Genomic DNA, 57,671 nt, shown 5'->3' on the forward strand with positions numbered 1-57,671 from the left:
GGTAGACGCTGCTATTGACCACGGTCGCAAAACAGATGCAGCGTGGCTGATGTTGCAGACATATGTGGCTAATACCGGTGCACAGAAATTATACGCATCCAAAGGTTTTAAAAAAGATGCTACTTCCTACTACTTTTATCATGCTTTGTAGGTTGCAGGCAATTTTCCTTTTCTTTGCAGGATGGATATTACAAAGAACCCCTGGACCATTCACTCCAGCGAGGTAACATATGAAAACAAATGGATCCGTGTGGTACACAATGAAGGGCTGAACCCGGCTGGTGGCCCTGGTATCTACGGTGTTGTCCATTTCAAAAATCTGGCTATCGGTGTGGTGGCGCTGGATGCGCAACACAACATCTATCTGGTAGGCCAGTACCGTTTCCCATTGAAGAAGTTCAGCTGGGAGATACCGGAAGGTGGTGGCCCGCTGGGCGAATATCCGCTGGACACCGCTAAGCGGGAACTGCTGGAAGAAACCGGACTGGTGGCCAACCACTGGGAAGTGATCTGTGAAATTGCATTGTCCAACTCCGTCACTGATGAAACCGGTGTGGTGTTTCTGGCCAGGGAGCTGGAACAACGGACTGCGGAGCCGGAAGATACGGAACAGCTGATGGTGAAAAAACTTCCTTTTGAAGAGGCCTATCAGATGGTTAAAAACTTTGATATTACTGATTCTCTTTCGGTAGCGGCTATTCAGAAAATAAAGCTGATGCTGCTGGAAGGAGAGCTGGTTTAATACGTGTTTAATAGAAAAAGCGTTTCTTTGCAGCAAATGGAAAGAAAATTCAACGCTTTCAAAGGAGAAAGAAAATCTGGCGGCGGTCCTAAACGGTTCGCCAGCCCCCGACCCAAACAGTCTTCGCTGATTATCGGCCGTCAGCCGGTAATGGAAGCTCTCAGCAGTGGCAAGCCAATCGAGCGTATCTATATGCTTCGCAGTGCCACTGGTGATATTATCCCACAAATCAAAGAGCAGGCTGCTGCCAACAATATTCCGATTAATGTAGTGCCGGTAGAAAAGCTGAACGGACTGACCCAGGCCAATCACCAGGGCGTTATTGCCCTCACCGGACAAGTGACTTATCTGGATCTGCAGGATGTAATTTCTCATGTAACCGAACAGGGAGAAACACCGCTTTTCCTGATCCTCGATGGTATCACCGACGTGCGGAACATCGGCGCCATCGCCCGCAGTGCCGTTTGTTGCGGCGCCCAGGCTATCATCATTCCTGACAAAGGTATTGCCTCCCTCAACGAAGAAGCGATGAAATCTTCTGCAGGCGCTCTGGAAAAAATCGCTATCTGCCGTGTCAACAGCCTGCTGAAGGCGATTGATACCCTGCATCTCAATGGTATCAAGGTGATGGCCAGCGAAATGGAAACAGAAATCAAACTGTATGACTGTGACCTGAAAGAGCCGGTAGCCGTGATCATGGGTTCTGAAGACAAAGGCGTGTACCCGGCACTGATCAAAGCTTCTGATGTGTTGTTCCGTATTCCTATGGCCGGCAATTTTGAATCTTTCAATGTGTCTGTAGCTGCAGGGATTATTTTGTACGAAGCGATGAAACAAAGAACGATATGATTTAAACCCGTTTTTTATGCTGAAACTAATCGAATGTCCGCGTGATGCCATGCAGGGCTGGCACCGGATGATCAGCACGACAGAGAAAGTAGAGTATCTGCAGGCTTTGCTGAAGGTAGGTTTTGATACCCTGGACTTTGGCAGTTTTGTATCTCCCAAAGCGATTCCACAACTGGCAGATACCAAAGAAGTGCTGGCACAGCTGGACCTGTCGGCCACCCGTAGCAAACTGCTGGCTATTGTAGCCAATGTACGGGGCGCTGAAGAAGCCGTTGTACATGAGGAAATCAACTACCTGGGCTTCCCCTTCTCTGTGTCCGAGACCTTTCAGCTGAGAAACACGAATAAAACGATTGCCGAATCTCTGGAGCAGGTGCAGACCATGCAGGAGCTGTGTATCAAAAACAGCAAAGAACTGGTAGTGTATATCTCCATGGGTTTTGGCAACCCCTATGATGATCCCTACAGTCCTGAGATCGTGCTGCGCTGGGTGGATGAACTGGTGAAGATGGACATTACCACTATCTCACTGGCCGATACCGTGGGCGTAGCCAATCCGGATATCATCTCCAGCCTGTTCAAACACCTGATACCGGCTTATCCCGGCGTAGAGATCGGTGCGCATTTTCATTCTGCCCCGTATAACTGGGAAGAGAAAGTGCAGGCTGCCTGGGACCAGGGCTGTCGCCGGTTCGACAGTGCCATCAAAGGCATCGGCGGATGTCCTATGGCCAAAGATGAACTGGTAGGCAATCTGGCCACCGAAAATATGATCTGGTTCTGCCAGCAGCGTCAGGAGCCGCTTACCCTCGATATGATCGCCCTGAGCACCGCACAGCAGCTGGCTGACGTGGTTTTTAAAGACTAAGACATGCAATTCCATCTGAGCTTCCCGGTAGATACAATCGAACCGGGCATACATTACAGCGACAAAATATTGCTCATGGGCTCCTGTTTTGCGGAAGAAATAGGCGCCAAACTACATGAGCACCGGTTTAATACCCTCATCAATCCTCATGGTATCCTCTTCAATCCGTTGAGCCTTACCAGGGCGATCACGTCTTATCTCGACGGAAAAATCTATACAAAAGATGATCTCTTCCAGCATCAGGATACCTGGCATAGCTGGGACCACCACAGCCGTTTCTCTGGCCTTACGCCCGAAGCTACGCTGGAACAGATCAATGCGGCCCAGCAGGAAGCTATCCGGAACATCGAACAGGTGGACTGGCTGGTGCTCACACTGGGATCGGCCCATGCCTATTTCCTGAAAGAAGGCAATCAGTTGGTGGGCAACTGTCATAAAGTGCCGGGTGCCAGTTTCCACAAGCGTCTGCTCACCGTGGAAGAAGTGGTGTCTGCTCTCGATAATGTGATGCATCGGCTGTTTTTCCGTAACAGAAAACTAAATATACTCTTCACCGTTAGTCCGGTACGTTACATACGCGATGGCGTGGTGGAAAATAACCTGAGCAAAGCTGTATTGCTACAGGCGGTACATCATATGGTCAACAAGTTTGCCCGGCTCTGGTATTTTCCGGCGTATGAACTGGTGATTGATGATCTGCGCGATTATCGTTTTTATAAAGATGATATGGTGCATCCTAATGAAACGGCTGTCAACTATGTGTGGGAGCATGTGGTGAAAGCGGCCGTACATGGCAGCAGCCAGCCACTGTTGCATACCATTGCGGAAGTCAACAGGGCCGCGCAGCACCGGCCGTTTAACCCGGAGAGCAGCCAGCATCAGCAGTTTCTGCGCACTTATGCAGACAAGGTAAAACAACTGATGCAGGCACATCCTCACCTATACTGGGAAGACCTCCTGCATCATTTTAAGGTTGAATAATATTTTCTTTTATAAAGCTCCTCCTTTGTTGTCCCGGACATACACCAGGCCAATCACGAAGCAGATAACGGCCACGGCTATAGGATAAATGAGTCCTGCCAGGTGGTTGCCGGTATTGGTGACCAGGATAGTGGAGATGGTAGGCAGCAGTCCGCCGAATACACCGTTGCCAATATGATACGGCAGCGACATGGACGTATACCGTATTCTGGTAGGGAACATCTCTACCAGGAAAGCGGCGATGGGCGCATATACCATGGTCACGAACACCACCTGTATAAATATCAGGAACACCAGTATGGCCATATTCGTTTTGCTGACCGTTAACTCTGATTTGCCTTCACTTTGCCGGAGAATACTACCGTCTGTATAACTATGCACGCGGGTAGTGTGCTGCACAAACTGCCCGGATTCACTTTTGGACTGAGTACTTTCTATTCTAAACAGCGCCGTTTGTTCCGTTTTTTGTTTTAAATCCCCGATCGTATCCATGGCTTTATAGATGGGGAAGTAGGCCAGTGCAGCTATCAGCATGCCGGCGAGCATGATCTTTTTGCGGCCGATACGGTCAGACAACGAGCCGAAATAAATAAACAGCGGTGTACCCAGTAACAGTGCGATGGCAATGATAATATTGGACTGTACAAACTCGATGTTCATCGTCTTCTGCAAAAAGGAAAGTGCATAAAACTGGCCTGTATACCATACCACGCCCTGGCCCATGGCTGCGCCAAAAAGGGCGATGAGCACCAGTTTCAGGTTTTCCTTGTTGCCAAAACTTTCCTTGATAGGATTGGCAGAAGTTTTCCCTTCTTTTTTCATTTGTACAAACAGCGGTGATTCCTGTAGCCGTTTCCGGATATAATAAGACATGATCACCAGAAAAACCGAGAGCAGGAAAGGAATACGCCAGCCGTAGTTGTTGAAGTCTTCTGTGGTCATCACAGTGCGGGTAATGAGGATGACTCCCAGCGATACGAACAGGCCCAGTGTAGCGGTGGTCTGGATAAAGCTGGTGTAATACCCGCGGCGGTCATTGGGTGAATGTTCAGCTACATAGGTGGCTGCGCCGCCGTATTCACCGCCAAGGGCGAGGCCTTGCAATAAGCGTAATATTAACACCAGCATGGGAGCCAGTACGCCGATGGTATGATAGCTGGGTATCAGGCCGATGGCGAAGGTGGAACCACCCATGATGAGCAGGGTAAGCAGGAAAGTGTATTTCCGGCCTACCAGGTCGCCCAGGCGGCCAAATACGATGGCGCCGAAAGGCCTTACGATAAACCCTACAGCGAAAGTGGCCAGGGTGGCAATATAGGCCAGCTCAGGGTTGCTGGGAGGGAAAAATTTTTCAGAGATAATAGCCGACAGGCTGCCGAAGATGTAGAAGTCGTACCATTCTATCAGTGTGCCTGCCGAGGAGGCCATAATGACCTGCCAGATGTTTTTGGTTCCGGATTGTTGCATTTCGAGATTTTTTAAGCGATTGGGCTTTTGGGTTATTAACATTGAAGGGAAAAAGATAGGAAATAATTATTATGGGTGCAAGTCCTGCTGCCGAATTCCTGAAAGGAATAAAGACTTATCTTTAAGTAAGTAGCCCAATTAATAAAGAAAAGATGAATCAAGGACCGTTATCGTATTTCAGCAGACTTATTTTTTTATTGATACTTAGCCAGTTAATTTTTCCACCTGGTTTGCAGGCCCAGCATGCCGGTGCCGTCAGGCCCAAAATAGGGCTTACCCTTAGTGGTGGCGGCGCCAAAGGCCTGGCCCATATCGGTATCCTGGAAGCGATTGATAGTGCGGGCCTCCGGATAGACTATCTAACGGGCACGAGTATGGGCAGTATCGTTGGCGCCTTATATGCGATGGGTTATTCAGCAGACAGTATAGAAGCAGTGGCCCGCAGAATAGACTGGAACAGTCTTTTCACCAATCAACCGGTACTCACGGATGTTTCCTACGAAGAAAAAAACGAATACAACAAATACATTATTGAGATCCCCTTTGAATATGGCAAGCCGAAACTGGCTTCAGGCGTGATTTCCGGCGAAGCGCTGTGGTTGGAGCTGGCGCGGTTAAGCTGGCCTGTAAAAGACAAGAAAGATTTTTCTCAGTTTAATATCCCCTTTAAATGTATTGCCACTGATGTGGCCACCGGCCAGATCGTTACGCTCGATAGCGGTGAAATTGTTACGAGTATGCGTGCCAGTATGGCTATCCCTTCTATCTTCACTGCTGTGAAAATAGGTGACCGCAAACTGGTGGACGGCGGCGTGGTGCGTAACTTCCCCGTCATCACTGCTAAGGAAATGGGCGCCGATATCGTCATCGGCTCTAATGTAAGCGGTGGCCTCCGTAAAGCGGATCAACTGGTAACGCCCTTCGATATCCTTTACCAGCTGGGATTTTATAAAGATGCCATCGACTTTGAAAAGGCCCGTAAAGAATGTGATATCTATATCCCGATCCATAAAGAGCTGGAAAACTATTCAGCAGCGGCTTTCGGTAGTGTGGACTCTATCATCGAAATCGGCAAGCGCAAAGGACGGGAGATGTATCCGGTGTTCAAACACCTGGCCGACTCACTCAATGCCCTGCAGCCTGAGGGTCCGTTTGTGGCCAATCGTTTGCCTTTTGCTGCTGATGTTGAATTAAGCAGTATCCATGTGTCGGGGCTGGTACATTCCGAAGAAAATTTTTTCCTGCAAAGGCTGCATCTCAAACCTGACGGCTGTTATTCTAATAGTCAGCTACGTGAAGCCATCCGGCGCGTGTATGGTACCCGCTTTTATAAACTGATCACCTACAACCTGCAGCCCGAAGGATATGGTAAGTTCAGGATGGATATCACGGCAGAAGAGAATCCGCTGACCTATGTTAAGTTTGCGCTCAACTATAATACGCTTACAGGAGCCAGCGCTATCCTCAACCTAACCCAGCGCAATTTTATCATACCCAACTCCCGTTCATTTGTGAGCGTGGCCATCAGCGAAAATCCGCGGCTGGCAGCAGAATATTTTAAATACCTGGGACGCAGCCGCAGCTTTGGTTTTGGCTTGGGTGCACACTATGAGAATACAGGGCTTACCTTTTATAATGAAGATCTCTCCAAATTGCAGCCCTTTCGCAACAAATACGCTAACGTAGATATTAACCTGCAGTACTCGCTGGGCAGCACGATGGCTTTCGGCGCCGGTTCCCGCTGGGAGTATATCAAGTACAAGCCACAGTTCTCACCGTTTGTAGAGGTTAGAGGCAGCACCAATCAGCTCAATACCTACGCTTTCTTTGGTATCAATTCCCTCAACCAGAAAGTCTATCCTACCAAGGGGTTTCTGTTGAATATAGAAGGAGGGTATATCTATAATCAGCATTCAGGCATCAACGTTAGTAACGATGGGGTGCCGCTGAACCTGGACAGTGCCGGTATTCGTTTTAATGATTATCAACGGCTGCTGGTGACCGCAAAGTACTATATCCCTCTGGGGCATAAGTCGGCCCTTGAATTTGACGGTAACCTGGGATGGAATTTCAACTATCATGAATCCGTAGTCAGTGGTTTTGTAGTAGGAGGGATGAATAATGTAATCCGTAACCAGATACCGTTGATCGGGTTGTTTGAGGGAGAAGTTATTTCCCCTAAAGTAGCAGCGGTGCAGACAGCCTGGCAATATGAGGTAATAAAAAATATTTATGCGATGCCCAGAATAGGGGTGGCTCTTTATGGAAGGGATGTGCTGGATAAGGGAGATAAATACAAGATGTTGAGTGGTTATGGGCTGGGAGCGGGGTATAGCAGCAGGTTGGGGCCTATAGAGGCAACGATGATGTATAGTGATCAGTCGGGTAAACTGAAGTTTTATGTGAACATGGGATTTAATTTCTGATTTTTCATTTGTTTATTTTTTTATTTGAGGATTTCGTTTTCCTGAATCACCAAATAAAAAAATAAACAAATAAGAAAATATTAGTGCATCCGGTCACCGCGGACTTCAATGTTTTTCAGTATTTCGGCTTCCATCTTCAGCCATTCTTCCCATCTTTTGCGGACTTTTTCTTCCGGGAAGTATTCGTTGGCCAGATCGATGAACAGGCGGTAGTGTCCTGCTTCGGAGATCATAAAACGGCGGTAGAATTCGCGCAGGTATTCATCTTCGAGACCTTCGCTGAGCAGGCGGAAACGTTCGCAGCTGCGGGCTTCTATAAGGGCGAAGATCAGCAGAGCATCGAGAAAGGCATCGTCGGCATGTCCGCCTTTGCTGCGGTTGTCCATGAGTGCGTTTACATACTCATCTTTTCGTTGTTTGCCCAGCTGCAGCCCTCTTTTTTTCAGTTCGGCGAGTACTTGTCTGAAGTGACCCCATTCTTCCGTCACGATAGGTGCGAGTTCCTGTACCAGCCTTTCTCTTTCAGGATTGCGCTGGATGAGGGAAATAGCGGAGGAGGCAGCTTTTTGTTCACAGTAGGCATGGTCCGTCAGGATGTCCTGCAGCGAGATAGCTGCCAGGTTAACCCAACGGGGATCAGTAGGTAATTTTAATCCGAGTATGGATACTTTACTCATGTTTTAACTTTCAGGTATTGATTATTTTTGTTGTGCGAAGATAGTATTGAATCAGTTAAATTGCTAAAAGCTCATTCGTTTATGCACAGAAGTCCAGAACCATTTTTGCTGCAACCATTGCGGCAGCGGCGGGAACAGCATGCTTTCCGGGAGTTGCGTTTGCAGGGCAACCTCATTGATTTTTGTTCCAATGATTATCTGGGACTGGCGCGTAGCGCGGCTTTACAGGAGAAGGTTCATATGCTTATGCAGGAGCGCCCTGCTGCTCATGGCAGTACCGGTTCCCGTTTGCTGGCCGGTAATTACCAATGGATTAACGATGTGGAGGCAGACCTGGCCGCTTTTCATCAGGCTGATGCTGCTTTGATATATAACTCGGGATATGATGCTAATCTCGGGCTTTTCTCCTGTGTGCCACAGAAAGGGGATACCGTGGTGTATGACCAGCTGGTACATGCTTCCATCCGTGATGGTATGCGGTTGTCGCATGCACAGACTTATTCGTTCCGGCATAATGATATGGAAGATCTGCGGAAGAAGATCAACAATGCCGGTGGCAACTGCTTTGTGGCGGTAGAGTCGGTGTATTCGATGGATGGGGATATGGCGCCGCTGGCGGCTATCGTGTCTTTGTGCCAGGAATATGGCGCGCATCTGATCGTTGACGAGGCGCATGCAACGGGAGTTGTAGGAGAACGGGGGGAAGGGCTGGTACAGGCACTGGGACTGGAAGATGCCTGTTTTGCCCGTTTGCATACGTTTGGCAAGGCGGTGGGCTGTCACGGTGCAGTAGTGCTGGGTTCATCTACCTTACGTGATTATCTGATCAATTTCTCCCGGTCGCTTATTTATTCCACAGCATTGCCGCCAACAGCCATCGCCGCCATTCAGGCCGGTTATAGTCTGTTTCCCTATATGGACGACGCGAGGGCAGAACTCTCGGCACGGATAAAGCAGTTTCGTGATGGCGTAGGTTCGTTGGCGTTACTCCCCAGTGAAACACCGATCCAGGTGGTGATCACCGGAGGCAATGAAAACACCCGCACCATAGCAGCTATGTTACAGTCCGCGGGGCTGGATGTGCGTGCTATCCTGCATCCTACGGTGGCCAAAGGGCAGGAGCGGCTGCGGATTGTAATCCACAGCTTTAATACTGCAGTGGAAATTGAGCAGTTGGTAAAAGTCTTATTGCGTTAAGCTCGTTGATACAAAAAATGATGTATTTTACATATACATCCGAGCTACTATTTATGAGAATCATCCCAGCTGTTATAACCGCCGCCGTTACGTTGTCACTCTCCTATGTGTTCAGCACCAAGTTAGGCCAGGTACCCCCGATGGGTAAATTATTGAGTCCGCAGACCGGTTTCTGGCAGAATGCCGAAGTGATCGGAGAGCGGCCGCATGAAACGATGGTATTACCCGGTTTGACCGGCAAAGTGGAAGTTTGGTACGATGACCGTGCTGTACCACATATATTTGCAGACAACGAAGCAGACGCATATTACGTGCAGGGATATGTGACAGCCCGCGATCGCCTCTGGCAGATGGAGTTGCAGGTCTTTGCCTCCGCCGGCCGCCTGTCGGAGATAATGGGCCCCGGCCTCATCGGGTATGACAGGGGCAAACGTCGTGACGGAATGATCTATGGTGCAGAAAAAGCTGTAGCCATGATGGAGTCTGATCCCGCTACACGTACGGCTATCCATTCCTATGCTGATGGTATCAATGCTTTCATCGCACAACTTACCCCCGCTACCTTACCGGTAGAATACAAGATACTGGATTACAAACCTGAAAAATGGGATGTGATCAAATCGGCGCTGCTGTTGAAATATATGTCTGCCGACCTGGCGGGCTTCTGCGACGACCTGGAGTTTACCAATGCCCGCCGTCTCTTTTCCATGGCTGATTTTAACCTGCTGTATCCCGACTTCCAGGATACACTGTACCCTATCATCCCCAAAGGGACTGCTTTCCCGGCTCCTGCTGCTAAAGCAGTAGCTCCTCCTGATAGTGTGCTGGCCATCGATGCTTCCTATATGAAGTTTAAAATGGACAAGCCCAACCCGGAAAACGGCAGTAACAACTGGGCCGTGGCCGGTAGTAAAACGCGTTCCGGTGCACCCATCCTCTGCAGCGATCCGCATCTGGGTCTGAGCCTGCCTTCTCTCTGGTACGAAATACAGATACATACACCTGATATGAACGTTTACGGCGCCTCGCTGCCCGGAGCTCCCGGTGTTATCATCGGCTTCAACGATCATATCGCCTGGGGCGTTACCAACGGAGAAGAAGATGTGAAAGACTATTACCGTATGGAGTTCCGTAATGGTAAAAAAGAATATCTGTTCAACGGCACTTATCGTCCTGCTGAGCTGAGAGTGGAAACCATCAAGGTAAGAGGAAGCGCTCCCATCTATGATACGGTGGCCTATACCGTTTTCGGACCTGTTGCATTTGACAACACCTGGCCGGAAAAAACCACCCATGAGCCTTTCCTCGCTATGCGCTGGAAAGCACTGGACTCTTCCAATGAACTGCTGACCTTCTACAAACTCAATAAAGCCCGTAATTACGATGATTATGTAGAAGCGCTGCAACACTATACCTGCCCTGCCCAGAACTTCGTATTCGCCGATAAACAAGGTGATATCGGCATCTGGCATAATGGCCAGTTCCCCTTACGCTGGAAAAACCAGGGTAAATGGATCATGCCAGGTAGCGACAGCACCTACGCCTGGCAAGGATATATCCCTCGTGCTGAAGTACCTCATATGAAAAATCCGGAACGTGGTTTTGTCAGCTCCGCTAATCAGCGTCCTACAGACAATACTTATCCTTATGCATTGTATGGTGAATTCGATCTTTTCCGCGGAGAACGTATCAACAACCGTCTCGGTGAAATGAGCCAGATCACGCCACAGGATATGATGACGTTGCAGAACGATAACAAAAACCTGTTTGCCGCCGCAGCCATGCCGCTTATCCGCAAACACTTAGATACAACAGCGCTCACCGCAGCTCAGCAACCTTACTGGCAACTGCTTTCACAATGGAACTGTGTAAGCACAGCCGATAGCAAAGCAGCTACCATCTTCAATACGCTCTGGGGACATCTCTCCGATACTATTTTCCGGGATGAGCTGACACCCAAAGATTCCTCTGTGCTCACATGGCCACAGGCTTCTACCGTTCTGCTGATGTTGCTCCGCGACAGCGCCGTACATTTCGTGGACAATATCAACACACCACAGAAAGAAACGTTGTCGGGGCTGATGCAAGGCGCATTTGCCACCAGTGTCAAAGAGCTGGCCGAGCTGAATAAAGCAGGCAAACTGGAGCTGGGCAGGTCCCGTGGTACAGATATCCGTCACCTCACCCGCGCTATTCCCGCTTTCAGTGCTATGAACCTGAACACCGGTGGCGGCCGTCATATCGTAAACGCTACACAAAAGACCCATGGCCCTTCCTGGCGTATGGTGGTGCAGCTCTCCGATAAAACCGAAGCCTATGGTATCTATCCCGGCGGACAGAGTGGAAATCCCGGAAGTCCCTACTACGATAATGCCGTCAGCGACTGGGTTGCCGGTAAGTATTATCTGCTCCACATCTTCGATCAACAGGAAAAAGATGACCCGCTGATCCGCTACAAGGTGGTGTTTACAGGGAAATAGTAAATTTTTTTACAAAAGAATTTGGAAGAAATATAAATATTCCTATCTTTGCACTCCGTTAAACAAACGGGGTGTAAAGATTCCGTAGCTCAGTTGGTAGAGCAATACACTTTTAATGTATGGGTCCTGGGTTCGAGTCCCAGCGGGATCACCAAAAAACTTCTAAAACCTCGCGCTTGTCGCGGGGTTTTTTTGTCTGTCTGGCAGTCTGTCAAAGTGCAAATTGACCTATCGTTACCAAGCTCCGGTATGTTTATCAGTGCAATACCAGGGAATTTCTCTGCTAGTCTTTCTTCCATACAACTTTCGCCACCGCAGCTCCCCCGCTTGTAGGCGTAGTCACGGTATACGTCAGAAGATTATTTTTTAACGAATAAGTACGCACTTGCGAAATACCCTCCCAATTTGGATAGAAAGCATGTTGTACATTGAATACAATAACCTGTTTATCCTCATCCATAGTATAGGTTCCAAAATGAGAATTATTTCCTTGCACTAACATCGCATTTTCTTCTGTGGTAGCTTTAGCTTTATCATTGGCAAGAACTTTACTTCGATTAGCTTTTAATATCTGAACAGCGTACTTCCCTTCCTTAGTAAATAGGAGCATTCCTACGGGATGTTCGCCATAAGGAAAAATTTTACTGCCATCCGCATTTATATTCTCAACTGAGATAAGCGACCATGTACCCCAAAATTGTTGCTGGTCCTTATAAATTGTTGTTTCTTTATTATTTTGTCCTTGTACAAAAGAGAAAGACATCATAAAGACGAGATATACTATATTCTTCATAATAAATTACTGTTTATTATAGCCTACTCTTATAATTTCCCCATTTATTGCTGTTTCAAGACATCTTACATAAGCCTCTATCAATTCATTCTCATCAATATCCGAAACCTTAGAAGGGCTGATAACATTTAGTCTTATCCCTCTCGGCATTTCCTGCGCCGCAGCCATTACAAAACTATTGATCGCTCCATTGACAAGTGCTTTTCCCGATGAACCATTAACAGGAAACTCACCCATTTTTCCGGATATAAGTGTGAACGAACCATTATCCTTCAGATATTTCATACCGGAAAGCACCAGGTTAATCTGTAGGCATAACTTCTGGTGAATACCAACCATAAATTGGTCTTTATTCATCTTTGACAGGTTATCTGTAACACTATCGCCAGCAGTACAAATGACAGCATCAATATTTGACACCCGATTAAATAAATTATCCACGGCGACCTCTAAAGAGATATCAGCCGTAATGTCCCCGGTATTTCTTCCCACCGTGATCACCTCATGCCCTTTCAGGGCCGGTGTGACCATCTTACCAATAGTGCCACCTGCACCAATCATTAAAATTTTCATTTTTATTAAAATTGATATAGGCAAAAATATACAAGACTGCTACTGTTCCAGTTGTACATTATTACGCTAATTTTGTATTTTTATTCCATGGGGCGAGACACTTTACATCAACAATATGAAATCGAATGGAAGGAACTACAGCGTTTCGAAAAGCCATTAAAACGCAATAATTTCTTTGAACTCATTTATGTTATAGAGGGGACCGGCGTACAGTTTGTCAATAAGCACCAGTTTAATTATCGGAAAGGAAATTTATTCTTATTAACCCCCAAGGACATTTACTCCTTTGATATTGACCAAAAGACCTGTTTCTTTTTTCTAAGATTTAATGAATCATATATTAGAGAAAAATCAGGCAAGGACCAGGATACGGTGACGCAAGTAGCGTACATTATACAAAATGCCAGCCACAGGCCGGGATGCATCTTAAAAAACAAAACGGACAAACCTTTAATTGCTTTACTGGTAAATGCCATATCTGATGAACAGACCAGACAACAGATCTATTATACCCGTGTTTCGGAACAGATTATCAGTACCATTATTACTGTTGTAGCAAGAAATATTGCGTTAAAATTACCCAAGAATATAAAGGAAAATACAGGCGAGCCTATTTTGGAAATATTGAATTTTATACAAGTAAATATTTTTGAGCCCAAGAAGCTTAAAACTGAAAATTTAAGCCGTCATTTTAATATTTCAACAAACTATCTGGGCAGGTATTTCAAAAAGCAAACCGGTGAAACACTTCAGAGCTATATTACTCATTATAAGATCAGATTGGTGGAAACCAGACTATTGCACAGTGATATGCGCATGAGTGAAATTGCCTATGAACTTAGCTTCACGGACGAAAGTCATCTAAACCGTACCTTCAAAAGGTATAATGGAATAAGCCCCACTGAGTTCAGGAAAACAGGAAAAAAAATGTAACAGGAAAGCAAAAAATACGCAAATCACTATATTCAGCTTATGGAAATCAGGACATTGAAATTTGGTGATGATCTGTGGAACCCGATCATCGAATATGCCCAAAACTGCTCATGGAAAGCAGGCCCTGTTCTGGCGAAGCAGATGCAGGAAAATGTATTTATAGACTGGCAAAGAGTTTTTGCAGCATATGAAGGGCAACATATTGCCGGTTATTGCACCATTACGGAAACAGATGTTATTCCAAGTGTAAGCTACACTCCCTATATAGGGTTCGTGTTTGTTGGTGAAGAATATCGCGGTCAGCGTTTAAGTGAACAAATGATAAAATTTGCGCTGGCCTATGCAAAGAACGTAGGATTTAAAGAAGTATATCTTGTAAGCAGAGAAAAAGGGCTTTATGAAAAGTACGGATTTGTAAAAATTGACCAAAAGGAAAACAGCACGGGCTACGATGACCAGATTTTTCGTATTACGGTATAGCATGATGACGGCATTGCTGATCATTTGTTGAAAATCAGCTTTTCTGATGAAGCCTTAATGGAAAGTATTCACACACCGGAAAAATGAGTGTTTGCTTCCCCGGATATAGCAAGTCGAAGCTCGTATAAATTAAGTAATAGTCGCCAATCTTCGAAGATCAAAAACGAAAGGTTGATGACGGTCATAAAGGTAACCTCACTTATAAAGAATATAACCCGACTGCAGGCTGACCTCACTACCCGGCGCTACCTACTATGAAAATGAACCGTTACGCTCCAGGTTCTAAACTGCCATTGAATTACTGGTCATAGGCATTAGCTTTAATTAATTATTCATTCTTTATTACTTAACCTAAAAAACTGTCTAGCATGAAGCACTCTAATGGATTTTACATTAGCGCAATCGTCTGTATTGCCTCTTTAACCCTCCTCTTCTCCTCCTGCTCCAAAAAAGACACGGCATTGAACGACCCATCACCAGCCCCTACAGTAGAAGAAATGACGAACTACCTGGCCAATCAGGGATTTGACCGAAAGCATATTGTCTTCGAAAAAGATCGTGTTATTATCGAAGATGACATTATTATCACCATTTCCGACCTTAAACGCCGTGTTGCTGACTCGAAATCGGGGCCTAACACAGAACAACGGCGCGGTCCTTACATTGTAGGTAATGCTTACAACACCAACATCAAGTTTTACCTTGAGCCCGGCATCCCTACTGTCTGGAGAACAGCGATCGAAGGTGCGGTGAACAACTGGAACGCCGTGAATGGCACCCGATTGGGAATGTCTATTGTATCCTCGGCAGCAAGCGCCAATACCCGGGTTTTTATGGGTTATGAAGACGCCAACTGGATCGCGAGAGCCTATCTGCCAGGATCAGACAGCAAGCCAGGGGTAACCGTTGAAATTAATTCCAAGTATAATAGTCTTTCTGCCACTCAGCAGCTGTTTGCCATCACCCATGAATTTGGCCATACAATAGGCTTCCATCATACCAACCAGACTAACGGTACATTAATACCTGGAACGCCGGCTTCAGATCCCAACTCTGTGATGAATTCAACCGTGCTGCCATGGAATGGATTCACGACATGGGATATCCGTGCTACACAGATATTATATCCGCAATAGGTAGAAGTGTAAGGAGATTTGGAGCAGACAATTTATCCTAATAATACGGGGGGCCAACCACTCCCCGTATTGATATTAAAATACATTTACCTGACCTCTCACTGTAATTCTTCCCGATCAATTGCCTGTTTGAAACATGTCCGAACATCTTACAACGACAGAACAATTTTACCAAATAAAGGTCTGTCTCGTTTTGTGTCTTCCATTCTTTGATGGGCTTTTCTGACATCTTCAATTGGATAGATACTATCTATAATTGGCTTTACATGTTTGGTTTCAATTAATCCGGTAATATGATGGAGTTCATCCCTGCTTTGCCGGGTAAAAACGAAATGATAGGTAGCATTTTTTTCCCAGGTGTGAATCAGGTTTTGCGGCTGTGCAATATCAACCAGTGTTACAATTGAACCATAGTTAGCCAAGGCAAGCGGACTGTCTGAGAGTGTACTGCCTCCGATGGTATCAATAATTACATCTACTCCTTTCCCTTTGGTATATGCCTGTATTTCCTCGACATAGTTTTTTTTATGATGGTCGATGACTACGTCCGCTCCAAGAAGCTGAAGTTTTTCATGTAAAATGCTTTGCCCTGTTGTATATACAAATGCTCCTAATGCTTTAGCAACTTGTATTGCCAATGTACCAACTCCACCTGCACCTCCAAGGATAAGTATAGTATCTCCTTTTTTCAATTTAGCCCTTACGGCAAGCATTTCCCATACTGTTCCGCCAATAAGCGGCATTGCGGCAGCTTCTTCGTAGCTAAGATTGTCGGGCATCCTGGATAGTGACGATTCTTCTGCAAGGTGATACGCTGCATAACTACCGGTGCCCCCAAAACGTGGAGAATAATAGACTTTATCACCAGGTCGCCATTGTTTCACTGCTTCACCTACTGCTATAACGTCGCCAGAAATATCATGGCCAGTTATAATTGGTAAATCAAACAGCGATGTATAGTCGCCTCGCCTTATCTGATAATCGAGCGGATTTACCGAGGTCGCTCTTACCTTCACCAGTACCTGGGAATGATCTGTAATGGAAGGAGTAGGCACTTCTTTTAACCGGAGAACTTCTGGTCCGCCATAATTTTCAATTACAATTGCTTTCATGATTCGAAATTTCGCTTATTCTCGAAATAATTGATTAAAAAAATCAGAATGCTTTTTGGATTAATTTGTTCATTGTTTTAATCGCCCCTTCATTACGTTTATAATAGGTCCACTGCCCAACCCGGGTAGCTTCGATAAGCCCGCATTTTTGTAGTAAACTCAGGTAATCTGACGTTGTAGAGGGCGATAAACCAGCCTTTTTGGTAATGTCGCTTACGCAAACACCCAGATTGGCATCATAGTCCTCCAGTTCCTCAGCAGGAAAGTGAAGAAGGGGCTCTTTGAGCCAAATAAGTATGTTTAATCTAGTTTCATTACTAAGCGCTTTAAAAACCGTAATTAATTCCATTGGGCAAATATATCGGGATTTCCCGAAATTCCGAAATTGTTTAAATAAGATTGTTCTTTTGAATTGTTTTGTAGTTTGAAAAGATGAGCGATAACATCATTTGAAATAATGGATAACGAAATAATAAAAGCCGGGGAAAGCCAACCGTGCTCGAGGCATTAGCTAATCCAGAAGGCAACAAAATCGGATACACTAGCTTAAATATAGCATTATTATACTCCTGAAGGAGATCCGAATCTTTACTATCTTGTAAGCCATAATCTTTACCTGAAATATTTTTATTTTGAATCCTTCAAGTCATCTGACAAGTAAGCGTTTAGACTACCCTAGCTTGCCCCATCACTGGATGGACATGGATCCGTTTATAGACTGGGCTATAGAGATGCTGCAATTTGGATATGATACTCCTCAGCTGCTTATTCTCGCTGGTTTGCCCAAACCCACAAGCTTCTTTGAAACTATTCCCTATGTAAAGGGAGCACTGAACGAATTGCGCCAGGAGCAAAGAGCAGATGATCCTGCTATTGTTCGCTTAACTGGTTATATTAAGGAAATCGCCCAGGACAAGGATATAGAAGAAAATTTAGGTGAGTTATATGTCTGCTATTATGGCGCATATGATAAATATTATCTTTTACTGGATTTCTTTCTGTTGTATTTGGCCTGGTATAGTTTAATGAATTCATATTCAGATGATCAAAATTATTGGCCAGGAGCTAAATCAGAGAATATCAGGAATATTGTAGTACAAAGGGCTAAGCTTTGGCTGGAAGAAAATAATGCGTTTTTAAAAACGGTAGTTGCTTAGAGATTGGGAGAAGTTTAGTAGAACATCAGAGGTATTTATCTAAGCTGGAAAGAAATAAGGGGCGAGGATAAGGCAGTAGTTTATCGTTTTCTGCAACAGGAAGGTTATTGTGGTATATAAATTTTATTATATGTAACTTTAGCGCGAATACCAGTTAAAACGAGGGACAATCATTATTCAATCACTATCCTATGCCTACAAAAACCTGCCTACAAAAACTGCTTTTCATTACATTAATAACGATCACCTGTATTTCCTGCAAGTCTACCGAGCTGGTTCACATTAGTGTATTGCAACCGGCGCCTGTGACGATACCGGCCTATGTTAAAAGTCCCGGTGTTGTGAACAGGACTACCGTTAACTCAAAGAACAAGGCGTTAGACATCGTTGACAAGATATTCAGCCTGGAAGGTGCACAGCTTGACAAGGAAGGGGCGCAAAGTAGCGTGAACGGGCTTACCGACGAACTGCGGAGGAACAGCCGTTTCAGCGATGTAAAAGAGCTGGGCGAGCTGGATTTAACTACCAATGCCCCGGGACTTTTCTCTGCGCCGCTCTCTTGGGAAACCGTTGACAAAATATGCCGGGAACATCATGTGGACGCCCTCTTCTCGCTGGAGCTTTTTGACACCGATTCGAAGATCAACTATGCCGCTACACCGGTTTCTTTAAAAACACCGCTGGGCAATGTACCAGGTATAGAGCATCGGGCCAGTATGCTAACCAGTGTAAAAACGGGCTGGCGGATCTATGATCCCGCCAGCAGGAATATCCTGGATGAATTTCCTCTTACCAGGGATCTTACTTTCTCTGGCAAGGGCATCAACCCTGTCGCCGCGGCCGGCGCACTGATCAACCGCAAAGAGGCGGTAAAGGAAGTGAGCGTACAAGCTGGGCAATATTATGGCATGCGAATTATTCCCTATCGGACAAGGGTAACAAGAGATTACTATGTGAAAGGCACTGACAATTTCAGGACAGCCCGGCGTAAAGCGCAAACCGGCAACTGGAACGGCGCAGCTGAACTATGGAAGAAAGAGACCACGAACCCTAACAACACCGTGGCTGGCAGGGCCTGCTATAATATGGCCATCATCTGTGAGATTAACGGGGAGCTGGACCTTGCGATCAAATGGTCGCAGAAGGCTTACGAGGAATATAATAACCGCCTTGCGCTGAATTATATTCGGTTGCTGAAGAACAGGCAGGTCCGCAACGAACTGCTGAAACAGCAGCAGGTGGAATAACGTGTTTGATTACCATTTTTTAACTAATACAGACAGTCATTATACTATTTCTGCTAATTTTCGTAACTCAAAGAAATAGAGGTTCAGGGTTTGTACCAGGGATCACAGAATTATAGTAAAACCCGCCGTAGTAGCGGGTTTTTGCGTTATGCTTTATTCTATAAAACCGGGAGGGGCTTTTCTATCAGTTGTTGCTGCAGACCGGTAACTTTTTACTCAACCTCCCACTATAATTCTTGTCGATAGGAGATCTTATCCACGATCAGCCATTTCCCGTCTAACTTTATCAGGTTAAACCGATCAATGAACCGAAAGGTGGCAAAAGTCAATTGCACGTGGGCAGACCCGGTGTCTCCATCCCAGGTATAGGAGAGGAGTTCGGGTTGGCATTCCTGTAATGCTGCCTGGGCAACCAGGTCCAGATATTGTGGCAGTGTCCACTGAACCAACTTTCCATCTATGATGGTCCTGATGTAGGCATCAACGTGAAATGCGCCCCGGAGCCTTTCGATATCTTTTACCGGACGCCCTTGAAGATAATCATTAAGAGTAAGTAGGATCAGGTGCTTTTCTTCTTCTACGCCGACTTTGCTTGCTAGAGTTTCCATGATTTGTTGTTAGATTTATTTGTTTTTGTTCAACCCTCCACCTGTATATTCGGCATTAAATGACATTGCCATGTGGGCAGGCGAAAAAATTATTCCTCGAAGGCGGTATTTTATTCAATTGCGGAGTTAAGAGATTTGCTGCCGGTAAGTACCCGGTGTGATGCCTGTATTTTTTTTGAAGAAATGATTGAAATTTCCTGCCTCTTCAAAACCCAGACAGTAACCAATTTCAGCGATATTCCAGTTGGTATGTGCCAGTAGTGCCCTGGCTTCACTTAGTAGGCGTTCGCTGATCAGCCTTGTTGTGGTTTTGCCGGTCGTTGTCCGAACGGCCCGGTTTAGATGGTTGACATGAATATTCAGCATTCCGGCATAATCGGCTGCAGAACGTAATTTGAATTGCTGAGCACCGGAACTGATTGGAAATTGTCGTTCCAATAACTCGCGGAACACCGCAGTTATCCGGGCATTGGCATCGGTCTGCTGATAAATCTGTTCCATCGGCTGCAGCTTCATAGCCTGATGGATTAATTCAGTAACATAACTTCTGATCAGATTATATTTAAAAGGATAATCAGTCGTGATTTCACTTCGCATCTTGCTGAAAATATCTTCGATTAGGCGTTCCTGTTGTTTATTAAGCAGGAATATGGGGCTGCTCCCTGGTGTAAAGACAGGTAAGTCTTTCAGGCTGCTTCGCAAATGATCGCTGAAAAAGCCTTCTTTGAAGATACAGAAGTAGCCTGAGGTTGAGCCACGTTGCTCACACTTATAAGGTACATCCGGGTTAAAAAAGGTTAACGCAGCCCCATTTGCGGGAATGCTCTTGTCTGCATAGTGAAAGATATTGTCTCCACGTATCAGCATTATTTTATAGAAGTCACGGCGTTGGTAGGGCCTGGGCTTGCCAGGGCCTATGGTTTCAGCCAAATCAAAAACATTGAAATGACCACTGTCCAGCTCTACACCGTTGGGTGCGTGGTTAAATTTATGCTGATAAAATTGTTCAATGGATTCAGTGTCAGACATACCGTAAAATTAACACATCAGGCATTATAATCCGTGCTCAATGCTATTGACTTATTTTTGTCAAGTGCCTGCGTCATTTGTGATATTTTCTCCGTCGCTCTTGTCAGGGCGTCGCTGCCGAGGAATACTCTTACCGGTGGTTCCGGATCATTGGCCAGCGCGATCAATGCATCTGCTGCTTTGTTTGGGTCGCCAGTCTGTTTGCCACTCAGCGTTTTATAGCGGTCATGCACTGCATGGACAGTTTGGTAATCCTCTATGCGGTTCTTTGCTATGAGCAGCGAACTGTCAGTCAGAAATTCTGTACGAAAGGCACCCGGCATAACGACTGTCGCTTTAATGCCCAGTTCGGCTATATCCAGTGCCAGAGAATCCGTAAAACCCGTTACTGCAAATTTGGCGGCGTTATAAAGGCTCCACCCTGCGCTTGGTGCAAAACCAGCTATCGAAGAAATGTTGATAATATGTCCCGAGCGCTGTTGGCGCAGGTATGGCAATGCGCTATGCACCACACTGATGGTGGCAAAAACATTGATTTCAAAATTTGTTCGTATCTCCTCCAGTGTCAGCTCCTCTGCGGAGCCGCCTATACCGAACCCGGCATTGTTGACGATCACATCCAACCCGTTGAAATGCTGATGTGCTTTCGCAATCGACTCATCTATTGATTGTGCATTCGTCAGGTCAACTTCCAATGGTAGAAATTGGTTATCACTTACATTGCCTACAGCAGCTTTTAGCGCTGATACCTGGCGTGATGTGGCGGCTACATTGTAGCCTGCATCCAATAATTTTTTAACCAAAGCAAGCCCCAATCCTTTAGATGCACCGGTTATATACCATGTTTTGTTTTTCATGATACAAAGGTATGACCTAACGCTGTTTTGCCGGTTGATCTTATCAAACCAATAATTGTGAAATTCAAACAATTGCTATGGCCGGAATGATATGGCTTCAGTTCAGATCAAATGATTTTCGGAATTCCAGCGGTGTAAGGGAGGTTTTGCTTTTAAACAGTTTGTTAAATGACTGTGTATGCTCAAACCCCAAATTATAAGCTATTTCGCTTACGCTCAGGTTAGTGATTGACAATTTCTCTTTGGCTAATGCTATCAGTTTCTCGTGAATAAACTGCTGAGCAGTTTGTCCTGTCAGGGTTTTGAGCATAGTGCTTAAATATTTCGGTGACAGATGTAACTTCTCTGCGAAATACTGCACCGAAGGCAGACCTTTGGCACTGGCGATGTCATCGCTAAAATACTCCTCAAATAATATTTCCAATTGGTCCAGCATTTGATGGCCGGCTCGTTTTCGGGTAATAAACTGCCGATTGTAAAATCGCTCGGAGTATTTAAGCAGCGTTTCAATCTGGGAAATAATAATTCCCTGACTAAATTTGTCAATATTGGTGTGATATTCCCGCCTGATGTTTCTGATGATATCCATTAAGATGTCCTCTTCCTTTTTGGACACAAACAGCGCCTCATGGATTGCATAACCGAAATACTCACACTTCTTTATTTCTTTAGCCAAAGACGTATTCCAGAAAAAGTCCGGGTGGATGAGCAACATCCAGCCAGATCTATTGCCGGGTGAGCCAGTTGTCTGTTCTATGCGGAATACCTGGCCCGGAGCGATAAAGAACATTACGCCTTCGTCAAAATCATAGGTCTGCTGACCGTACTTTACTTTGCTGCCAATATTTTTTTTAAGTGATATCAAATAAAAATCAAGTGTCCAATTAGAGTCAAAGTATTCAGGCAGCAAATGTACATCCGCATAATCCACGATACTGATTAAGGGATGCTCCGGGGGATTAAGACCTCTGGTTTGATGAAAGTCCTTAATTGTCCTTAATGTTTGAATTTTCCTCATACGCTAAAATTTTCGGCAGGACGATTTTGTAAAGGAACCATACTTACTTCTATTCATCTTGCGATACCCTTTATCCGAAGGTAAAAAATACTTTTAACAGAACCCGCTGCCGCCCTATTACAGGGGCAGCGGGGCCATCCTAAAGGCTGATTACAATAACTTTTTTAGCGTGTTGCGCTATTCCCTGTTATAAGCTTCGGCAAAGTCTTTGACGAAGTCTTTCAGCTTCACCTTTCCTAACGACGGTTTATGTTGATTGTAATCTTCGTAAAGAGTGCCGTTACCCTGGCTTTCCTGCAGTTCGACAAAGCCCTTGGCTACCTGTTCATTAAAACCAATGCTCAGCCAGCTATCCAGCAGCTGTTGGCTTGGAATAACAAGCCATTTCAGGTCGGGTTTGCCGATGGCTTCTCCCAGAGCCCTGGCGATCTCATTGGGAGAGATCTCATCGCTTGCCACGTAGCGTATTGTTTTACCCTCAAATGGTCTGTCCACTTCCCCGGCAATGACGGCAGCAATATCTTTCGGAGAGACCCATGGCTCTTTAACATCACCGCCATAATTGGAAATGATGGCTCCCTGGGTCCTGATATTATGAATAGAGGAAAACAGGTTGATGTAGAAGCTGCCCGGACGAATGAACTTGATGGATATGTCGGCCGGCAGCTGGCGAAGAAGTGTCTCTACAATATTGTGGAAACGGATGATACCTGTTCCCTTATTCGTATGCGCGCCGATGCTGCTGAGATGTATAACTTTCTTTACGCCGGAGCGCTCTACTGCTTCTTTGTAATTCTGGCCGATTGCAGTAATGGCACTGATAAAGTCAACTGATTTATCAAACATGTCGCCAACAGCTTCCATTGTTTCCATAAGGTATACGATGTCAGCACCTTTGAAGGTTTCTGCCAGGAAATCCACATCCTGCAATTTGCCAATGACTGCCTTAGCACCCAGTAGTTCAATGTCTTTCTGACGACTGGCATTACTGCTGATAACAGTGACTGCATGCCCGTTATTTACCAGCATTTCAGTGAGTGGTCTGCCAATGTTGCCAATCGAGCCTGTGAGTACGATGTTCATAGTAGTATTGTTTTGTTGACTCAAAAGTCCGAACAATGCAGAAGACGGATGTAGCCCAAAGTCGCTATTTTGTAGCCAAAAGGATGTAACAGGAATTATTCCGCTTTAAATAGGTTTATTAGCTTTTTAATTGAAATGATAATAAATTACGGCCGCTACTTCGGACGACTGTCAGTCGATAGCAGGAGTAAATTAAATATTGAGAAATAGTATTGATATGTTTTTTGTTAGTGAGATAAAAGAAACCGAGCCATCTGAATTCAAAACACCATTGCAGCGGATGGTGTATGAAATGTTCAGGGAGAAAGAAGTGAAATATGAAAGGGTAGATACTGATCCTGCGATAACAATGGAAGATTGTGTCAGGATAGATGAACGACTGAACGTGAAAACGGTAAAAACACTTTTTCTCTGCAATCGTCAGCAGACCAACTTCTATTTAGTAGTGACCACTGCGGAAAAGCCTTTTAAAACAAGTGATCTGAGTGCAGAACTGGAGATTTCCCGTTTGTCCTTTGCGCCTGTGGACTTGCTGAAGTCCATACTTGGAACAGATGTTGGTGCTGTTACCGTCTTCGGACTGATGCTGGATAAACAATTGAATGTACAGCTGGTGATTGACAGGGATGTTCTCACAGAGGAATGGTACGGCTGCAGCGATGGCACCACTACCAGTTATCTCAAACTTAGCACGGAATGGGTACTGAACGAATTTATTCCTGCTATCGGGCATGCCCCGAAATTCGTGCAGCTATAGCATGATTCCCAAACATTTACCGGCAAGCCATTTATCCCAAAAAATGCCCTCAGGGAAAACGGCTTGCCGTGTTTGTCGTATAGCCGGTACCATTAGTTGATAGTTGTTATTCAGAAAAATCCCGAAAGGAATCCTAATCCATTAACCCTGTGTATATTATCTCCAAAAAACATCCTGCATAAGCTCATGATAGCTTTTTTTCTCTGAAATTTTTTTAAGTATTAGATATTTTTATTTTATATTTGATAAGATCCCAGACAAAAAAACTATCCCTGTGCATGAAACAAATGTTACCCGCTTTATCCTTTCACAGTCCCCCTTTCATAGGTTAAGTGTTACAGCCCTGAATATCAGATTGCTATAAGTAATGTCAAAGGCTTTTTCCCTTTACCTCTATGAATAGACTGTTGCGATCCTATACCTATGCCACGGGCATCATAATTATTATGATGAGTACCGGATTAAAAGGCTATGCCCAGAATATTGATCTATCCAATGTAAAGGAGAGTATCAATGCTAAGTTAAAGCAGCCACCCGTAAGGGTAAATGGCGGGCTTTCACTGAATACTGTTTATACCTACAACGATGCACTGGGGGCTGTCAACCTGCAGCCTTTTACCTACATTGTCTCCGGTAATGTAAACTTCAATATCTACGGTTATAACCTCCCATTCACTTTTACCTATTCTAACAACAGGGTGTCCTATACGAATCCATCTTTCAGTTTCAATAGATTTGCTATTCATCCCCGTTATAAAAAGTGGCAGGCACATATTGGTGATATATCTGTAAACTATTCTCCCTATACATTAAGTGGGTATCAATTTACAGGTGCTGCCGTGGAATATAATGCGGATAAAATATCTGTTCAGGCATTATACGGTCGCTTCGCCAAAGCAGTGAAGGAAGATTCGAGCATTATCCCTTCCTACAAGCGTATGGGATGGGGTTTCAGGACATTATATAACGATGGCGGAAAGAAGCTGGCATTGACTGTTTTTCATGCAAAAGATAACATCAATTCTATTCCTATCCCTGTGAAGCCTGCCAACAACGCAATAACACCAATGGAAAATACCGCCATTGCAGTGGAAGGCGCCTATCCAATACTAAAACGATTGCAGGTATCTGCGGAGTATTCTACCAGCATTTTAACACGTAATCTCTCCTATAGCGGAGATTCACTAACACCTGTTGGTGCTTTTAAATACCTGGTAGGCCAGGCAAATGGTTCCTCATCTGTTTACCATGCATTACGAGCCGGACTTAACTATACAATTGCCCAGTCGTCTATCGGTATTAGCTATGAACGTGTGGATCCCGGTTATCAAACATTAGGGGGCTATTTTTTTACCAATGACTTTGAAAATACAACCATTAATCTATCGCAGAATTTATGGAAAGGAAAAGCGACCATCAGCATAAATGTTGGATTGCAGCGGGATGACCTTAACAATAATAAGGAAAGCAATATGAAACGCTGGGTATCTTCCGCTAATATCAACCTTCGTCCTTCTTCTAAACTCGGTATTGGTATTACCTATTCTAATTTCCAGTCTTTTACTTACCTGCGGAACGGTTTTGAAAAAATCAATCAGGTATCACCTTACGACAACCTGGATACCCTCAATTTTACACAGCTAACACAAAATGCAGCTGTCAATGCCAATTATAACCTGCAGCAGGATGAACATCTGGCGTCATCCGTTTTTCTTAACCTGAACTATATGGAGTCGGCTAACCGTAAAGGTGATATAATAAGACCGGGTGATCTTTCCCTGTTCATCAACGGAGCTTCCGGTTATACTATCACTTTTATCCCACAAGGGCTCAGCATTTCTGCAGGATATAACTATGCCTATAGTTATGCAGCGCAAAGCACTGACGTGATACAAGGCCCGCTACTCAATGTCTCAAAGTTATTCTTTAAAAAAATATTACGTACCAACTATGGTGTTGCCTGGAATACCAGTCATACTACGAATGGTACTAACAATATTCTCAATTTAAGAGCCGGCGCATCTGCAGTGCTTCATCGCAAACATAACCTGAATGCATCTTTAATATGGCAAAAGAAGGCGGTGCCTCTGCAAGCTGCCAGTTCTTACTTTATGGCAACTGCCGGCTATGGCTTCAGCTTTTAATGTATCAACGAGTACCTGATACCTATGAAAAGAAAATATACAATAATATCCCTGTTACTTGTTTTATGCACACTCACCTGGAGCATAGCTACAGGCACGCCAGTGGCAGATTCCCTGCAGGCTTCAAACAAAAGCAAAGCAGAGGAAGTAATGGATATGATAGAGAAAGCTAATCGCTATATCGACTTTATCACTTCCGGCGCTATGGTAGAACTGCCGGTAGGTATGAAGAAGAAAATGGGCAACAGCAAGGTTACCATCGGTATCAGCAAAGCTAAGTTCTATGCCCAATACACTGAACTCACCGTTTACTGTAAAGTGGACCTGCCGCAAGGTAAATCCATCTTCTTCGGCGGGGACCATATTAAACTTTCTAAAAGCGGAGGTATCATTGGTGATGCTACACTGGTATTGCTGGGTAATGTAACAATTCCTTTTGGTGGCGGAAATATGCAGGTGGTGCTGAAAGGTGGACAGGATATGCAAACCGGTGATCCACGTTCCCAAACATATGCCACATTGGAATGTAATGGTATTAAAGAAGTTAGCCTGGCAGCAGATGTATTGTTTCCGAAAAATATGCTGGTGCCACTGGATAATAGTTATAACCCGGTTAATGATGGTACCGCAAGCGTAAAAGGTTCTTTCCATACTGTTATTACCGACTGGAATGATATCCTTGCGGAAATTTCTCTAAGTCCTTTTGCTGTAAAAGGCCTTGAACAATTTGCCATTGTGGTGAATAAAGCTGTATTCGATTTTAGTGATACAAGGAATTCCCCTGACGTTTCTTTTCCGTCAGAGTATGAAAATATTATACCAGGTAATGAAACATTGTGGCGAGGGGTGTATGTGAATAAATTACAGGTGATCCTGCCCCGGGAGTTCTCTAAAAGAGGAGACAACAGCAGGGTGAGCTTTGAAGCAGACCGTATGCTGGTGGATAATCTGGGACTCACCGGTACTTTCATCGGTAATAATATCCTGCAAAATGGAAATGCTTCCGGATGGGCTTTCAGTGTGAACCGGCTTGCTATTGATATCAAAACCAATCACCTTAAAAGTGCTGCATTCAACGGAAATATAACCTTACCGTTAAGTGCCAGTGCAGACACATCAGGTAATGCCACCTTTGCCTACGATGCCATCATCAGTCCGGGTAATCAATACCTGATGCGGGTGAAAACAAAGAACGATCTGGATTTTGATCTATGGCAGGCCAATGCGCATATTGATTCCAGTTCGTATGTGGAGCTAGTGGTGAAGGACCACCACTTCAGGCCTAAAGCCGTTTTAAATGGGAGCCTGGATATATCCGTGTTAAAACAAAACAACAATGAAGCGGCTACTCCTGGTAAATCCATTGCAAACATTAAAGGAGTAGAGTTCCAGCAGCTGGTATTACAAACAGAAACACCTTACCTGCAGGCAGCCTATTTTGGTTATAAGGGAGAAGCCAGGATCGCGAATTTCCCGGTTGTATTATCTGATATTGCCTTGTCGGCTACCGGTGAGGAAACCGCCTTGCAGTTTGGAGTACAGGTCAACCTGATGCAGGGTAAACTCACCGCCTCTACGAAATTATCTGTGGTAGGAGAGATGCGGCAAAACAGTGATCTCCAGCGTTATCGTTACAAACGGCTTGATATCAATGCCCTGGCGATAGATGGAAAGTTTGGCGGCTTTGCTATTAATGGAAATGTAGCGTTTAATCGAAATCACCCTGTGATGGGTGATGGCTTTGCCGGTAACCTGAAAATGACATTGAAATTAGGCAAAGAAATTACGGTTGATGCAAAGGCAGCTTTCGGTAGCAAACATAACGACAGTACCAGCGCTTTCCGCTATTGGTATGTGGATGCAATGGCTACTGGATTTGTGATCCCGGCGGGTCCTTTTAATATCACCGGAATCGGAGGGGGTGCATATTATCATATGACTAAGGAGGCTGGTAAAACAGTAGATACTGCTGTTAGTCCGACGAAGATTGGTTATGTGCCAGACCCCTCTATGGGATTGGGTTTAAAAGGAATGGTCGCTTTCAATGTAGGCACCAGTGAACTGGCTAAAGGAGAGGCTGCCCTCGAAATGTTGTTCACTTCCAGTGGTGGTATGGCCAATATCGGGTTGGCGGGTAAAGTATATTTTATACCTGGCAGCGCGGTGAAGGAACAATTTAATAACGCACAGCATCTGCAGGAAAAACTGGAACATAATCTCAGTACCTATGTTACCAATACAACCGGTGTCAATTACCAGCAGTTTAGTACACTGGCGCGCAGCGGAAATTTTGTTGATCTCGCAAAACAATCTTATCCCGATACGGATAATAAAATAGGCGAAAACGGCCAGATATCTGCATTTGTAGGTATTAACTATGATTTCCTGAATCATGTGCTGCATGCTAACCTTGACCTGTATATGAATATCGCAGGTGGTATTATACGGGGCCGTGGTGCCAATAACCGTGCAGGCTGGGCGGTGATGCACTTTGCACCGCAGGACTGGTACGTATATCTGGGTACTCCTTCTGACAGGCTTGGATTGAAAATGGGCATCGGTAGTATCAGCGCGGAAACAGGCAGTTACTTTATGGCCGGTACTAAAATTCCTGGTTCACCGGCACCACCGCAGGCCGTAGCTGATATCCTCGGTACTAGTCTTCAGGAACTGGATTACATGCGAGACCTCAATGCACTTGGAGATGGCCGTGGCTTTGCGTTTGGTACTGATGTAAGTGTGAATACCGGCGATCTGCGTTTCCTGATGTTTTATGCCAGCTTCCAGGCCGGACTGGGTTTCGATATCATGCTGAAAGACTATGGTCCTGATGCACAATGTAAAAACCATAGCGGGCCAATCGGTGTAAACGGTTGGTATGCCAATGGCCAGGCCTATGCTTATCTGCAAGGTGAACTGGGTATTGAAGTCAGTCTGATGTTCATTCATAAAAGAATTTCCATTATCAAAGCAGGTGCAGCAGTGCTGTTGCAGGCACAACTTCCTAATCCTGCATGGTTCAGAGGTTATGTGGGTGGGAATTTCAGCGTACTGGGCGGACTTGTAAAAGGACGTTTCCGTTTCAAGGTAACCATAGGCGAACAATGTGAACTGGTGAATGGTGGCGCCTTAGATGGTATTAAAGTGATCTCGGATATTACACCCGCCGATAAATCTACCCAGATAGATGTATTTGCTGCTCCGCAGGCCATCTTTAATATGCCTGTAGATAAACCATTTACAATAGATGATGATCAGGGCACTAAAACCTACCGTATAAAACTGGATAAATATCAACTGTTGAAAGATGGACAACCCATTGCGGGTAAAATGAACTGGAATGATCGTCATGATGCAGTTACCTACGAAAGCGCTGAAATACTTCCTCCTAATACCCCCATTACAGCGGTAGTATCCGTGAACTTCGAACAGCAGAATGACAACGGATGGGCTGCCGTATATGAGAAAGGTCAGAAAGCAGTTGAAAGCCGGCAGGTCAGCTTTACTACTGGCACCGCACCGGATAATATCCCGCTCAATAATATCGTATATACTTACCCGGTAGTAGATCAGCAATTCTTCTTACCTAAGGAATATAAGCGTGGTTATACACAGCTGAGACGAGGACAGGCTTATCTATTTAGTAATACCAACTTCCTTTTACAAGCGCAATTTGCGGCCAGTGATGCTATGCTTTCCAATACATTCAGTTATGATAGCGCTAACCGCAGGGTCAATTTTGAATTACCTGCCTTGCGTAATAAACAAACCTATTCCTATACACTGGCAGGTGTGCCCCCGGCAAAAGGTACAGATAATATAGTACGTCAAACAGCAAATACTGATACGGATAATAATGACATACAGGTAACCAATAACAAGGCCCAGGGAATAGTATTACAAAACAAACCACATACTTATCTGACTTATCAGTTCTCGACCAGCCGTTACAACAACTTTGAGGAAAAAATGTCGGCCAAGTCAATAACCCATCCTGTATACGAGATCATATTCAGTGATGTAGGCGCCTTACAAGCGGATATCCGCGGTGATGAAGCATTTGATAAAACAGAATTATCTGGCAGTGATGGTACTGATAATGTGCCACTTATTCAGCCAGAGGCTATTCTCAGCGATGTATGGTTCACAAAACATATCCAGCCACTGATATACGCGGATTATCCGCCGGCTCCCGGATTAACACTCAGCAGAGATACCGCCGTGCTGGGATTCCCTCCTGTAAGAGGATTAGATGTAATGACCTGGTACAGCGAGATGGCAGCTGCCGAGCCTGGTAATAGCCTGTTGGTAAGCCGGTTGCCTTATCGTTACTATTTGGGCTATTACTATAGACAGGATTTCTCTGACCTGCAATATAAAGTGGTGAATCAGTATATAGACCATCCTTCGTTGATAACACCGGTGCTGCAGCGTTTTATGGAAAGCGCTTTCCCCATCATGAAAGGTGGCAAATATAAAGTACAGTACAGATATGTATTGCCGGGTAATATACCCAACAGCGCATATGAGTTTGAGTTTATAAATCCGGTAAAATAAACATTGAAATAAAAAGTTAATAATGCAGTTATATCAAAAATATCTACAAAAAGGATTGAAAAGAAGCATTTCTTTTCTCTTTTTGTTATTCACTTTTTATTTTACAAATGCTCAGCAATACCCTGTACAGGGAAGCCTGGCAATAAGTTCGCCATACCCCGCTAATCTGAGTGACTATGCTAATCCTAATATCCAGAAGCTGAAATTAACACTTACACTAACGGATATTACGCTCAGTAATAAAAAGGTAAAGCTCAAATTATTCATTCAGAAAGATAATACCATCATTGCGCAGAGTAGTGATGCAGTGATGAACGAGCCTGCTGTTATATTGGATGGTGGCGTGCCACAATACTTCAATAGCATAGATCTGGCTACTTATTTCAATGTGAATAATCTGCAGGGTATTACCCCTAACGCCTATACGCAGGCGCTGCCCGAAGGTGTCTATAATATAGGTTTTGAAGTATATGACTATTTTACCGGTCGCCGTTTGAGTAGTCGTATCAACCAGTTATTCTGGCTGATGCTCAATGATCCTCCCTTATTGAATATGCCCGCCAACAGGGAGAATATTCAGAATGCAAATCTGATTAATCCTCAGATAACATTTCAGTGGACTCCGAGAAGTACACAGGTGAGTAATACAGAATATGAGTTTACCCTGGCTGAATTGTGGGATGACAACGGCAACCCGTATACGCAGTTTCTGGCCGCGCCGCCTAAATTCAAAACAACTACCAACAGTACAGGATTACTGTACGGTGTAGATGCGCCGCCGCTGGTGCCTGGCCGCACCTACGCCTGGAGAGTAAGAGCCAGGGCCAAACAGGGTTTTGAAGATATCGGCCTGTATAGAAACGATGGCTACAGCGAAATATTCACCTTTAAATACGCCGGCAACTGTACTGCTGTAAATAATGTGAATATTGAGGTAAAAGGAAGTGACCGTTTGTATATCACCTGGGCAAATGACCCTTCCAAGATATCTTATAAGGTAGCTTACCGTAAATATAGCACCACACAAACCTGGGAATGGTTTGAAACTCCGACTACCAACACCTTCCTTAACCTGTTTGATGTAGAGCCGGATACGCAGTATGAAATTAAAGTGGGAGGCATATGCGATAATAACCTGGTAAGTTATACGTCACCACAGGTAGTGCGTACACTGGCAAAAGAAAATGACGCAACTGAACTCAACTGCGGACAAATACCTCAGATCAATATTTCCAACCAGACGCTTGTTGATCGCCTTTCTCCCAATGATGTTATTACCGCAGGTGATTTCCCTGTCACACTTACCCGGGTAGACGGCAGCAACGGCAACTTTAGCGGAGAAGGATGGGTAAAAGTGCCTTATCTCGTAGGCATCAAAATAAAAGTGGTTTTCAGGGATATAAAGGTAAATGCCAATAAACAGTTGCTGAGCGGATATCTTGAAACTGTTTATGATCCTAAGGGGAAGAATGTATTGGATGTGGATGGAGCCATTGGAGAGGTAGGAGGGTTGATTAACGATATTAAACAATTAGTGGCCAGTGTTAAACAATACCTGGATAGCTATAAAGGAACTAAAAACGATAAGCAACAAGCAGTCACTATAGGAAATAGTGTTGATTCAGCTTATACGGCATTGGCCGAAAATCCTTATCTGACACCTGAAGAGATACAATCCCTGAAAGGCGAGCAAACAGTTGCAAAAGAAGGTTTTCAGGGACTTGCAGGATCAGGAGATTGTAACTGTGGTAATGAAGTTCCAGGCCATGGACCTTCTTTCAGATTGAGACCAGTGGATGAATCCTGTTGTAAGAAAAAAGCTTCGCAGGGATTGGATAAATTAGATGCCCTCACTGCAACCGCTGTTAAAAGGGAAAACGATCTGCTGGCACAGTACAATTCTGTTAAGCCGGATGATGTGCCAGGTGATTCTGCCACAACTCCCACGATCTATTATCCGATTGACCCTGCTGGCAGGCCGGTAGTTATACCTAAGAATTATACTGGCTTTATCCGTAGTAAAGGAGAGAATACTCCCCCGCCTTACGTTATTGCTGGTGTACATGATGACGCCAGCAAGAAGAATTATTTCGCTGTAATAGAGGATGGAAGCTTTAAGGGTTATCATCTGGCAGGAAATCCCAATGCTGCAGTACTGCCGGTTGATATCGTTCAGCGTGGGCTTCCATCATCAGTTGGGATCAAGGTTTTTGAGGCTATTGATCAATGTTATTTTTATCAGTATGAAATTAAAGGGTGGACGTTCGACTACAACCAGACTGCCATTGCTGATAAAGATAGAATAGCCAAGCTTGCTGAACTTAACATAAAAAGCAGGACCTCAAAATCATTCGATACAACTATCAATCCAAAGTCGGGTGGTTGTGCATATAGTGATAATAAAGATGGTGGTATATACTTTAAAGATTATTCCCCCGGTAGACCTGGAGATAATAGTGGTCCTGGCAAAAAACAGATCGATTCTCTAAAAGATCATCTGAGAGCAATTAATGTACACTTTGATATTAGTATACATGCTTATGTGCTCAATACGGACAATCCTGATTACCAGGAGCATAAGGCAGAAGCAGACAATGATAACGCAGATAATAAGATCATTATCACTTATAATGCTGATACCCATGAAATAAATCTGCAGCATAAGATAACAGCCCCTAAATGGTTCCTGGAGGTTTTCTCTGGTCTTAATGTGGTGAATGATTGTTCTGCTGACTACATCAACAGGGGATTAGATGAGCTGCACAAATCAGACTTGTATAAATATGAACCACAGTTCCAGCAGGTACGGGATGAAATACAAGTGGTAGTATACAGAGGTCTGTTTGGATTCATGTATTGTGCTACCAATGAAGAGTCGGTAAGGAATTCTTCTGCTGTTGCAAAATATGTGGCAGGCGCATTACATGAAGTGGTAGCTACTATTGATGTGGTTGAAATGGTAAAAGGTATTGCGCAGTTGGGAAAAATGGCGCTTACCTCAACAACAGACAGTTATATCACTTTTTATAATGACCTGAAACAAACCGTCAGTGATATGAAGAACCACACGTCTGTTGCTCCTGACGTGCTGGTGAAACGCCTGCTACCTCCGCAAATACGGTCGCAGGTGGATGCTATCACCAAAGTAGCAAAAGTAGGAGATCAGTTAGTACGGTTTTACTTCACGGAGTGTGACAAATTCACGTTAAATGATGGCGATACAGTTAATATGTGTCCTTACCGTTATGGTCAGGTAACCGTGATGGCACTGCCTATAGTGGTTACAGCCGGAGAATGGATAGCAGCCAAAGGCGCCACATTGATGGCCAGCCTTGCTTTAAGATACGGTGGGGATGCAGAAAAAGTGGCCAGCCTGCTGAAAGCAGCAGAGGAGGCTAATGCAGTAGTAGCCAGAGATGCAGGTAAGATCATCATCAAAGATGCAAAGGATGAGGAGAAGATTGTTACCGTAATAGAAAAAGATCTTACTGATCCTCATGCCAAAATAGAGATAAGAACCTTTGATGAAGCAGTACAAAAAGTAGAAAGTGAGCTGGGCAAGGATGTCGCGGAAGAAATAAAAAATGATCCTGATTTTAAACAGAATGCTACTGATAAAGACTGGCTGATTAATATCATCAAAGGAAAGAAATTTGAGAAGGAAGTAAACAAAGATTTTGCGAGTATAAATAGTACATTGATAGCAGACTTTAAGGCGAAAGGGATAGACTTAACGGGATGGGAGAAATATGAACAGGTACAATTAAAGATTCCCGGAACAGATGATTACTTTATTGCTGATAATGTCTTTATCAAAAGGAACGCGGAAAAAGACATCGTGGATGTCGTACTTAATGAAACAAAGCTGAATCCTACCACAGAATTGACAACAAGGCAAAAACAGGCATTCCGGAAGTTAAAGAACAGTGAGGATGGTGCCGTTGAATTTGAGGTGCGTAGTATTAATTTTAAAAGAGACATAAGTTCCAAAATAACAATTAAGAAGAATAATGTAATTTCAGTGCATAGTAACAACGGTGTAAAACAAACTGTTATCAATGCAGTTGATCATTTTAAACTATGAAAAAAGCAGAAGTAAAAACATTATTTATTAATGAGTTAAAGGGAGTTTTTATCCCCAATGGATTTAAGGTTTCTACGGCGAAAAATTATTTCAGTCGCGTAACGAGCGAGAATTCTAATGACTACTATTTTGTCATTAAAGATTATTATGATGAACACACCATCGTGGATGGTTTTGGTGTAAGGATAAACAGAGTGGAAAAAATATTGAAAACTGCTGTGGCTGAAATATTTCCTGATTGGGATAAAATGAATGATGAAGTTACTGTGAGGTTAGGATATGGCAGGATCAGGCATAATCGTTTGGATTATAGCTATCCTTATATGACAAATAATGAAGAGGCAATGGAAGTGATTCAGACAATAAAAACATTTATGAACGAAGAGGGTTTCCCCTTAATGGAACGCTATAATGAGATCAGGAATATAGATACGGATTTTAACAATATGGAAGTAATGAATGATGCTCCGGCACTATACTTCCTGCGATTGGGACAATATCCTTTTTACAGGTTCCGGCAAATGATAATTGCCAGATTGTGTGGAAATCCTATCTATGATTATATCGTAAAAAGAACACTGGAAATGCTTGATAAAGATGAAGAAAGCGCCAATAAATCGAAACGTATTGCCGCATATAAATGTTTGGTAGCATATCTGGATGCAGGTACATACTGAATGATAATATCATAATCTATGCCTTTGAAATATACCCTGACTTTTGCAATATTTCTGAGTTTGTGCATCCCCGCGCAAGCCCAGCAGAAAGCCACTTCTAAACCGGAACGACCTGCCATTTTGCTGAAAGCGCGTGCACAGGAACATCGTATCCTCCTCCGATGGGCTGTAAATCAACCTGCAGCCTGGAAGCTGGCCAATCAATACGGTTTCATGATTGAGCGCTATACTGTTCTGAAGAACGGCCACGCCTATACGGTAAAAGATGGTGTTGAAAAAGTGTTGCTTACCAAAGCACCCTTGAAACCCTATCCGCTGGAGAAATGGGCCGATATCATGAAACGCAGCGACGATGCGGCTGTTATTGCACAGGGATTGTACGGGGAGTCCTTTACCGTTACCGGTGGTAAACAGGATATGGCCACTATCGTGAATATGAGCAATGAGCAGGAGCAACGTTTTTCTTTTAGCCTGCTTGCTGCCGACAGGAACTTTGAAGCAGCTCAGATGGCGGGATGGGGCTATGTTGACAATACCGCCAATCCTGATGAAAAGTATGTGTATAGAATATATACAGTAGTGCCTGCCACTAAAATGAAAATTGATACCGCAGGGGTTTTCATCGGCATAAAAGATTTTCAACCACTCCCACAGCCTAAAGACCTGTACGGTAATTTCGGTGATAAGACGGTAATGCTCAGCTGGAACTACCGGTTGCTGAAAGATGTGTACAGCAGCTATTATATAGAACGCTCTACAGATGGAACACATTTTACGAAGCTGTCAGATTTGCCGGTGATCAACCTGAATGAAAATGATGCCCGTACTCCTTCACGCATGTTTTATACAGATACGCTGCAGGAAAATAATCAGCAATATTATTACCGGGTGACTGGTCTCACTTCTTTTGGTGAATCAGGCCCGCCATCTGCTGTTACTAGTGGTTCAGGCAAACAAATGTTGGCATATGTACCTAATATCAAAGCCGCCGGTATCATCAATGAAAGCAGTGCCACCCTGGAATGGGAGTTTGCAAAAGAAGGGGAAACACTGATCGACCATTTTGAACTGGACCAATCCGCAGATGCAACTCAAGGTTCCTATAAAACGATCAACAACAAGATCAAGTCAGTACAACGGAAAATAACGGTTAATAGCCTGATGCCTGTCAATTATTTTATTATTACTGCCGTTGATAAAAATGGTAATAAACGTAGCTCTTTCCCTTACCTGGTGCAGCCTGTAGACTCTGTTCCTCCGGCTACGCCTGCTGATCTTACCGCTGTTATAGATAGTGCCGGCCATGTTACCTTAAAATGGAAAGATAATACAGAACCAGATCTGAAAGGATATGTGATACTGAAGAGTAATCTGAAAAATGAGGAGGCAGCGGTATTGAATGAGGAACCCGTTACTATTGCGCAATTCAGGGATAGTGTAGGCCTGCGCTCTCTCAATTCGAAAGTATATTATGCGGTAATGGCATTGGATCAGCGTCTGAACAGGTCTAAGCCTACACCGTTTGTCGAAGTCACGAAACCGGATAAGATACCGCCTGTTTCTCCGGTGTTTAAAGGCTACGATGCAAACGATGGCCATATTACACTCTCATGGATCAATAGTAGTTCAGCGGATGTGGCTACGCATAAACTGTACAGGAAAAATGCCGATAGTGTACAGGCTCCATGGATATTGGTAAAGGAATTCCCAGGAAAAGAAACTGCTGGTTATACTGATGGACAGGTAGTGAATGGGCAAACCTATCTCTATAACATTGTTGCAGTTGATAACAGTAATAATGTATCATTACCCGCTCCAACGCTTACCGTAACTGTTTTTACGGCTGCTGTAACACCTGCGGTAAAGAACCTGCAGGCTGCTGCCAACAGAACTGAGAAGAGAATTGAAGTGAGCTGGGGATATAATAATAATGAAGTGGTGGAATACCAGGTATATAAGGCTGTGAATAAAGGAGCTGTAACGTTATGGAAAGTAGTGAATGCCAATATTCAATTGCTGAACGATACTGAAATATTTGCGAATAATAACTACCGGTACGCTGTACGTGCGGTATTAAAGAACGGACGTATGAGCAAGTGGACTGAGGTAAAAGTAGCATACTAAAAGCCCGACCCTATGAAAATTTATATTGGTATTATACTGACAATGCTGCTCTGGTATCAGCAAACTTCCGGGCAGGCAAATTACCGGCTGAAAACTAAGACAAGTATATACAGACCCGACTTCTCGTATAGGTATATATGTGATGACAATTTTTTTGATCTGGTAGCCAATTTTTCCAATGCCCGTGGTATGAGTATCCCTACTCCCGGTTATCAGGCATCTATCGGCAATTCAGGCTATGATATGCAAAACCTGGTGTCGGACCCAAACTGGTCTGCCCAGTATGTACCTCCAACTCCCCAAAGAGTACTTTTTGATAGTATAACCTTTCCCACTACTAACGATCTGACGGGGATATATATACGAACACTTTCATCAAAGTCTGGTGGGGGGGGATGTTCCGTTAGTTGTGACGAAAGTTATACTTTCCCCGTTAGTGGTTTATCGTCTGCTGGCTGTGCCTATACTTCCAGGTATAAACATTCTAATTATATTAACGATAATACCTGTTTTACACATTTGGTGGAAGTATGGGTATATCCTATATTGGATAATGCGTTGCAACAACCGGCGGATAAAGCAATTGGTACCGAAGACCCAATCACTATCTCTGCTATTGCCGGTTTCCCTTCGCCCGTTTATAAATGGCAGTTCAATGTGGATGGAACATGGAGATCATTTCCTGCTGCATACATTGGTTCCAGCACTATAGCGTTTACGGCTACCGATTTGTTGGCCGGGTCCGGGTTGAATGTCAATAATTACATCTCAAAAAATGTCTATATCCGTCTCGATAATTGTTCTGGTGGCTCTTCATCCAATATCATTACACTAAATATCAAAAAATCGCCACCTGCCATTATTAATACTATTGTTACACAACCGACCTGTTTCGATTCCAATGATGGTAAGTTCAACGTTACTTTTGGCCGATCGTTACTCAATGGTGAATCCCTTTTGCTTAACCTCCTGGATCCCACTCGTCCGGGACGGCCACTTTTCCATCAGATCACTGCTGCAGATCTGGGCGCCGACAACAGCTATACTTTCCCTGACAACCTGCCGGCCGCCAATTATTACCTGACATACCAGAGTAAGTTTGATACCGCACAATCCAATGTGAAAAAAACGGTGCAGTATAGTGTTACAGCACCTGCGCCCGTTGCTTTTACTACCACTTCTTCAAACGTTTGGTGTTATGCCGGAAAAGACGGTACCATTACATTGCAGGCTACCGGTGGGGTCGGTAATTATCAATACATGATCAAAAGAGCCGGACAGCCGGATTCCTCCTGGTATTCGTTTTCTTCCGGTAATACCAGTCTTATTACGGCATTATCTGCAGGCAATTATATCATCCAGGTAAGAGACGGGAGTCAGTGTTACGCAAAAAGCAGCGCCAACGGCCCCGTTATCAATAAAAATATCGCGATCACACAACCTGCGGTTCCCTTACAGATCAACCTGGTACAATCCGCCAATCCGCTGGGGTATGGGTTGTCTGATGGATGGGTAGAAGCTGAGATCACCGGTGGCACCGGATTGCCGGATGGCTCTTATCATTACCAATGGACATCGAATGGTACAGTGTTAACAGGAGGTGTTACAACCACTGTCACGGCAACCGGCTATCGTATCAGATTATCAGGAATACCACAAGGGACCTATAAGTTAAATGTCACCGATAATAACTACCTGTCAGCGACTACCAATGCTGGTTGTACAGCCACAGACAGCTTTAGTTTGGTGCAGCCGCCTCCGCTGGTGGTGGCAATAGCCATTACAGACAGTGTACAATGTAAAGGCAATACAGATGGCATATTGGTCGCTCACGCAAAAGGGGGAATGCCTTTTACGACAGGCCTCCCTTACGCCTATACGTGGAAAAAGAAAAATACATCCGGCACATGGGATGTATTAACTACACAAACAGATAGCATTGCCGGTAGCCTCAATGCCGGGTGGTATGCGGTGAATATAAAAGATGCCAATGGCATCGTATTAAATAAAGACAGTATCTTCTTTTTACCCGAGCCACTTCTGTTACAGGTAAGCATCAGTAAAACAGATGTTACCTGCAGTGGTTTCCCTGATGGGAATGCCTTTGCAAACGTCACTGGTGGCAACCAACCCTACCAGCTCATCTGGAATACCGGCGATACCGGTGATACCATCACTCACCTGGCTGCAGGTACTTACCTGGTGTATGTGAAAGACCGGCATGGTTGTAAAACACAGCTTAATACGGTAATTGCACAGCCCAATGCTATCAATGTTACTGCTACGGTTACACAGCCCACTTGTTTTAATAGCTGCGATGGGGCAATAGCTGTGGGCATTACTGGCGGTACCTCACCTTTCATTTATCAATGGACAGGTACTAACGGTAACGCTAGTACGGTTAATAATCTTTGTAGTGGTGCTTATCAGGTGAAAATCACAGATGCCAATGGCTGTAGCTTCACACAGGGCGTTACGCTGGATAATCCCGCCCCATTGCCACTCCGTCTGAAACCTGACCGCTATATCTGCACCGGACAAGCTATCTCTTATGATATTACAGTAGATAAACCAGGAATGCAATACCAATGGACATCTCCCAACGGATTCAGCAGCAGGCAGGCTGCGGTAACGCTTACGCAGGCTGGCACTTATTATGCACAGGTAGTCGATGCACACAACTGTATCTCTAAAGATACATTGGTGTTAACGGCGTTTACTTCCACGGTAGCCAGTGAGTTTGCACTCCCTTCACAGGCCTTTACCAATGAAGATATTGTGATCGTAAATATCAGTAATCCTGCACCGGATAGTATAAGATGGACGCTGCCCGCAGCTGCCGGCATCTTACAGCAGGATTATAATCTGGCCAGACTGACTTTTAGAGATACCGGTACTTATGCTATCAGGCTTACTACCTATAAGGGGTCCTGTTACGCCGATCAGGTACAGCAGGTAATTGTGACCGACAGGGCCGGTTTTCCAGGCGTCAGTAATACCCGGAACCCATTTATAAAAGAGTTTTCCATATCACCTAATCCTAATTACGGCAGCTTTACGGTACAGGTAGTGCTGCAACGGGATGCGCCCATCAGATTAAAACTGATCAGACTGAACACAAGCCAGGTGACCAGCCTTGTCTTACAATCCGGACTGGCAGCTTATTCGATACCGATGAAAGTCACGGCTGCTTCCGGGCTTTATGTGCTGGTGCTGGAGACACCCAATGGTAACGCTTCTTTAAAGGTGGCTATTCTCTAATGTTTTCAATGAATACCAATGAACAGGAAGAATAAACGGATAAGGCTATACGCAATCCTTCTACTGGCAGAACTATTGGGGGGATGTTATAAAGAAGAACAATACCCGGTAAAAGCAGTATTTTCTATACAGGTAGAGAATAATAATTATTCCGTGCCGGTACAGGTAAATATCAGCAATAACACCACCGGTGCTGAAACCTTTTCCTGGAGCTTTGAAGGCGGAAATCCGGCGACATCAGCAAAAAAAGATCCCGGCACTATTGTGTATAATAATCCCGGTAATTATATTCTCAAATTAATTGCAGGTAACCGGTATGGCGGCATAGATAGTATGACCATACCAATAAAGGTGGATGCTGATGTGGAACCAGGATTTACCTGTACCAATGCTCAGTCCTGGTTTCCGCCGGTTACGTGTCAGTTGAACAATATTACAAAAGGTGCTGACAGATATGAATGGACTTTTGAGGGTGGCGAACCCGCATCTTCAACACAGATGCAACCAGGAAACGTGGTATTCCGGCAGCCAGGGAAACATAAGATCACATTAAAGGCAGGCAACGGGCGCGTAAGCTTTACCAGGGATACTACTATCACAGTTTTACCCGACCTGGTAGCTGATTTCAGCATTGCCTGGCCTGCATCAAATGATGATAAACAGGTTCCTTTCAATGTGATCACAGTTAATAAATGCATCAGTGCTACCAGCTATAACTGGTCGTTTACAGGAGGCGCCCCTGCTATATCAACAGACCAGGCTCCATCGGTACTATATAATACTCCAGGTATCTATACGCTTTCCCTGACCGCAGCCAATGATAAAAAATCTGTAGTGGCCACAAAAACAATCACAGTATTACCCAATACCCATCTCTATACGTTTACGGATATACGATTGGGTATTAATACAGCACAAAATACTATTGGCAGCTATTTTTCTTCTGTATTGGGAAAAGTGCTGAAAAGCGGTGAGGTAACAGCTGCAAATGGCAGCCAGATTGACTTCTGTTATTTTGGTCTGAATAATGGATTTAACTATAATAAAATTATTTCACCGGATAGTGTGCAGCTGTATACATTTTCCGCTATCCCGAATGCAATTAATATTCAGGTGATCAACAAACAAGAGTCTTGCGGATGTGGCGTTAATTTTTCGGTAGCTGATTTTGACAGCATGACAGACGATACACCGCTAAGAATGTTGAATATCAGCCAAAGTATAGCCGGCCTTGCGGAATTTGATAATACGGTGCCGAGAGTTGTCCTCTTCAAAACATCTGACGGCAGAAAGGGGGCTGTTAAAATAAAACAATTCGTTAATGCTGGTCAGCAAAGCTATATTCTCTGTGATATCAAGATTACGAAACCATAACTTTCGCCATACTTCATAGCCAGAGGCATCACCAGATAAATAACAAGGCTCTCAAATCATTGGATTTGAGAGCCTTGTTATTTATAGGCTTTCTGAAAATTTTTTATACTAAAACACCTTCCGTGCTTCATTTCCAAATAGTGCCATTGGATTAGAGAATAGTGCAGCTTAAGAAATATTTCATTACAGACCTTTGTAATGTCAGATTTTGAAATACTCATAGAGGATTTAAATAAATGGATATGAAGAAGTTATCCGGGATGGGAAGATTGGCTCTGCTACTTTCAAGTAGCCTTACTATTATGGTTGGAACAGCGATAGCTCCTTCACTTACGGAAATATCGAAGCACCTGGGGTTTGCAAAAAGTCCCGGATGGCTTATTACTTTACCTTCACTTGGTGTTGTGTTATTTGCACCTTTTGTAGGTAAGTTAATAGATCAAAAAGGACCATATGTTATAATGCTATGGGGATTGATACCCTATGCGGTGTTGGGAACTATAGGAGCGGTACTGCGTAATCCTTACCTTATTATCATCGATCGTTTATTACTTGGCGGTGCTACCGCAGCCGTACAGGCATCAGGCACAGGCCTTATTGCAGCCCTTTTTCACGGCAAGGCCCGCATGAAAATGATTGCGTGGCAGGGAATGAGTATCGAGCTGGGTGGGGTGGTTTTTCTCAGCATCGGAGGACTTTTGGGTGAGCTGGGTTGGCAATATCCGTTTTTCATTTACCTCATCGGTTTAGTTTGTGCGTTCCTGATTGTTAGAACTATAAACCTGCAACCTGCGCCTGTAGCCCAGCATGACGAAAGCACCGATACCCGGATCTCGTTAAAATTGGTTGTCATAATAATCAATTCTGCATTTGCCATGATTTTGTTTTTTGTAGCCTTTGTGGGTCTACCGGTTTACCTCACTGAAGTCTTTCATTATTCAGAATCAGCAATCGGATATTTTATGGCCTTTATTTCTCTGATCGCGGTGGTTGCAGCTGGTCAAATGCCGAAGGTAGTCAGGAAATTTTCTGAGTTTAGGGTAGTTGCAACGGGATTCCTCTTTTTTATGGCTGGATTAGGAACATTTTATCTTGCCAATTCCTTATTAATGCTCTTTATAGCGGCATTATGTATGGGAATAGGTTTTGGCTTTACCATTCCGCTGCTTAATCATATGACACTTGAGGAAAGCAGGCCTTCAAACAGAGGCCGTAATCTTGGCCTCTATTCAATGGGTGTCTTTGGTGGTCAGTTTCTTTCTTCATTTATTACTGAAATATCATCAGATGTAGCCCTTACATTTTTGAATGGTGCAGTGCTGGCATTTGTAGTTGCAATTATGCTGTTACTGGTTACCGGTAAATCATCCCGATTTAAAATAGCCTGATACGTTTTAATATATACTGAAAATAAAAAATAAATTTTATGAGAATAGAAGAAGCAAATGACCTCCTGAAACCTGGATACTTACCATTTGAAGCTGGCTGGAAGCGTTATGACGATGGTTTGTTAGTTGTTGCTGCACGTTCCAGTCTTGCTAATATCACAGGGGAAATGGTAGAATGGTGGTTTACTTATGTTCAAAACACTGAGCAGTACACCATTTGGCATAAAGATGACCATGTATTCAGCGATTGGATCGGAGAACGGGGAACAGGTAAATATATTGGTGGAACACATATCGCTCACGAGAGACTAGGTGGAGATGAAATACACAAGTTGAAGATCAATTTTCTTGATCCGGCTAACATACTGGATGTATCGAAATTTGAGGAGCTTGGCGTTACTGCTGTTCATGCCAGATTGGGAATAGATGGGATGCCTGGTTACGCAGCCAAAATGGTCCATTTTATTCGCGATACCGACTATGGTTGTGAAATGCGCAGCCGATTCTGGTTGGGATATTTTGAAGGAAACGACCTGGAGAATAACCTTGAAACACGTCTTACGATTTATCCGGATGAATTAGGTGAGGGTTTGTGTAAACATTGCCATGAAGAGATGAGTAATTTTAATATTTTCTTACCTGAACTGTATGAAAAGGAGACCGGTAAAAAAGCTAAAAAGAACACGCTTAATGATCTGCTGAAAAATGTATAAAACAATATACGCCACTGTCATAAAGCGGCAGTGGCGTATATTTGTATGCTAGCATGAAAATTTATCCGGCATATGAAATTCATTCACCAGATTGATCCATTGAAATTTGTCTTTTTCGAGCTGTACCGTTGCCCTGATAGTTACTTGCAAAATCCTCAACGGGCTGATTTTTTTGAAATTATTTGGTTTAAGCATCCTGAAGGAAACGGTTCAGACAGCAAAAAAGGAGAGCATTACATGTACCTGGTCCCTCCATATCGTCTTACAAAATTAAGTCTGGATGATAAGGATGGATGTATGATTGCTTTTAAAAGAGAGTATTTGGAAGAAGATGACAAAGAATATGCGTTGGATGTTTTTAATCTCTTCAATATGCATGGGCAGTACACCAGTTTGCGTATAGATGACGATGTGGTAGAAACCTTCCAATACTTAAAAGTATTGATAGAGAAAGAATACTATAATTCAATGGGGACCTATCTGGTTTTAAAGGCGCTATTGAAAGTTTTTCTGTTGAATCTAATCCGTATTAACCAGCATTATTTTTTAAATCAGGATGTAAATCAGAAGCGGGTCTACCAGTTTATTATGCTGATGGATGAAAATTATAAGACAGAACGAAAGGCAGATTTTTATTCCTCAAAAATGGGGATTAGTGAAAAGCGGATAAACCAGATTCTGAAAGAGAAAATGAATAAAACACTTACGCAGTTATTACATGAAAGAGTGATTCTGGAAGCAAACAGAATGCTGATTGCCGGCGAGTTTACCATCAAGGAGATTGCATTCAACTTAAACTTTGAGGATCCGGCATATTTTTCCCGATTTTATAAAAAGCAAACAGGACAAACACCTGAGGACTTTAAAAAACATAAATATATTGATGATGAAACTGACGAAGGAAATTGAAAAATTAATGTTTAAAGATATAGATGCGCTGCTATCTCCTAAACCAATATACCTCGAGGCGGGTATCAAAAGATTGGAAAACGGCATGCTCCACGTTGCTATGAGAAACGTTCTGCATAACTGTAAAGGGAAGATGTTGGATTGGTGGTTTAAATACTTTGAAACCACTGCGGATTTAAAGTTATGGCATCCACATGACCATGTAGCGCACGGTGGCTGGGATAGTAAATGGATTAAAAACGAAAATTATATCGGGGCCACCATTCATGCAACAGAATCCCTGGGCGATATCCCTCCAGTACCTGCTACCATTAAATTTCATGACCCCGCGGAAATTTTTAATCCTGAGATTTTAAAACAGGCATATGCTAACGGAGATGTCAGTACGGTCGTTTATGCCAGAATCGGATTTGGTGAAAATACGCCGACGGACATAAATGGTGATCCTATGGATGGTTACATGGTGCATGTTGTAAGAGACATGGCACAGGGTTGTACCTTGAGAAGCCATTTTTTCCTTGGGGCGTTAACAGCAGACAGCGATCGTCAGCTGCCTGATGAAATTGGATTCGGGTTGATGGAGCATTGTTATAGTGAGTTTACCTATCTTTCACAAGTTCTCCCTTCACTCTACTACGCAGAAAATAAAAATGGAGACAAGGCACCTCTTCTCTGGTGATTTCCCGAAAATTTCTGAAGCCCGCCATCACGGCGGGTTTTGTGCGTTGGCTTTATAATTAAATCTATAAAGGAGTTTTTATGGTTGACATAACCATTTATATCCTGTTTCAAAAGTTAATAATCCCTTAATACACACACCAGAAAATTGCGCTTATGTTTGTTGTTGTGAAAATAGTGGCAAACTATGCGATTACCCTTACCTGAACAATCGGATGTATTGTTGCTGGAAGAATGCAGGAAAGACAATACCAAGGCCTATGATATACTGTTTGACAGGTATTCCGGAAAACTGTATAACTATGCGCTGAAGTACATCCGTGACGAAGTCAAGGCGGAAGAGGCCATGATGGACCTGATGTTCTGGCTGTGGGATAAACGTCACGAGCTGGCACCGGATGTACAACTGGCCCCTTATCTGTTCCGGGCTATGAAGCATGCTGTTATTAAAGTGATGACCCGTCATCAGACTCAAACCGTACCACTTGATTTTGCGGACGATACCGCTACTGAAGATGCTGGCAACCGCCTGCGCGAAACTGAACTGACCGCACTGTATCATGAGAAGTTGAGTGCCCTCAGTCAGCAACGGCAAAAGGTGTTCCGCCTTAGCAGGCATAATAATATGAGTCACGCAGAAATTGCGAAGGAGATGAATCTCTCCTTGTTCACTGTTAAAAATCATATCAAAGCATCCCTGACCTATTTTCGCTCTGAACTGAAGGACTACATTGATATTTCCGGTGTTTTGATTTTCCTGTTCTTTCTCTGAAAAAAAAATATTTTAGCTACGATTAGCCCTCCCGCATTTTTTTTGGCCTTTATATAGTAGGTGATCAGTTTTTCACCTGCATAACATGGCAAATCTTACAAAAGCACTTTTACTAAAATATCTCGATAACAACTGCAACGATGCAGAAAAGGCTATCGTGGAAGCATACCTGCAACAGCCGGAAAGTAATACTATGCTGAGTCTTCTCCTGGAAGAAAGAATGGAGAAAGATATGGCTGACAGTATGGATGCGCCGGTGGATGAAAAAATGCAGCAACAATGGGCTGCAAATATGCGTGCCCGTATGGGGAGAGAAGATACGGTAAAGCCGTTGCGAAAACGTTATTATGTAGCAGCGGCTGCTGCTGCATCAGTACTGCTGATTGCAGGATTGTTTGCCTTGTTTAATAATAGCCGGTCAAAAAACGCAGTATCGTCATTAGCCCTGCAACAAAACAAAGCGGGGGAACGTAAGGTTATCCAGTTAAGTGACGGTTCTACCATTCACCTGGGAGCTGCCAGTCAGTTACAATATCCTGAACAGTTCACTGGTGCAACAAGAGAAATCACGCTGACAGGGGAGGCCTTTTTTGATATCGCCACAGATCCCGGACATCCGTTTATTATACATACCGGCACTATTGCTACTACTGTACTGGGCACCTCGTTTAAAATCGCCGCATTTGAAGGACAGCCACTGGTGGTATCAGTGGCAACAGGGAAGGTACGCGTTGATGACAGTAGCAATGGACAAATCCGGCAACTGGCCATCCTCACTGCCGGGAAACAGGTTAGCTGGAATAATGAGAATGCTTTACTGGAAAATATTCGTGCTGAAGATATAGCTAACTGGCAAAATGGACGCCTTGTATTTAACAACCAGACATTGCAGGAAGTAGCCACTACACTGGAGAGATGGTATGATGTGAAGATTAATTTCAGTCACCCGCAAAAAGCAAAAGAGAAAGTAACCATCACTTTGTTTGCAGGCTCCGCTCTTATGACTACGCTGCAAACGCTCGCTGTGGGAAATAATTTTAACTATTCAGCGAAAGGCCGTGAAGTAACTATTTACTAAACCTATAATAAAACAATATGCACTAACAGTACACATCAAAAACAAAAACGTCCCTACTTGCATTGGACCGCAGCAGGAACGCTTTAAGAATTGAACGGTCTGCCAAAAGTTTTCTCAGGACCAGCAGCAGCCGAATTATTAACAGATTTCCCGGTATAAAACCGGGCTTAACTATCAATATTCAAAAGTATGGAAAAAGGATTAAAAAAAGATCCTTTAGGATTTTTCGTGGAACCTGTGCCCGAAAGCTTTGAATTTGTGTTAAAGCCCAATGGTGCAGCAGGTTCTCCTCCTGCCTCCCGTAAGCACAGACACAAAATTTACTTCCTGATGAAATGCTCATTTATCGTTTTGGCAGCTCAGCTTACCTTTGTAAGCCTGTTGTTCGCTGATAACCTCAAGAGCCAGGACCTTTCCCGCCGCCTGAATCTTGATCTGAAAGATGCAGATGTTAGAGCAAGTTTGCTGAAAATAGAAAACGAAACCGGCGTACATTTTCTGCTGCCGGAATCACTGCTTGCTACCGTTCACAAAAAGGTAAATCTCCACAAAGAGGATATTACGGTGAAAGACGCCATCGTCGGTGTGTTGAGCGGTACTTCACTGGAGTATCACCTGCTTAATGGTTATGTGGTGATAGCCAGGCAGAAAATCCCTGTGAAAATATCCGGCCGGGTACTGGAAAGCAAAACAAAAGATCCATTGCCGGGTGTATCTATCCGTATAAAAAATAGTTCCGGCGGCGCCGCCTCCGACCTCAATGGAAACTTTACCGTGGAAGTCCCTGCTGAAGGGGCTGTCCTCGTGTTTTCACTGATGGGTTATGAGTCAAAGGAAGTGAAAGTCGCAGGTGGTTCGGCACCTGTTATCGTATTGCTGGAGGTCAGCACACGTACGCTGGGTGAGGTGCAGGTACAGGCACGTCGTAAAACCAACACGGAAATCACTGTACTGCAGGAGAGAAGAAACGCTGCCATCGTGCAGGATGCCATCTCCGCACAACAGATCGAAAGAACTGCTTCTATCACCACTACCCAGGCCTTGCAGCGTGTAAGCGGCGTGACCATCACCGATGATAAATATGTAGCGATCCGTGGTTTGGGAGACAGGAGTGTTATCGGTCAACTGAACGGTGTACGTCTGGCATCTTCTGATCCGGACAGGTCTTCCATTCCTCTGGACCTTGTGCCGGCATCTCTCCTGGATAACATCACCATTTATAAAACCGTTACACCAGATAAGCCTGCAGATGCGGCGGCTGGTATCGTGGAATTGAAAACCAAATCAGTACCGGATAAAAGAACGTTGGAAGTCATTGCACAAACCGGCTTCAACTCCAATATCGGACCTGGTGGACGCATGAACAGTTTCTATAACAGTGATCTCGGTTTCTTCGGTAATAAAGTAAATAATAAAAATCTGAGCAGCGACTTCCTTGACTTGTCTAAACAATATCCAGGCAGCCTGAACCAGATTCAGAAAATAATCTCCGAAAGCAATGGCAGTCCTGCTATACAACAGGAGGCAGCACGCATCAATAAAATTATGCATGCCTTTGATCCGGTGCTGACTACACGCTACAAAACGGCACCACTCAACCAGCTGTATTCCGCTACCTATGGTAACAGCTTTAAAGTATTCAAAAATAAAACATTGGGGCTCGTTGCCGGCGCTAACTACTATCGCCGCACTGCCGATGTATATGGTGGAGATCTTACACAATACAGTATCTATCAAGGTGTGATCACGGGAAATCAGGATGTATATAGTCCCCGGAATATCCCTAACTATATCACTCCTAACAACCTGTACATGGGTAAATATCAAACCTATAAAGAAAATACAGGTACGGAAACCCTGAACTATGGTGTACTCACCGGTTTGACCTTTCGCTTTGACAAACGGAACGAGATCAGCATGCAATACATGGGCAGCTGGGGTAGTGAAGCGCAGGCCATTAACATGTACGGAAAGTACGAGTACACCGGCTTACCAGGCGAGGTGAACAGCACCGTCTACTCACTGAAACAAACCCGTCGTAACCTGAATACCTTTAACCTGCAGGGCGAACATAAATTCCTCGAAGGAAAATATGCGCCGAGGTTGAGTTATAACTTAGCTTCTTCTACCTCTGCTCAAAATGATCCGGACTTCCGTTTTGTAACACTGACAGATTATATGCCCCGTGGTGGTGGGTTCTATACTATTCCAAATGGTGGTGGACAGAAAGCTTACTCAGAACATCTGTATGCACTGAACTCAGGTTATGTAAATGGCTATGGTACTTATGGTATCATTCAGGCAGAGCCTAACGGTCGTCGCTGGCGCCAGCTGAACGAAACCAACTGGAACTACAAAGCGGACCTGGTGTTTCCATTCCCGCTGTTCGGACAGAAACAGGAATTTAAAACCGGTTTCAACTACCTGAACCGCGATCGTAAGTTCCGTGAGAATATGATGTTTCTGCCAGGTTCCAATTTTGTACAGAACCGTTACAAGGCATTGTATGATGTGAACGGTAACCTGGATGCGCTGGTAGGACCTAAAGTGATTGGTATCCAGCAACGTACCGGTAGCACTGGTGAAGGCGCCGATGCGATTGGTGGTTTCCTGTACAATACACAGAAATCTCCTAACAACTACAACGGCTTCTTCGAAACCAATGCTTACTATGGTATGCTTGATCTGCACCTGACTAATAATCTGCGTGTAGCCGGTGGCGTGCGTTTCGAGAAAACCAATATTCAATCTGCGGTAGATACCACCAATGTATTCCTGGATCCATCTTTGACTACGCAGGATGATAAAGGGAACAGTGTACCGGTGATGATGATTAATCCGAATACGGTATATAAAACTGCTTACAAGCCTTACTATGCAGTGAATATGACCTATACCTACAGAGAGGATATGAACTTCCGTTTGGCTTACAATACCACCCTGGCAAGACCGGAGCTGAGAGAGCTGACCAATGTGTTTGAATTCGATGCGTTCCAGATGGGCCTGGTGGTGGGTAATCCTCACCTGATCAATCAGCATACGGAAAACCTCGACTTCCGCTGGGAATGGTTCCCTAATCCGGGAGAGGTGATCTCTGTATCTGCTTTTGGTAAACGTATCAACAACCAGTTGGTGAAAGTATTCAGCCTGAAAACCGATGGGTTAGCAGCTAAATATCCGGAGTATCCTACTATTCAGTTCCAGAATGATCCTAACACGGGTACTGTATGGGGACTTGAACTGGAGTTGGTAAAGGATTTAGGGAAATTAACGCCTGTGTTGAAAAACTTCTTCATTGGTTCCAACCTCTTACTCGCACAAAGCAGCATTAAGAAAACAGAGGCAAGATATCAGGCGAGCAAGTCGCTCGATAGAAATACGCCGGAGAACAGCCCACTGTTTGAACAGGCGCCTTATTCTATTAATGGTTGGCTGAACTATAAGAACACGAAGTGGGGCACAGACCTGACTGCCGCTTTCAACATGGTAGGAGAGCGTTTGGTACAGATTAACCTCACTGGTGAACCTGATCTGTATACCCGTCCTGCACCGGTGCTCGACCTCATTTTCTCACAACAGCTGGGTAAAAGATTGTTGTTCAAAGGCTATGCTAAGAACATCCTGAACCCTGCCATTCAGACCGTGTATGCCAATCCTGGTACTGGTGGCTTCTGGTATGGTGAACGCTATATCAACCGCAGCTACAAACGTGGTGCTGAGATCATGATGGGATTCACTTACAAGTTGTTCTAAAAAATCATTAAAAAGGAAGATATGTATTATAAACGTTTTGCCGCCGGTCTGATGTTGTTAACCATCGGGATGCTGTCGTGCAAAAAAGAGAAGGTAGATTATTCCTACGACAATCGCCCTGATAAAGCCGCTGGTGGTAATTCTACTGTCCGCCTGGTGAATTTCACGGAAAATAACCAGTTGTCGATCAATGGGGAGCGTCTTACCAGTTACCTGATTATCAATCCACCGGCTGGTCAGGAAGCACTGTATCCGGGTACTTATTGGTTTCCCACCAATGGTAAACTGGGCTCCAGCTTTACGGTTCCCCGTCAGTTTCTCACGACTGGAAGCGCGGAGGTGTCTACTGATTATATGGCATATTCCGCTGGGCGTGATTCTTTAGGGTTTAAGGTAACAGAAGAATATAACAAGCCGAAGGACTATTTCATCATGAGAGGGGCTCCATATGCGGCTGCAAAAGTGGAAAGAGTACGGGAAGTGCCCCGTGAGGCAACGGCGCCGGCAAAAGCTGGTTATTTCAAAATCCGTATTGTCAACCTGGCAGATCAGCTTAATTCCGCCTGGAATGCGCATGATGTGGCAAAGCCGCTTACGCTGGCTTATGCCGATGGTACGCCGGTGAGTACTGCTACCAGCAATATCAATCCACAAACCTGGTCACAATATGTAGAGTTACCATATGGTACTTACCAGTTCAGGGTACTCACGCCAGATGGTATGGAAGTGAGAGGCACCGGCGGTAATACATTAGAGAACACCTTCATGTCGGAACCGGCGACTTCCAATCTGATGAAGCCGGTGCAGGGCGGTATTCCGAATGCGGTAAGTACTGGTCTTACCTATGCCCCGCTGAAAACCTATCAGCCAGGTGGTGTTTACACTATTGTGGTGGGCATTGATCGTTTAACGATGCTGAATGTATACGGTATTCCAGGTGAAACATCCATTTATTTTCAGAATGTTTTTCGTGTGCTCGCTGACGTTAGTGAGCCGCTGAATACCGATTATTATCGTTTGCAAGGGGTACAGGCCAATGCGGATGAAGGGCAGGTGAGTTTCCGTGTAAATGGTGCAAAGCTTGGTGATGCAGATTATACAACAGCTACCGATTACAGTATATATGTAGCTGGTCAGGCTACGGTAGAAGCAGTGAACGCATCCGGCGCGGTGTTGGCAACAGCCACACAACCGTTTCTTGCAGGACAGAATTATACGGCATGGTTATATAAAACGCCGGAAGGGAAATCAGCCATCAGCATGGTGGCTAATAACCTCACCGGTAGCTGGTATGATCCGCTGTCTTCCGGTACTACCAATACCGGGCAGGATGGATCGCTGAGCAGAATGACACATACGTATCCTTTCAACTATCGTTTTCTGAATCTGTGTCCGGATTTACCCTATGCCAGCTTTACCTATGATAACGGCCAATCGGCAGGAGCTGCCACTACTACCCGTAACCTGCGGCCAGGTGTACCGGTTACAGATCAGCCTTACGCACGCCAGGGACAGGATGCAGAAGCTTATCAGTTTATGGTGTATAAATCTTCTCCTTCTGTATATCCTGGTAGCTGGATTTCGGCGATCCCTGTGCTGAAGAGTACCGCGTTTGTTGCCCGCCCGGACAGATATACCCATGTGAAGCCTATACATGAACCCGGCGTATACACCGTAGCATTGGTGGGGCGTCTCAATGGTAGTCAGCCGCAAGGGAAAAGTGCCAAAATGATCATTATTAAACACACGAAGTAATTGTTATGACGAAGATAAAACACTTCCTGGCCGTGGCTGCGCTGGTATGGAGTTTGGGCTCCTGCAGCAAGGTGGAATATACGAAGGTCGATAAGCCTGCCTATCTGCGTGTATTCAATGATTTTAATACAAAAATCGGGGTAGAAAATAAAGATGAGCAGAAGCCTTTTATGTGTATGCTGATCGACCCGAAATTTGATGAGAATGGTGTGCCTGTTGGTGCCGCCATTAAAGGCGACTTCCTGGACAAGCGGGATCGTTATGCCCCTCCGTATCCTTCACATATCGGAAGCAGTACCAGCAAAAGAAATCCGGAGTATCCGGGTAAGGAGAATGTGCCTGCAGGCCCCGTGCTGAATGGTTTCGATCTGTCCAGCTGGGCGCAGATCCCTTCCGGTAAACACCGCATCATCTTCTATTACAGACCCATGAACGAGATTCCGTTCTTTGAGCTGGAACCGGCTATTCGTAAGAATGTAGTAGTGGATACTACGCTGGAACTGGGGGTAGAAGAGATTTATACGATGCATGTAATGCAAACAGATTTCAAAACAAAATCCAGGGGTATCATCGTTCGTAAAGAAAATTTCCATCTTCTTCCGCTGTCTGATTCTATGGTGTATGTGAACTTTTACAACTATAGCGCTGACGGTTTCTGGAATGCTAATAGAAGTGAGAAGTCCGATAATTTCGAAGATGGGGTAATGCGCTACGGTATCCGGGATGATGTAAATATCTGGATGTCGCTTTGTAAGCCAGGCGGATGGACTACGCTTCCCGGTTACAGGTATGCTTACCTGGGGCAGATGAAAAGAAGCATAGGTAACGGTGTAGCTCCTTACTACAGTTTTCCGCTGTTTGCAGATACAGCTTCCAACCGCATTACCACTGATATCTGGCAGCGTTTCACCTTGCTGGTACCGGGGCTTGATCCGGAAAAAAATCCTTACGGCGACAGGGATTATGATCCTGATGGGCAATATGGTTTGTTGGCGCTATATGGAAATGGTACCCGGCAAAATTTTGAGCGTGGTGGTCTGTTTCTGCCCAGTATGATTGTTAACATTCATTCCGGCACTTATAATCCGCGTTCATTCGCTACCGTGAATACCATCGAAGTGGTGAATGGAACTGCCTACCTGACTACGATTCAGCGCAGGTATCCCAAACCGGTTTATTGATCACCGTCCTCTTTCAATATAAAAAGTAACATAATGCTTAAATATATTAAATCCTGCCTGCTGATAGCTTTACTGCCTGTAATGTTTACCGGCTGTAAGCATGATGAACTGACGGTGCCTGATACCGGGGAATCTTACCGGCACGCAGGAGATTTTGTTAAAAATAATTACGACCTGCAACTGTTCAATGCTGCCCTGGAGTACACTGGTCTGGCAGCAGACATGAACGGAGAAGGGCCTTTTACATTGCTGGCGCCAAACAACGCCGCTTTCAATGAGCTGGGTATTACCCGTGCGTCAGATTTTCAACGTCTTAATAAGGATAGTCTGAAACAGGCCATGCAGTATCATATTCTCAATCGCAGGCTGCCTGTAAACGAGATTCCTTCTAATGGGGTGGATGTAAGATATCTTAATCTCGCCGGGAAAGAGGTGTATCTGACCTTTGCTACTTCGCCGAACAATTTGTTTGTAAACGGTTCTTTTGCTGTCAAGAAAAATGTGGTGCTGGCAAACGGCATCCTGTACGTGATGGATAAGGTGATGAAATATATACCTGGTACGGTGCAGCAATTTCTGGCGGCGCAGCCGGAATACAGTGTGTATGTGGTTGCCCTTAAACAAAGTGGATTATGGGAGCAGCTGTCAGGAGCAGGTCCGTTTACTGTTTTTGCACCAGACAATGCGGCGTTGGAAAGACAGGGCATTACCATGGAAACGCTGCCTGCCTATAATTCAGACAAGTATGTAACGGCAAGACTTTTCGGTATGTATATACTACCTGGAAGAAGCTTGTTCCTGACTGATTTTCAGGCATTGTATGCTATCTATGGCACGGCATCATTACAGGCAAAGATCGCCAACGACAATTTCATATACCGGCTAACGGCCACCAAGAATACCTACATGCTGGCGCCCACAGAATATTCTTTTGCTTACATCAATCCGGAAAATCCGGCATTAGGTAGTCTGGGAACCGTGTACGGTAACACCTCCCGTAAAAATGACAATCTCACCAACAACGGTATTGTTCACTATCTGCCTGATCTGGTGATCAAGCCGAAGGAGGCATTAAAGAAATAATTAGTTCAAAAAGCTATTGATATGAGACGTATCATATTTTTTATACTCGCTTTTGTGGGGTTGATCATGGCCTGCAGGAAAACAGAATTTCAACGGCCACCGGTTGGTGAAAAGGTACCGTATGTAGAGACTGCTACCAGCGATTTCAACACCCTTCTGGAGAGATCAACACAGAAATTGTTTTATGCTGCCTGGAAGAGAAGCCATATAGATTCTCTCCTGAAAAGTTTGGGTAGCGGGGTGCGCTTTACCATCCTGGCGCCGGATGATGCGGCCATGACGGCTGCTGGTTTCACCGCAGACAAAATTGCTACTGCAAAAGTGGCTGATCTGGATTCCCTGTTGCTTTTTCACGTCATGTCTGAATATGTTGATTCAGCTACATTAATTGGACAGCAAGGTAATGTGCGTCACAAATCTCTGCTGAGAGACAGGACCATTAAAGAGACAGTAACGCGGCTGGGTTCCCAAGTGCCTTTTCCGGAGGCATATGCTTACAAATTGTATCTCGGCGTGGCAACGGATGGATCGTTGCTGATCAATGGTAAAAAAAGTGGCAAGATAACACCGGTGTATGCCCGGAATGGGGTCATTTATCCGATCAATAAACCACTGGTACGTCCAAATAAAACCGTCATAGATGTTATCAATACGGACCCGCGCTTTTCCATATTGTCAGGTCTTTTAAAGGCTATGGATAGTAAATGGGAAGAAGTTAGTTATGGTTGGTTTGAAAGAAATCAATATGCGGGCCTGGGTATCGAGGGGGGTGATATTGTTTCAAACGATGCTTTTTTTGCGCCTACCAATGAGGCGTTTAAAAAGGCTGGTTTCAATTCCGTAGAAGACCTGATGACTTTAAATGAGCGTTCCATGCCATACCTCGATGAAGACTTGGGGGAGATGCGCAACGGGTTGTTTGTCACTGATTCTTTGCTGGCATATTCCCGGTGGGGCCGGATGTACTCGCCCAGGAGCTCTAATGGTGGAGGTTCCGGAGTACCAGCCATGTTCTGGTCCAACGACCTGAATAACGCTATGCTCAGCACTTTTGCCTTGGTTACCAGTGGTAGTAATGCAGTGCCCATTTACTTTATGACACTGGATTTTGGTACCAATGGAGAACAAATTACGGTGAAGGTAAAAGGCAGCAGCCATGCTGCAGCAAATATAGTGGAAGCAGATATACCAACGCTGCAGGGACCATTTCATGCGGTAGATAACCTGATTCTTAGCGATAAAGTTAAGTTCTAATGAGAAAGTTTAATATCAATATAAAAGCCCTGGCGGCCTGTGGTATCCTGTTGCTGACTGCTGCCAGCTGCTCTAAGGATAAGGATGTACAACCGGCAAAAGACAGCAACAGGGTTGTACAGGTGCTGGCGGATAACTTCAACCTCTCTATCATGAGCACCGTAGTAGGTCGTTCTAATCTTCGCAGTGAGCTGAATGAGGCTGGTCCTTTCACCGTATTTGCACCTTCTGATGAAGCATTTGCGAAATCCGGCTATGGTACCCCAGTATCGGTGTTAAGTGCACCGGTGACGTTGATTGGCTCCATTGCCGCCTATCATACTGTAGAAGGTAACTACGACCTGAATAAAATGCCTTTCCTGTTTAATCAGGAAATCACTTCCCGCGGTGGAAAGCTCTTTGTGACCAAGTGGGTT

General features: G+C 44.4%; 44 protein-coding genes and 1 tRNA gene (2 of these 45 cut by a window edge). 34 read left to right on the forward strand and 11 right to left on the reverse strand.

Translation table 11 applies throughout. The annotated features are described in order from the left end of the window. The 5 genes in view from DF182_RS23065 to DF182_RS23085 are tightly spaced (at most 36 nt apart) and all read left to right on the forward strand, a layout consistent with a single transcriptional unit that may run on beyond the window. On the forward strand, positions 1–151 hold the end of the coding sequence (locus DF182_RS23065) for a GNAT family N-acetyltransferase (RefSeq protein ID WP_113618147.1). The gene continues 290 nt to the left of window position 1, outside the view; only the last 151 of its 441 coding nucleotides appear in the window; its start codon lies off the left edge, out of view; it ends in the stop codon at positions 149–151. A 30-nt stretch (positions 152–181) separates the two neighbouring features. After that, positions 182–742, forward strand: coding sequence for an NUDIX domain-containing protein (locus DF182_RS23070; RefSeq protein ID WP_113618148.1), 561 nt, complete (start codon positions 182–184; stop codon positions 740–742). 36 nt (positions 743–778) lie between these two features. Then, complete coding sequence (gene rlmB, locus DF182_RS23075) at positions 779–1,591, forward strand: 23S rRNA (guanosine(2251)-2'-O)-methyltransferase RlmB (protein WP_113618149.1); 813 nt, start codon at positions 779–781, stop codon at positions 1,589–1,591. A gap of 16 nt (positions 1,592–1,607) precedes the next feature. Then, on the forward strand, positions 1,608–2,459 hold the full coding sequence (locus tag DF182_RS23080) for a hydroxymethylglutaryl-CoA lyase (RefSeq protein ID WP_113618150.1): 852 nt from the start codon (positions 1,608–1,610) through the stop codon (positions 2,457–2,459). Between the two features lie 3 nt (positions 2,460–2,462). After that, positions 2,463–3,440: a GSCFA domain-containing protein gene (locus DF182_RS23085; protein ID WP_113618151.1), complete on the forward strand. Its 978-nt coding sequence runs from the start codon at positions 2,463–2,465 to the stop codon at positions 3,438–3,440. A gap of 9 nt (positions 3,441–3,449) precedes the next feature. Here the strand turns inward: DF182_RS23085 and DF182_RS23090 are convergent, their stop codons facing one another. After that, complete coding sequence (locus DF182_RS23090; protein WP_113618152.1) at positions 3,450–4,907, reverse strand: MFS transporter; 1,458 nt, start codon at positions 4,905–4,907, stop codon at positions 3,450–3,452. Positions 4,908–5,059: 152 nt separating this feature from the next. On the opposite strand from DF182_RS23090, the gene DF182_RS23095 reads away from it, so the two are divergent. Then, positions 5,060–7,333: a patatin-like phospholipase family protein gene (locus DF182_RS23095; protein WP_113618153.1), complete on the forward strand. Its 2,274-nt coding sequence runs from the start codon at positions 5,060–5,062 to the stop codon at positions 7,331–7,333. Positions 7,334–7,413: 80 nt separating this feature from the next. On the opposite strand, the gene miaE is transcribed toward DF182_RS23095, so the two are convergent. Next, the gene (miaE, locus tag DF182_RS23100; RefSeq protein ID WP_113618154.1) at positions 7,414–8,010 is read right to left on the reverse strand and encodes a tRNA-(ms[2]io[6]A)-hydroxylase; all 597 of its coding nucleotides are present in this window, start codon (positions 8,008–8,010) and stop codon (positions 7,414–7,416) included. An 81-nt stretch (positions 8,011–8,091) separates the two neighbouring features. Here miaE and DF182_RS23105 point away from each other — a divergent pair, with 81 nt between their 5' ends. The 3 genes from DF182_RS23105 (at position 8,092) to DF182_RS23115 (ending at position 11,841) form a co-directional block, all read left to right on the forward strand. Further along, positions 8,092–9,207, forward strand: a complete 1,116-nt coding sequence (locus DF182_RS23105) for an aminotransferase class I/II-fold pyridoxal phosphate-dependent enzyme (protein ID WP_113618155.1) — start codon at positions 8,092–8,094, stop codon at positions 9,205–9,207. Between the two features lie 53 nt (positions 9,208–9,260). Further along, entirely contained in the window at positions 9,261–11,687 is a 2,427-nt protein-coding gene (locus DF182_RS23110) for a penicillin acylase family protein (RefSeq protein ID WP_161964230.1), read from the forward strand. 78 nt (positions 11,688–11,765) lie between these two features. Then, a tRNA-Lys gene (locus tag DF182_RS23115) sits at positions 11,766–11,841 on the forward strand. Positions 11,842–11,970: 129 nt separating this feature from the next. On the opposite strand, the gene DF182_RS23120 is transcribed toward DF182_RS23115, so the two are convergent. Together DF182_RS23120 and DF182_RS23125 are read right to left on the reverse strand one after the other, a co-directional pair. Continuing rightward, positions 11,971–12,480, reverse strand: a complete 510-nt coding sequence (locus tag DF182_RS23120; RefSeq protein ID WP_113618157.1) for a lipocalin-like domain-containing protein — start codon at positions 12,478–12,480, stop codon at positions 11,971–11,973. Between the two features lie 6 nt (positions 12,481–12,486). After that, positions 12,487–13,053 (reverse strand): short chain dehydrogenase, encoded by a 567-nt coding sequence (locus DF182_RS23125; protein WP_113618158.1) that lies wholly within the window; start codon positions 13,051–13,053, stop codon positions 12,487–12,489. An 87-nt stretch (positions 13,054–13,140) separates the two neighbouring features. Between DF182_RS23125 and DF182_RS23130 the strand changes: the two genes are divergently transcribed. From DF182_RS23130 to DF182_RS23140, 3 genes are all read left to right on the forward strand, one after another. Further along, the gene (locus tag DF182_RS23130) at positions 13,141–13,986 is read left to right on the forward strand and encodes an AraC family transcriptional regulator (protein WP_113619696.1); all 846 of its coding nucleotides are present in this window, start codon (positions 13,141–13,143) and stop codon (positions 13,984–13,986) included. A 39-nt stretch (positions 13,987–14,025) separates the two neighbouring features. Then, on the forward strand, positions 14,026–14,466 hold the full coding sequence (locus tag DF182_RS23135) for a GNAT family N-acetyltransferase (RefSeq protein ID WP_113618159.1): 441 nt from the start codon (positions 14,026–14,028) through the stop codon (positions 14,464–14,466). Between the two features lie 368 nt (positions 14,467–14,834). Next, positions 14,835–15,602, forward strand: a complete 768-nt coding sequence (locus tag DF182_RS23140; protein WP_113618160.1) for a M57 family metalloprotease — start codon at positions 14,835–14,837, stop codon at positions 15,600–15,602. 149 nt (positions 15,603–15,751) lie between these two features. Here DF182_RS23140 and DF182_RS23145 read toward each other — a convergent pair whose 3' ends face one another. Both DF182_RS23145 and DF182_RS23150 read right to left on the reverse strand, forming a co-directional pair. Then, the gene (locus DF182_RS23145; protein WP_113618161.1) at positions 15,752–16,714 is read right to left on the reverse strand and encodes a zinc-binding dehydrogenase; all 963 of its coding nucleotides are present in this window, start codon (positions 16,712–16,714) and stop codon (positions 15,752–15,754) included. A gap of 43 nt (positions 16,715–16,757) precedes the next feature. Continuing rightward, positions 16,758–17,063, reverse strand: coding sequence for an ArsR/SmtB family transcription factor (locus DF182_RS23150; RefSeq protein WP_113618162.1), 306 nt, complete (start codon positions 17,061–17,063; stop codon positions 16,758–16,760). A gap of 283 nt (positions 17,064–17,346) precedes the next feature. Here DF182_RS23150 and DF182_RS23155 point away from each other — a divergent pair, with 283 nt between their 5' ends. Together DF182_RS23155 and DF182_RS23160 are read left to right on the forward strand one after the other, a co-directional pair. Further along, positions 17,347–17,871, forward strand: coding sequence for a hypothetical protein (locus DF182_RS23155; RefSeq protein WP_147243520.1), 525 nt, complete (start codon positions 17,347–17,349; stop codon positions 17,869–17,871). A 191-nt stretch (positions 17,872–18,062) separates the two neighbouring features. Next, positions 18,063–19,118 (forward strand): DUF6340 family protein, encoded by a 1,056-nt coding sequence (locus tag DF182_RS23160; RefSeq protein ID WP_113618164.1) that lies wholly within the window; start codon positions 18,063–18,065, stop codon positions 19,116–19,118. 227 nt (positions 19,119–19,345) lie between these two features. Here the strand turns inward: DF182_RS23160 and DF182_RS23165 are convergent, their stop codons facing one another. The 5 genes from DF182_RS23165 to DF182_RS23185 form a co-directional block, all read right to left on the reverse strand. After that, on the reverse strand, positions 19,346–19,726 hold the full coding sequence (locus DF182_RS23165) for a nuclear transport factor 2 family protein (protein WP_113618165.1): 381 nt from the start codon (positions 19,724–19,726) through the stop codon (positions 19,346–19,348). Positions 19,727–19,852: 126 nt separating this feature from the next. Continuing rightward, positions 19,853–20,755 (reverse strand): helix-turn-helix domain-containing protein, encoded by a 903-nt coding sequence (locus DF182_RS23170; protein WP_113618166.1) that lies wholly within the window; start codon positions 20,753–20,755, stop codon positions 19,853–19,855. 17 nt (positions 20,756–20,772) lie between these two features. After that, on the reverse strand, positions 20,773–21,612 hold the full coding sequence (locus DF182_RS23175; protein WP_113618167.1) for an SDR family oxidoreductase: 840 nt from the start codon (positions 21,610–21,612) through the stop codon (positions 20,773–20,775). A gap of 97 nt (positions 21,613–21,709) precedes the next feature. Further along, entirely contained in the window at positions 21,710–22,630 is a 921-nt protein-coding gene (locus DF182_RS23180; RefSeq protein ID WP_113618168.1) for a helix-turn-helix domain-containing protein, read from the reverse strand. Positions 22,631–22,807: 177 nt separating this feature from the next. Beyond that, on the reverse strand, positions 22,808–23,713 hold the full coding sequence (locus DF182_RS23185) for an NmrA family NAD(P)-binding protein (protein WP_113618169.1): 906 nt from the start codon (positions 23,711–23,713) through the stop codon (positions 22,808–22,810). Between the two features lie 217 nt (positions 23,714–23,930). Here DF182_RS23185 and DF182_RS23190 point away from each other — a divergent pair, with 217 nt between their 5' ends. From DF182_RS23190 to DF182_RS23285, 20 genes are all read left to right on the forward strand, one after another. Then, entirely contained in the window at positions 23,931–24,470 is a 540-nt protein-coding gene (locus DF182_RS23190; RefSeq protein WP_113618170.1) for a prolyl-tRNA synthetase associated domain-containing protein, read from the forward strand. A gap of 395 nt (positions 24,471–24,865) precedes the next feature. After that, entirely contained in the window at positions 24,866–26,614 is a 1,749-nt protein-coding gene (locus tag DF182_RS23195) for a hypothetical protein (RefSeq protein ID WP_113618171.1), read from the forward strand. 24 nt (positions 26,615–26,638) lie between these two features. After that, positions 26,639–31,171 carry a hypothetical protein gene (locus DF182_RS23200; RefSeq protein WP_113618172.1) on the forward strand — a complete coding sequence of 1,511 codons (4,533 nt, stop codon included), beginning with the start codon at positions 26,639–26,641 and terminating at the stop codon, positions 31,169–31,171. 55 nt (positions 31,172–31,226) lie between these two features. After that, positions 31,227–35,255, forward strand: coding sequence for a fibronectin type III domain-containing protein (locus DF182_RS23205; protein WP_161964231.1), 4,029 nt, complete (start codon positions 31,227–31,229; stop codon positions 35,253–35,255). Further along, the gene (locus DF182_RS23210) at positions 35,252–35,932 is read left to right on the forward strand and encodes a hypothetical protein (RefSeq protein WP_113618174.1); all 681 of its coding nucleotides are present in this window, start codon (positions 35,252–35,254) and stop codon (positions 35,930–35,932) included. The genes DF182_RS23205 and DF182_RS23210 overlap by 4 nt, the downstream gene beginning before the upstream one ends. An 18-nt stretch (positions 35,933–35,950) precedes the next feature. Beyond that, positions 35,951–38,056 (forward strand): fibronectin type III domain-containing protein, encoded by a 2,106-nt coding sequence (locus DF182_RS23215; protein WP_113618175.1) that lies wholly within the window; start codon positions 35,951–35,953, stop codon positions 38,054–38,056. Positions 38,057–38,068: 12 nt separating this feature from the next. Beyond that, on the forward strand, positions 38,069–41,317 hold the full coding sequence (locus DF182_RS23220) for a SprB repeat-containing protein (protein WP_113618176.1): 3,249 nt from the start codon (positions 38,069–38,071) through the stop codon (positions 41,315–41,317). 18 nt (positions 41,318–41,335) lie between these two features. After that, on the forward strand, positions 41,336–42,691 hold the full coding sequence (locus tag DF182_RS23225; protein WP_113618177.1) for a PKD domain-containing protein: 1,356 nt from the start codon (positions 41,336–41,338) through the stop codon (positions 42,689–42,691). A 242-nt stretch (positions 42,692–42,933) separates the two neighbouring features. After that, a complete protein-coding gene (locus DF182_RS23230) occupies positions 42,934–44,079 on the forward strand; it encodes an MFS transporter (RefSeq protein ID WP_113618178.1) in 1,146 nt (381 codons plus the stop codon). Between the two features lie 38 nt (positions 44,080–44,117). Then, positions 44,118–44,792, forward strand: coding sequence for a DAPG hydrolase family protein (locus tag DF182_RS23235; RefSeq protein ID WP_113618179.1), 675 nt, complete (start codon positions 44,118–44,120; stop codon positions 44,790–44,792). Between the two features lie 72 nt (positions 44,793–44,864). After that, the gene (locus DF182_RS23240; RefSeq protein ID WP_113618180.1) at positions 44,865–45,701 is read left to right on the forward strand and encodes a helix-turn-helix domain-containing protein; all 837 of its coding nucleotides are present in this window, start codon (positions 44,865–44,867) and stop codon (positions 45,699–45,701) included. After that, positions 45,676–46,380, forward strand: a complete 705-nt coding sequence (locus DF182_RS23245) for a DAPG hydrolase family protein (protein WP_211327190.1) — start codon at positions 45,676–45,678, stop codon at positions 46,378–46,380. The genes DF182_RS23240 and DF182_RS23245 overlap by 26 nt, the downstream gene beginning before the upstream one ends. A 186-nt stretch (positions 46,381–46,566) precedes the next feature. Beyond that, positions 46,567–47,151, forward strand: coding sequence for a sigma-70 family RNA polymerase sigma factor (locus DF182_RS23250; RefSeq protein WP_113618181.1), 585 nt, complete (start codon positions 46,567–46,569; stop codon positions 47,149–47,151). A gap of 85 nt (positions 47,152–47,236) precedes the next feature. Beyond that, positions 47,237–48,229 (forward strand): FecR family protein, encoded by a 993-nt coding sequence (locus DF182_RS23255; RefSeq protein WP_113618182.1) that lies wholly within the window; start codon positions 47,237–47,239, stop codon positions 48,227–48,229. Between the two features lie 189 nt (positions 48,230–48,418). Next, the gene (locus tag DF182_RS23260) at positions 48,419–51,982 is read left to right on the forward strand and encodes a TonB-dependent receptor (RefSeq protein WP_211327191.1); all 3,564 of its coding nucleotides are present in this window, start codon (positions 48,419–48,421) and stop codon (positions 51,980–51,982) included. Between the two features lie 21 nt (positions 51,983–52,003). Beyond that, complete coding sequence (locus DF182_RS23265; protein ID WP_113618183.1) at positions 52,004–53,737, forward strand: DUF4397 domain-containing protein; 1,734 nt, start codon at positions 52,004–52,006, stop codon at positions 53,735–53,737. Positions 53,738–53,742: 5 nt separating this feature from the next. Next, on the forward strand, positions 53,743–54,918 hold the full coding sequence (locus DF182_RS23270; RefSeq protein ID WP_113618184.1) for a hypothetical protein: 1,176 nt from the start codon (positions 53,743–53,745) through the stop codon (positions 54,916–54,918). A 33-nt stretch (positions 54,919–54,951) separates the two neighbouring features. Continuing rightward, positions 54,952–56,001 carry a fasciclin domain-containing protein gene (locus DF182_RS23275; protein WP_113618185.1) on the forward strand — a complete coding sequence of 350 codons (1,050 nt, stop codon included), beginning with the start codon at positions 54,952–54,954 and terminating at the stop codon, positions 55,999–56,001. Positions 56,002–56,022: 21 nt separating this feature from the next. Continuing rightward, positions 56,023–57,255, forward strand: coding sequence for a fasciclin domain-containing protein (locus DF182_RS23280; RefSeq protein ID WP_113618186.1), 1,233 nt, complete (start codon positions 56,023–56,025; stop codon positions 57,253–57,255). Beyond that, positions 57,255–57,671 carry the 5' portion of a fasciclin domain-containing protein gene (locus tag DF182_RS23285; protein ID WP_113618187.1) on the forward strand. Its footprint extends 585 nt past the window's final position, so 417 of the gene's 1,002 nt are visible here — the first part of the coding sequence; the start codon lies at positions 57,255–57,257; its stop codon lies off the right edge, out of view. The genes DF182_RS23280 and DF182_RS23285 overlap by 1 nt, the downstream gene beginning before the upstream one ends.

It is taken from the genome of Chitinophaga flava (assembly GCF_003308995.1).
Classification (GTDB): Bacteria; Bacteroidota; Bacteroidia; order Chitinophagales; family Chitinophagaceae; genus Chitinophaga; species Chitinophaga flava.

Excerpts from the sequence above, each read along its gene's own strand:
- DF182_RS23095 (WP_113618153.1), top strand. The coding sequence starts at position 5,060 with ATGAATCAAGGACCGTTATCGTATTTCAGCAGACTTATTTTTTTATTG.
- DF182_RS23150 (WP_113618162.1), bottom strand. The coding sequence starts at position 17,063 with ATGGAATTAATTACGGTTTTTAAAGCGCTTAGTAATGAAACTAGATTA.
- DF182_RS23165 (WP_113618165.1), bottom strand. The coding sequence starts at position 19,726 with ATGGAAACTCTAGCAAGCAAAGTCGGCGTAGAAGAAGAAAAGCACCTG.
- DF182_RS23270 (WP_113618184.1), top strand. The coding sequence starts at position 53,743 with ATGACGAAGATAAAACACTTCCTGGCCGTGGCTGCGCTGGTATGGAGT.
- DF182_RS23280 (WP_113618186.1), top strand. The coding sequence starts at position 56,023 with ATGAGACGTATCATATTTTTTATACTCGCTTTTGTGGGGTTGATCATG.
- DF182_RS23090 (WP_113618152.1), bottom strand. The coding sequence starts at position 4,907 with ATGCAACAATCCGGAACCAAAAACATCTGGCAGGTCATTATGGCCTCC.
- rlmB (WP_113618149.1), top strand. The coding sequence starts at position 779 with ATGGAAAGAAAATTCAACGCTTTCAAAGGAGAAAGAAAATCTGGCGGC.
- DF182_RS23210 (WP_113618174.1), top strand. The coding sequence starts at position 35,252 with ATGAAAAAAGCAGAAGTAAAAACATTATTTATTAATGAGTTAAAGGGA.
- DF182_RS23070 (WP_113618148.1), top strand. The coding sequence starts at position 182 with ATGGATATTACAAAGAACCCCTGGACCATTCACTCCAGCGAGGTAACA.
- miaE (WP_113618154.1), bottom strand. The coding sequence starts at position 8,010 with ATGAGTAAAGTATCCATACTCGGATTAAAATTACCTACTGATCCCCGT.
- DF182_RS23175 (WP_113618167.1), bottom strand. The coding sequence starts at position 21,612 with ATGAAAAACAAAACATGGTATATAACCGGTGCATCTAAAGGATTGGGG.
- DF182_RS23260 (WP_211327191.1), top strand. The coding sequence starts at position 48,419 with ATGGAAAAAGGATTAAAAAAAGATCCTTTAGGATTTTTCGTGGAACCT.
- DF182_RS23120 (WP_113618157.1), bottom strand. The coding sequence starts at position 12,480 with ATGAAGAATATAGTATATCTCGTCTTTATGATGTCTTTCTCTTTTGTA.
- DF182_RS23200 (WP_113618172.1), top strand. The coding sequence starts at position 26,639 with ATGAAAAGAAAATATACAATAATATCCCTGTTACTTGTTTTATGCACA.
- DF182_RS23230 (WP_113618178.1), top strand. The coding sequence starts at position 42,934 with ATGAAGAAGTTATCCGGGATGGGAAGATTGGCTCTGCTACTTTCAAGT.
- DF182_RS23185 (WP_113618169.1), bottom strand. The coding sequence starts at position 23,713 with ATGAACATCGTACTCACAGGCTCGATTGGCAACATTGGCAGACCACTC.
- DF182_RS23140 (WP_113618160.1), top strand. The coding sequence starts at position 14,835 with ATGAAGCACTCTAATGGATTTTACATTAGCGCAATCGTCTGTATTGCC.
- DF182_RS23160 (WP_113618164.1), top strand. The coding sequence starts at position 18,063 with ATGCCTACAAAAACCTGCCTACAAAAACTGCTTTTCATTACATTAATA.
- DF182_RS23130 (WP_113619696.1), top strand. The coding sequence starts at position 13,141 with ATGGGGCGAGACACTTTACATCAACAATATGAAATCGAATGGAAGGAA.
- DF182_RS23240 (WP_113618180.1), top strand. The coding sequence starts at position 44,865 with ATGAAATTCATTCACCAGATTGATCCATTGAAATTTGTCTTTTTCGAG.
- DF182_RS23235 (WP_113618179.1), top strand. The coding sequence starts at position 44,118 with ATGAGAATAGAAGAAGCAAATGACCTCCTGAAACCTGGATACTTACCA.
- DF182_RS23220 (WP_113618176.1), top strand. The coding sequence starts at position 38,069 with ATGAAAATTTATATTGGTATTATACTGACAATGCTGCTCTGGTATCAG.
- DF182_RS23275 (WP_113618185.1), top strand. The coding sequence starts at position 54,952 with ATGCTTAAATATATTAAATCCTGCCTGCTGATAGCTTTACTGCCTGTA.
- DF182_RS23085 (WP_113618151.1), top strand. The coding sequence starts at position 2,463 with ATGCAATTCCATCTGAGCTTCCCGGTAGATACAATCGAACCGGGCATA.
- DF182_RS23110 (WP_161964230.1), top strand. The coding sequence starts at position 9,261 with ATGAGAATCATCCCAGCTGTTATAACCGCCGCCGTTACGTTGTCACTC.
- DF182_RS23135 (WP_113618159.1), top strand. The coding sequence starts at position 14,026 with ATGGAAATCAGGACATTGAAATTTGGTGATGATCTGTGGAACCCGATC.
- DF182_RS23225 (WP_113618177.1), top strand. The coding sequence starts at position 41,336 with ATGAACAGGAAGAATAAACGGATAAGGCTATACGCAATCCTTCTACTG.
- DF182_RS23265 (WP_113618183.1), top strand. The coding sequence starts at position 52,004 with ATGTATTATAAACGTTTTGCCGCCGGTCTGATGTTGTTAACCATCGGG.
- DF182_RS23255 (WP_113618182.1), top strand. The coding sequence starts at position 47,237 with ATGGCAAATCTTACAAAAGCACTTTTACTAAAATATCTCGATAACAAC.
- DF182_RS23190 (WP_113618170.1), top strand. The coding sequence starts at position 23,931 with ATGTTTTTTGTTAGTGAGATAAAAGAAACCGAGCCATCTGAATTCAAA.
- DF182_RS23195 (WP_113618171.1), top strand. The coding sequence starts at position 24,866 with ATGAATAGACTGTTGCGATCCTATACCTATGCCACGGGCATCATAATT.
- DF182_RS23170 (WP_113618166.1), bottom strand. The coding sequence starts at position 20,755 with ATGTCTGACACTGAATCCATTGAACAATTTTATCAGCATAAATTTAAC.
- DF182_RS23105 (WP_113618155.1), top strand. The coding sequence starts at position 8,092 with ATGCACAGAAGTCCAGAACCATTTTTGCTGCAACCATTGCGGCAGCGG.
- DF182_RS23245 (WP_211327190.1), top strand. The coding sequence starts at position 45,676 with ATGATGAAACTGACGAAGGAAATTGAAAAATTAATGTTTAAAGATATA.
- DF182_RS23180 (WP_113618168.1), bottom strand. The coding sequence starts at position 22,630 with ATGAGGAAAATTCAAACATTAAGGACAATTAAGGACTTTCATCAAACC.
- DF182_RS23125 (WP_113618158.1), bottom strand. The coding sequence starts at position 13,053 with ATGAAAATTTTAATGATTGGTGCAGGTGGCACTATTGGTAAGATGGTC.
- DF182_RS23145 (WP_113618161.1), bottom strand. The coding sequence starts at position 16,714 with ATGAAAGCAATTGTAATTGAAAATTATGGCGGACCAGAAGTTCTCCGG.
- DF182_RS23080 (WP_113618150.1), top strand. The coding sequence starts at position 1,608 with ATGCTGAAACTAATCGAATGTCCGCGTGATGCCATGCAGGGCTGGCAC.
- DF182_RS23250 (WP_113618181.1), top strand. The coding sequence starts at position 46,567 with ATGCGATTACCCTTACCTGAACAATCGGATGTATTGTTGCTGGAAGAA.
- DF182_RS23215 (WP_113618175.1), top strand. The coding sequence starts at position 35,951 with ATGCCTTTGAAATATACCCTGACTTTTGCAATATTTCTGAGTTTGTGC.